Origin of the sequence: Pandoraea sp. 64-18 (assembly GCF_001899225.1) — a bacterium.
In the GTDB taxonomy this organism is placed as follows: Bacteria; Pseudomonadota; Gammaproteobacteria; order Burkholderiales; family Burkholderiaceae; genus Pandoraea; species Pandoraea cepalis.
This window is the reverse complement of record NZ_MKVU01000022.1, coordinates 228,323-283,615: the sequence shown is the minus strand read 5'-3', so window position 1 is coordinate 283,615 and position 55,293 is coordinate 228,323. Positions and strand designations below refer to the sequence as shown.

The 55,293-nt window shown below is 63.9% G+C and carries 54 protein-coding genes (1 of these 54 running past the window's edge); 31 read left to right on the top strand and 23 right to left on the bottom strand.

Going from position 1 to position 55,293, the window contains the following annotated elements:
* The first annotated feature begins 636 nt into the window (after window positions 1-636).
* The 3 genes from BGP02_RS21570 to BGP02_RS21560 all read left to right on the top strand — a co-directional run bounded on the left by BGP02_RS21570 (window position 637) and on the right by BGP02_RS21560 (window position 4,058).
* Window positions 637-936, top strand: coding sequence for a hypothetical protein (locus BGP02_RS21570; protein WP_286799236.1), 300 nt, complete (start codon window positions 637-639; stop codon window positions 934-936).
* A gap of 211 nt (window positions 937-1,147) precedes the next feature.
* Window positions 1,148-2,719: a hypothetical protein gene (locus tag BGP02_RS21565; protein ID WP_286799235.1), complete on the top strand. Its 1,572-nt coding sequence runs from the start codon at window positions 1,148-1,150 to the stop codon at window positions 2,717-2,719.
* A gap of 478 nt (window positions 2,720-3,197) precedes the next feature.
* Window positions 3,198-4,058 carry a sulfurtransferase gene (locus BGP02_RS21560; RefSeq protein WP_286799233.1) on the top strand — a complete coding sequence of 287 codons (861 nt, stop codon included), beginning with the start codon at window positions 3,198-3,200 and terminating at the stop codon, window positions 4,056-4,058.
* A gap of 47 nt (window positions 4,059-4,105) precedes the next feature.
* Here the strand turns inward: BGP02_RS21560 and BGP02_RS21555 are convergent, their stop codons facing one another.
* Window positions 4,106-5,005 carry a LysR substrate-binding domain-containing protein gene (locus tag BGP02_RS21555; RefSeq protein ID WP_286799232.1) on the bottom strand — a complete coding sequence of 300 codons (900 nt, stop codon included), beginning with the start codon at window positions 5,003-5,005 and terminating at the stop codon, window positions 4,106-4,108.
* A gap of 111 nt (window positions 5,006-5,116) precedes the next feature.
* Here BGP02_RS21555 and BGP02_RS21550 point away from each other — a divergent pair, with 111 nt between their 5' ends.
* From BGP02_RS21550 to BGP02_RS21530, 5 genes are all read left to right on the top strand, one after another.
* Window positions 5,117-6,016 (top strand): HpcH/HpaI aldolase/citrate lyase family protein, encoded by a 900-nt coding sequence (locus BGP02_RS21550; RefSeq protein WP_286799231.1) that lies wholly within the window; start codon window positions 5,117-5,119, stop codon window positions 6,014-6,016.
* 79 nt (window positions 6,017-6,095) lie between these two features.
* On the top strand, window positions 6,096-7,289 hold the full coding sequence (locus BGP02_RS21545; protein ID WP_286799230.1) for a CaiB/BaiF CoA transferase family protein: 1,194 nt from the start codon (window positions 6,096-6,098) through the stop codon (window positions 7,287-7,289).
* Between the two features lie 68 nt (window positions 7,290-7,357).
* Window positions 7,358-8,191: an amidohydrolase family protein gene (locus BGP02_RS21540; RefSeq protein WP_286799246.1), complete on the top strand. Its 834-nt coding sequence runs from the start codon at window positions 7,358-7,360 to the stop codon at window positions 8,189-8,191.
* A gap of 103 nt (window positions 8,192-8,294) precedes the next feature.
* A complete protein-coding gene (locus BGP02_RS21535) occupies window positions 8,295-9,659 on the top strand; it encodes a short-chain fatty acid transporter (protein ID WP_150562300.1) in 1,365 nt (454 codons plus the stop codon).
* Between the two features lie 31 nt (window positions 9,660-9,690).
* Entirely contained in the window at window positions 9,691-11,046 is a 1,356-nt protein-coding gene (locus BGP02_RS21530) for a 2-hydroxycarboxylate transporter family protein (RefSeq protein WP_286799229.1), read from the top strand.
* 108 nt (window positions 11,047-11,154) lie between these two features.
* Here BGP02_RS21530 and BGP02_RS21525 read toward each other — a convergent pair whose 3' ends face one another.
* Window positions 11,155-12,243, bottom strand: coding sequence for a porin (locus BGP02_RS21525; protein ID WP_017232609.1), 1,089 nt, complete (start codon window positions 12,241-12,243; stop codon window positions 11,155-11,157).
* Between the two features lie 305 nt (window positions 12,244-12,548).
* Window positions 12,549-13,271, bottom strand: coding sequence for a GntR family transcriptional regulator (locus BGP02_RS21520; protein WP_039829971.1), 723 nt, complete (start codon window positions 13,269-13,271; stop codon window positions 12,549-12,551).
* Between the two features lie 215 nt (window positions 13,272-13,486).
* Here BGP02_RS21520 and BGP02_RS21515 point away from each other — a divergent pair, with 215 nt between their 5' ends.
* The 6 genes from BGP02_RS21515 (at window position 13,487) to BGP02_RS21490 (ending at window position 19,834) form a co-directional block, all read left to right on the top strand.
* A complete protein-coding gene (locus BGP02_RS21515) occupies window positions 13,487-13,915 on the top strand; it encodes a GlcG/HbpS family heme-binding protein (protein WP_017232607.1) in 429 nt (142 codons plus the stop codon).
* A complete protein-coding gene (locus BGP02_RS21510; RefSeq protein WP_017232606.1) occupies window positions 13,908-14,960 on the top strand; it encodes an amidohydrolase family protein in 1,053 nt (350 codons plus the stop codon). The genes BGP02_RS21515 and BGP02_RS21510 overlap by 8 nt, the downstream gene beginning before the upstream one ends.
* Window positions 14,957-15,853 carry a VOC family protein gene (locus tag BGP02_RS21505; RefSeq protein WP_286799227.1) on the top strand — a complete coding sequence of 299 codons (897 nt, stop codon included), beginning with the start codon at window positions 14,957-14,959 and terminating at the stop codon, window positions 15,851-15,853. Before BGP02_RS21510 ends, BGP02_RS21505 begins: the two co-directional genes overlap by 4 nt.
* Before the next feature lie 42 nt (window positions 15,854-15,895).
* Entirely contained in the window at window positions 15,896-16,768 is an 873-nt protein-coding gene (locus BGP02_RS21500; RefSeq protein ID WP_286799225.1) for a fumarylacetoacetate hydrolase family protein, read from the top strand.
* Window positions 16,765-18,333 carry a bifunctional 3-(3-hydroxy-phenyl)propionate/3-hydroxycinnamic acid hydroxylase gene (locus BGP02_RS21495; RefSeq protein WP_286799224.1) on the top strand — a complete coding sequence of 523 codons (1,569 nt, stop codon included), beginning with the start codon at window positions 16,765-16,767 and terminating at the stop codon, window positions 18,331-18,333. Before BGP02_RS21500 ends, BGP02_RS21495 begins: the two co-directional genes overlap by 4 nt.
* A 109-nt stretch (window positions 18,334-18,442) precedes the next feature.
* Window positions 18,443-19,834 (top strand): MFS transporter, encoded by a 1,392-nt coding sequence (locus BGP02_RS21490; RefSeq protein ID WP_261939276.1) that lies wholly within the window; start codon window positions 18,443-18,445, stop codon window positions 19,832-19,834.
* A 20-nt stretch (window positions 19,835-19,854) separates the two neighbouring features.
* On the opposite strand, the gene BGP02_RS21485 is transcribed toward BGP02_RS21490, so the two are convergent.
* The 3 genes from BGP02_RS21485 to BGP02_RS21475 are packed head-to-tail and all read right to left on the bottom strand — an operon-like array spanning window position 19,855 to window position 21,671.
* A complete protein-coding gene (locus BGP02_RS21485; RefSeq protein WP_286799223.1) occupies window positions 19,855-20,448 on the bottom strand; it encodes a DUF2878 domain-containing protein in 594 nt (197 codons plus the stop codon).
* 9 nt (window positions 20,449-20,457) lie between these two features.
* Window positions 20,458-20,988 carry a chalcone isomerase family protein gene (locus BGP02_RS21480; RefSeq protein WP_286799222.1) on the bottom strand — a complete coding sequence of 177 codons (531 nt, stop codon included), beginning with the start codon at window positions 20,986-20,988 and terminating at the stop codon, window positions 20,458-20,460.
* Complete coding sequence (locus tag BGP02_RS21475) at window positions 20,985-21,671, bottom strand: lipocalin family protein (RefSeq protein ID WP_017232599.1); 687 nt, start codon at window positions 21,669-21,671, stop codon at window positions 20,985-20,987. Before BGP02_RS21475 ends, BGP02_RS21480 begins: the two co-directional genes overlap by 4 nt.
* Window positions 21,672-21,865: 194 nt before the next feature.
* Here BGP02_RS21475 and BGP02_RS21470 point away from each other — a divergent pair, with 194 nt between their 5' ends.
* Together BGP02_RS21470 and BGP02_RS21465 are read left to right on the top strand one after the other, a co-directional pair.
* On the top strand, window positions 21,866-22,759 hold the full coding sequence (locus BGP02_RS21470; RefSeq protein ID WP_286799221.1) for an alpha/beta hydrolase: 894 nt from the start codon (window positions 21,866-21,868) through the stop codon (window positions 22,757-22,759).
* Window positions 22,760-22,805: 46 nt separating this feature from the next.
* The gene (locus tag BGP02_RS21465; protein ID WP_017232597.1) at window positions 22,806-23,390 is read left to right on the top strand and encodes a fasciclin domain-containing protein; all 585 of its coding nucleotides are present in this window, start codon (window positions 22,806-22,808) and stop codon (window positions 23,388-23,390) included.
* A 70-nt stretch (window positions 23,391-23,460) separates the two neighbouring features.
* Here BGP02_RS21465 and BGP02_RS21460 read toward each other — a convergent pair whose 3' ends face one another.
* Entirely contained in the window at window positions 23,461-23,934 is a 474-nt protein-coding gene (locus BGP02_RS21460) for an Lrp/AsnC family transcriptional regulator (RefSeq protein WP_286799219.1), read from the bottom strand.
* A 180-nt stretch (window positions 23,935-24,114) separates the two neighbouring features.
* On the opposite strand from BGP02_RS21460, the gene BGP02_RS21455 reads away from it, so the two are divergent.
* Genes BGP02_RS21455 through BGP02_RS21445 form a run of 3 tightly spaced genes read left to right on the top strand, consistent with a single transcriptional unit; the run spans window position 24,115 to window position 27,883 of the window.
* Window positions 24,115-25,395 carry a Zn-dependent hydrolase gene (locus BGP02_RS21455; RefSeq protein ID WP_286799218.1) on the top strand — a complete coding sequence of 427 codons (1,281 nt, stop codon included), beginning with the start codon at window positions 24,115-24,117 and terminating at the stop codon, window positions 25,393-25,395.
* 51 nt (window positions 25,396-25,446) lie between these two features.
* Entirely contained in the window at window positions 25,447-26,679 is a 1,233-nt protein-coding gene (locus BGP02_RS21450) for a diaminopropionate ammonia-lyase (protein ID WP_017232594.1), read from the top strand.
* Between the two features lie 37 nt (window positions 26,680-26,716).
* Window positions 26,717-27,883 carry a M20 aminoacylase family protein gene (locus BGP02_RS21445; protein ID WP_286799216.1) on the top strand — a complete coding sequence of 389 codons (1,167 nt, stop codon included), beginning with the start codon at window positions 26,717-26,719 and terminating at the stop codon, window positions 27,881-27,883.
* Here the strand turns inward: BGP02_RS21445 and BGP02_RS21440 are convergent, their stop codons facing one another.
* The 3 genes from BGP02_RS21440 to BGP02_RS21430 all read right to left on the bottom strand — a co-directional run bounded on the left by BGP02_RS21440 (window position 27,884) and on the right by BGP02_RS21430 (window position 31,889).
* The gene (locus BGP02_RS21440; protein WP_017232592.1) at window positions 27,884-29,086 is read right to left on the bottom strand and encodes an aminotransferase-like domain-containing protein; all 1,203 of its coding nucleotides are present in this window, start codon (window positions 29,084-29,086) and stop codon (window positions 27,884-27,886) included.
* A 161-nt stretch (window positions 29,087-29,247) separates the two neighbouring features.
* Complete coding sequence (amaB, locus tag BGP02_RS21435) at window positions 29,248-30,747, bottom strand: L-piperidine-6-carboxylate dehydrogenase (RefSeq protein WP_017232591.1); 1,500 nt, start codon at window positions 30,745-30,747, stop codon at window positions 29,248-29,250.
* Window positions 30,748-30,863: 116 nt separating this feature from the next.
* Window positions 30,864-31,889 (bottom strand): DUF1338 domain-containing protein, encoded by a 1,026-nt coding sequence (locus tag BGP02_RS21430; protein ID WP_286799215.1) that lies wholly within the window; start codon window positions 31,887-31,889, stop codon window positions 30,864-30,866.
* A 166-nt stretch (window positions 31,890-32,055) separates the two neighbouring features.
* Here BGP02_RS21430 and BGP02_RS21425 point away from each other — a divergent pair, with 166 nt between their 5' ends.
* Window positions 32,056-32,964: a LysR family transcriptional regulator gene (locus BGP02_RS21425; RefSeq protein ID WP_286799214.1), complete on the top strand. Its 909-nt coding sequence runs from the start codon at window positions 32,056-32,058 to the stop codon at window positions 32,962-32,964.
* 6 nt (window positions 32,965-32,970) lie between these two features.
* On the opposite strand, the gene BGP02_RS21420 is transcribed toward BGP02_RS21425, so the two are convergent.
* The 4 genes from BGP02_RS21420 to BGP02_RS21405 form a co-directional block, all read right to left on the bottom strand.
* Window positions 32,971-33,630, bottom strand: a complete 660-nt coding sequence (locus tag BGP02_RS21420; RefSeq protein WP_130024818.1) for a YitT family protein — start codon at window positions 33,628-33,630, stop codon at window positions 32,971-32,973.
* A gap of 138 nt (window positions 33,631-33,768) precedes the next feature.
* Window positions 33,769-34,866 (bottom strand): branched-chain amino acid aminotransferase, encoded by a 1,098-nt coding sequence (locus BGP02_RS21415; protein WP_017232587.1) that lies wholly within the window; start codon window positions 34,864-34,866, stop codon window positions 33,769-33,771.
* Between the two features lie 324 nt (window positions 34,867-35,190).
* The gene (gene yfcF, locus BGP02_RS21410; protein ID WP_286799213.1) at window positions 35,191-35,865 is read right to left on the bottom strand and encodes a glutathione transferase; all 675 of its coding nucleotides are present in this window, start codon (window positions 35,863-35,865) and stop codon (window positions 35,191-35,193) included.
* A 224-nt stretch (window positions 35,866-36,089) separates the two neighbouring features.
* Window positions 36,090-37,139 (bottom strand): aldo/keto reductase, encoded by a 1,050-nt coding sequence (locus tag BGP02_RS21405; protein ID WP_286799212.1) that lies wholly within the window; start codon window positions 37,137-37,139, stop codon window positions 36,090-36,092.
* Between the two features lie 246 nt (window positions 37,140-37,385).
* On the opposite strand from BGP02_RS21405, the gene BGP02_RS21400 reads away from it, so the two are divergent.
* Window positions 37,386-38,357 (top strand): AraC family transcriptional regulator, encoded by a 972-nt coding sequence (locus BGP02_RS21400; protein WP_268567839.1) that lies wholly within the window; start codon window positions 37,386-37,388, stop codon window positions 38,355-38,357.
* On the opposite strand, the gene BGP02_RS21395 is transcribed toward BGP02_RS21400, so the two are convergent.
* Window positions 38,354-38,641 (bottom strand): type II toxin-antitoxin system RelB/DinJ family antitoxin, encoded by a 288-nt coding sequence (locus BGP02_RS21395; protein WP_026131705.1) that lies wholly within the window; start codon window positions 38,639-38,641, stop codon window positions 38,354-38,356. The genes BGP02_RS21400 and BGP02_RS21395 overlap by 4 nt on opposite strands.
* Window positions 38,642-38,720: 79 nt before the next feature.
* Between BGP02_RS21395 and BGP02_RS21390 the strand changes: the two genes are divergently transcribed.
* On the top strand, window positions 38,721-38,972 hold the full coding sequence (locus tag BGP02_RS21390) for an MJ0042-type zinc finger domain-containing protein (RefSeq protein WP_017232582.1): 252 nt from the start codon (window positions 38,721-38,723) through the stop codon (window positions 38,970-38,972).
* A 13-nt stretch (window positions 38,973-38,985) separates the two neighbouring features.
* Here the strand turns inward: BGP02_RS21390 and BGP02_RS21385 are convergent, their stop codons facing one another.
* The 6 genes from BGP02_RS21385 to gtdA form a co-directional block, all read right to left on the bottom strand.
* Window positions 38,986-39,927 carry a 2-hydroxyacid dehydrogenase gene (locus BGP02_RS21385; protein WP_017232581.1) on the bottom strand — a complete coding sequence of 314 codons (942 nt, stop codon included), beginning with the start codon at window positions 39,925-39,927 and terminating at the stop codon, window positions 38,986-38,988.
* Window positions 39,928-40,197: 270 nt separating this feature from the next.
* Window positions 40,198-41,541 carry an MFS transporter gene (locus tag BGP02_RS21380; protein ID WP_286799211.1) on the bottom strand — a complete coding sequence of 448 codons (1,344 nt, stop codon included), beginning with the start codon at window positions 41,539-41,541 and terminating at the stop codon, window positions 40,198-40,200.
* A gap of 207 nt (window positions 41,542-41,748) precedes the next feature.
* On the bottom strand, window positions 41,749-42,966 hold the full coding sequence (locus BGP02_RS21375) for a 3-hydroxybenzoate 6-monooxygenase (protein WP_268567221.1): 1,218 nt from the start codon (window positions 42,964-42,966) through the stop codon (window positions 41,749-41,751).
* Window positions 42,967-43,006: 40 nt separating this feature from the next.
* Complete coding sequence (gene maiA, locus BGP02_RS21370; RefSeq protein ID WP_286799210.1) at window positions 43,007-43,648, bottom strand: maleylacetoacetate isomerase; 642 nt, start codon at window positions 43,646-43,648, stop codon at window positions 43,007-43,009.
* Between the two features lie 9 nt (window positions 43,649-43,657).
* Window positions 43,658-44,356, bottom strand: coding sequence for a fumarylacetoacetate hydrolase family protein (locus BGP02_RS21365; protein ID WP_017232577.1), 699 nt, complete (start codon window positions 44,354-44,356; stop codon window positions 43,658-43,660).
* 99 nt (window positions 44,357-44,455) lie between these two features.
* The gene (gene gtdA, locus BGP02_RS21360) at window positions 44,456-45,493 is read right to left on the bottom strand and encodes a gentisate 1,2-dioxygenase (protein ID WP_017232576.1); all 1,038 of its coding nucleotides are present in this window, start codon (window positions 45,491-45,493) and stop codon (window positions 44,456-44,458) included.
* 193 nt (window positions 45,494-45,686) lie between these two features.
* On the opposite strand from gtdA, the gene BGP02_RS21355 reads away from it, so the two are divergent.
* From BGP02_RS21355 to BGP02_RS21345, 3 genes are all read left to right on the top strand, one after another.
* On the top strand, window positions 45,687-46,637 hold the full coding sequence (locus tag BGP02_RS21355) for a LysR family transcriptional regulator (protein WP_017232575.1): 951 nt from the start codon (window positions 45,687-45,689) through the stop codon (window positions 46,635-46,637).
* Between the two features lie 73 nt (window positions 46,638-46,710).
* The gene (gene ruvA, locus BGP02_RS21350) at window positions 46,711-47,292 is read left to right on the top strand and encodes a Holliday junction branch migration protein RuvA (RefSeq protein ID WP_017232574.1); all 582 of its coding nucleotides are present in this window, start codon (window positions 46,711-46,713) and stop codon (window positions 47,290-47,292) included.
* Window positions 47,293-47,345: 53 nt separating this feature from the next.
* Complete coding sequence (locus tag BGP02_RS21345; protein ID WP_261939264.1) at window positions 47,346-48,254, top strand: LysR family transcriptional regulator; 909 nt, start codon at window positions 47,346-47,348, stop codon at window positions 48,252-48,254.
* Between the two features lie 28 nt (window positions 48,255-48,282).
* Here BGP02_RS21345 and BGP02_RS21340 read toward each other — a convergent pair whose 3' ends face one another.
* Both BGP02_RS21340 and BGP02_RS21335 read right to left on the bottom strand, forming a co-directional pair.
* Window positions 48,283-49,572 (bottom strand): MFS family transporter, encoded by a 1,290-nt coding sequence (locus tag BGP02_RS21340; protein ID WP_017232572.1) that lies wholly within the window; start codon window positions 49,570-49,572, stop codon window positions 48,283-48,285.
* Window positions 49,573-49,965: 393 nt separating this feature from the next.
* On the bottom strand, window positions 49,966-50,838 hold the full coding sequence (locus tag BGP02_RS21335; RefSeq protein WP_286799208.1) for a LysR family transcriptional regulator: 873 nt from the start codon (window positions 50,836-50,838) through the stop codon (window positions 49,966-49,968).
* Between the two features lie 200 nt (window positions 50,839-51,038).
* Between BGP02_RS21335 and BGP02_RS21330 the strand changes: the two genes are divergently transcribed.
* The 6 genes in view from BGP02_RS21330 to BGP02_RS21305 are tightly spaced (at most 58 nt apart) and all read left to right on the top strand, a layout consistent with a single transcriptional unit that may run on beyond the window.
* Entirely contained in the window at window positions 51,039-51,899 is an 861-nt protein-coding gene (locus BGP02_RS21330) for a transporter substrate-binding domain-containing protein (RefSeq protein WP_026131704.1), read from the top strand.
* A gap of 29 nt (window positions 51,900-51,928) precedes the next feature.
* Window positions 51,929-52,591: an amino acid ABC transporter permease gene (locus BGP02_RS21325; RefSeq protein WP_026131703.1), complete on the top strand. Its 663-nt coding sequence runs from the start codon at window positions 51,929-51,931 to the stop codon at window positions 52,589-52,591.
* Window positions 52,581-53,243 carry an amino acid ABC transporter permease gene (locus tag BGP02_RS21320; RefSeq protein ID WP_017232568.1) on the top strand — a complete coding sequence of 221 codons (663 nt, stop codon included), beginning with the start codon at window positions 52,581-52,583 and terminating at the stop codon, window positions 53,241-53,243. Before BGP02_RS21325 ends, BGP02_RS21320 begins: the two co-directional genes overlap by 11 nt.
* 31 nt (window positions 53,244-53,274) lie before the next feature.
* Complete coding sequence (locus tag BGP02_RS21315) at window positions 53,275-54,234, top strand: agmatinase (protein ID WP_268567224.1); 960 nt, start codon at window positions 53,275-53,277, stop codon at window positions 54,232-54,234.
* 14 nt (window positions 54,235-54,248) lie between these two features.
* Entirely contained in the window at window positions 54,249-54,977 is a 729-nt protein-coding gene (locus BGP02_RS21310; protein ID WP_157211380.1) for an amino acid ABC transporter ATP-binding protein, read from the top strand.
* Between the two features lie 58 nt (window positions 54,978-55,035).
* On the top strand, window positions 55,036-55,293 hold the 5' portion of the coding sequence (locus BGP02_RS21305; RefSeq protein ID WP_286799207.1) for a RidA family protein. The gene runs 183 nt beyond the window's last position; the window shows 258 of its 441 coding nt (coding positions 1-258); it begins with the start codon at window positions 55,036-55,038; its stop codon lies beyond the right edge, outside the window.

Sequence of the window (55,293 nt, the reverse complement as noted above, 5' to 3'; positions counted from 1 at the left end):
GCTGAGGAGCCATTATCTCTAGATTCCTTTGGTACGAAATTTCCCGGACAGGTCAGGGAGATGAAGGTGAAAAGCTTGGGCTGGCGCTGGAGGCGAATTTTCAGCGCCTTCTTGCGAGTGAGCTCAATCATCACGCACGCGAGCGCTACTCTGTCTCTGTTGAGTCGCATACAGCCGAAGGGAAGCGCCGAGATGTTCTTTGTAGTCGCAACGACTGGCGCGCCTCCATCGAACTGAAGATGTCGGAGCGATGGACGCTGAATGACTACGTCGTAGCGCTTGAGCGGCAGCTAGTCGGACAGTACATGCGGCACAACAAGGCAACGACTGGCTTCTTGGTACTCGTTTTGCAAACCAAGAATCGGACCTGGACGAATCCTGCAGGTGGGAAGAAGATTGGATTCGAGGAGGTCCTGTCCATCCTCTCTGTGAAAGCTCAAGAGCTTGAATCGAAGGACCGGTCCAGGTATCTGCGTGTCATCGGCATTGACGCAACTGCTCCTGGGGATTTCCGGAAAGAAAGGAAGTTGCCTCGTAGAAGGAGGTAACCCCCCGCCTAGGGCGCACTGGGTTCAACCGGCGGGCGCAGCAACTTCTCGACTGAGCGTACCGTCTCCAACATTATTCGAATTCCACATGATTCATCGAGACGACATTGACGACGTAATGAAAAACTTGGCTTTCGATTTTTTCTATCGGTTCTCGCGATTCGAGTTTGCGCTGAAGGAGAACGGCAAGGTAAAAGCTGGTCGGCGCGGCGTAGCTGAACCTGACTGGACGGCATTCATCGAGGAACACGAAACAACCTACCAGCTATCTGAACGCGGCAAGGAGCTTCTTCGTGGCCCCCGGAAGTTCAGAAGACGAAAGAGGGTAATAGCTGGGAATGGGCACCGCTTGCTTTTGACCTTGGGGCAAGCGAGCTATCGCGCCTAGTTCTGGCCGTCAAGACGGTGAGAAACAATCTCTTCCATGGAGGGAATCACACCGCGGCAGGTTGGGACGACCATGCGAGGGTGGTGTTTCTGCTGAAGCAAGGCATTGAGCTGCTCGACGAGTTTGCCCAGCTTGCGGGCTACCAAGCGGACTATGAACGCCGATATTGACCAGAGGCACTGTTCAATCGGGCCTGATACCGGGGATATACATGGACGAACGGGTTGCACGAATCAAAACGTCAAAGGACGCCCTCCAACTGGCGGAGAATGCGCTGCGCCTGGGGCATCCGGATGTTCATGCCCAAGCGCTGGAACGCGCGAAAGAGCTTAGAGCCATCGAGGAGGGGTTCATTAGCCCGGCGGAAAGAGCTATCGCTGGCGCAATCTATGCGTACGAAGAGGAGAGGCGTCGGGTCGAGAAGAACTTCCGTGCCAAACGAACTTGGAAGATGGTTGCCGAGCATGGTGCAATCGCTGCGGCCGAACGCAAGGTGCTGGACCGGAAACCCTCTAAGGGCTACGAGGTACTCAAGGGGGCCGGGCTGGGAGAACAGAGCTTCGAAGCCATCATCGACCGCTTTCCAGACGAGTTCTCCTCTGGCGCAGTGGAAGCAGCACGTGCACGACTAAAGGGCGAGTCTCCGCCACGGGTGTCGCGGAGAATGGAGTTGTCAGACCACTCGCCGAACGAGCCGGGCGACACCATACTCTCAACCGTGGCCCTGGATGCCGAGGCTCAGGCTCTCCTCAACGACTTCCGTGCTCCTGATGGCTGGTTTTTGACGACGTGGTTGCCGAACTATCGTGAGTCTATCCAGGCCATTGAGAAAGCTCTGGAGGGCGGTCGCCCGCAGGACCTGTTTGAGATGTTGTGGAAACGCCGCGACAACTGGATTGCCAACGCGGGGGTTGGCTTGCTGAAACATGCAGTCGTGGATGAGATACGCGAAGAGCTGGTTCAAGTCATCCGAGACATCCACGACGATGGTAGTCCCGCGAATTTCGAACGTATCGTGGAACGTTTTGAAGGCTGGAAGGCCGAAGGCAGAATAAACAAAGTGCCGAGAGTGCTAATTGGGCGCGCTTTTGCTGGAGTGCACCCTAGTCGCTATCACACCACAGTAGATGCTAGCCGCCATAACCGAGCACTCAAGTGGTTCGCCAAACATAGTGGCTTTGCCATACCAAGCTCTATCAGGTGGGCAGTGCGTGCAAAGGCTTTGGTCGACCACTTGGACAGAACCAACCTATTCGGCGACGACATCTTCACTCGCAACATCTTTCCTTGGTTTGTCGTGGTCAAACTGGGGACTCGCTCCGAACCCACTGACGTCCCGCCAGGGCACACGCCGCGTCCTCACGGCGCCTTTGCGGACCTCCCGCCGGCCCAGCGCGCCATTGCGCTGAGGCACAACATTGTCCAGACGGAGCTGTTCAATCAGCTAGCGAAACGATATGGCGAGGACAGAGTCTGGACCGAATATCCAACCGGCACCGGCGGCTACGCCGACGCCATCGTCCGGCCGCCTGACGGTGGGTGTTTTCTGTATGAAATCAAGATTGCCGATACGTCCGCAGAGGTAGTGCGACAGGCAATGGGACAGTTGTTGGAATATGGCTTCCGAACGGGCGGACTGGAACCCGAGAGGTTGTTCGTAGTCGGCGAGCGCGTTCTGGACAATGTCACTCGGGACTTCATTGAACGCCTGCGCAACGACTTCAACCTGGACATAGAGTACCTACGCATCGAGTTGCCCGAAGAAGGCGCATCCTCATCGTAGAGCCTTGAACCAGACTGGGCCGCTGCCGGTTTCATGGATACCGAGATAAGATGGATGGAACTGGCAGCAGCCCACCATTTACCAACATTTTCATGTAGGCATAACCATTCTGATGTATGCACTTGGGCACGTCTAGAAAGTGTAAGTTGCTGGCCCGCAACCTTCCTCGGTGCGGGTCATTTGCTTTTTGTGTATTGTGCGCTTTCGAGTTGCTGCAACGCGTCTGCGCAATCGGATCCACCAGGCGGCTAAAACCAGTGCCTCAGGCGGGGGATTCATTTTCAGCGCCGGAGTTGGTGGCGCGACTGCCCCGGATGCTTTCCCCTCTGGGGTTTTCCTTTGATAAGCATCAAAGTGGTTCGTCCGTCTTCGCCTAGATTTATTTCGACAAGTGGGCACCGAGCCTGCCGCTGTGCACCGCATCGGGATGTGGTCTTTTTCCGGGCGGCGCTCAGGCGAAGCGCGATGGGGGATTGCCATGCACGCGAGAGTTCTTGTTTCACCCGATGAATTGACACAGTTGATTCAGTCGGGGCCGGTAGTGCTCATCGACACACGAGACGCGGCAAGTTTTGCCGAAGCACATCTGCCAGGCGCGGTGAATATCCATGAGATATTTACCTATCTGGCTACCTCAACGCCAGAAGGTCTTGCCGTCTTGCGCGAAACATTCACCGAGGCATTCGCGAAGGCTGGATTGTCTGGGAAGGAGACGGCTGTCATCTACGAACAGTCGATGACGACTGGATTTGGCCAATCCTGTCGTGGCTACGTACTGCTTCGCTATCTTGGCTATCCCCGCGACAAAATCAAGGTACTTCACGGCGGATACAGTGCATGGCGTGCCGCCGGGCTGCCAAGCACAACGGAAGTCCCTTCGCCGACTCCCGTCGCGTTTCCCCCGGATACGGGCGGAAGCAGCATCCTCGTCGACCTGGCGGGGATGAAGGACGCCGTTGCAGACCCGCGTATCGTGAAGCTCGATGTGCGCGACGTCGATGAATGGATTGCCGAAAGCTCGTCACCTTATGGCAAGGACTTTTGCCCCCGAAAGGGCCGCATTCCCGGCTCGGTGTGGCTAGAGTGGTATCGAATGATGAAGCCGACCCCCACTGGACAGATGTTCAAATCGCCCGCCGAAATTCTCGCCGAGTGTGCGACCGTGGGGATTCGTCGCGATACGCCTGTTGTTGTGTTTTGCTTCAAAGGGGCGCGAGCCTCCAACACGTTTGTTGCACTGGAGGAGGCCGGCATCAGGGACGTGCGCCTTTACCTCGGCTCGTGGAATGAATGGTCCAGGGATCCTTCGCTGCCCATTGATGAGGGCTTGCCGTACTAGATCCATGCCCTACGCGCCGCAGCGTCATCGGCCGGTGCGAGCGCAATTTACACGTCGGCACCCCCCGCCCCGCGCAAGCTGCGCATCGTCATCTGCGCTGTCTCGAGCAAACCCTGAATCAAGCGCGATTTCGGTGACGCGCGACGCCACAGCAGGCCGAAACGGCGCGGCGCGACAGGGCCGGGGGGCGTCAGCTTGACGATGTCGAGCGATGCCAGCAGCGGCGATTCGATGTCTGGCACGAGTGCCACACCCAGCCCCCGGTCGACCATCATCGCGATCGTCAGGATCGAGTTGAGCTCGAAAAGCTCGCGCGGCACGATCCGTCGCGAGCGCAAATATTCCTCGGCATTCCGTCCGCCACCTAACGTGCGGTCGTAGCGAATGAATGGCTCGGTGCGCAGCAGGTCGTCGGGATCGCGCCCGGCCAGCGCTCTCGGTGCGAGCACCACGATCGGTTCCTCGCGCAATAGCCGCCACTCGAAGGTTTTGGGCAGATCGAACGGGGGCAGCAGACAGACGGCCACATCGATATCCCCGGCCTTGAGCGTTTCGAACAGTTCCGGCGTTTGGCCGCCTCGGATCAGCAGCTTGACCTGGGGAAATCGTTTCGAGAAGTGCGCGAGCACGTCCGGCATGACGGTCAGTAAGGCCGTCGTGATCGTGCCGATACGCAACTCGCCGACAGGCTCGCCCTGCAACGCGAAATCCTTCAGTTCGCCGTAATCGCGTACCAGATTGCGCGCCCGCTCGATCACCCGATGGCCGGCCTCGGTAGGAATGACCGTGCGCCCGGCCCGCGTAAACACCGCCGTGCCCAATTCGCGCTCGATGGCCTGCATTTGCTGCGCCACCGCCGCCGGCGTCACGCCCACCCGCCGCGCCGCCTCCGCCATCGACCCACCATCGACGACATGCAGCAGCGTCTTGAAGAACTCGATATCCATATCGAAAGAATTTCTACTGTTTGAAGATAGATATGAATAGTTTATCTAAAAAAGTCGGGCGACTAGACTCCAGATCAAGCGTTTTATCAAAACGAAAAATCAGGAGACATCGTGCGCAGCAAGTTGTTCGTTCCGGCATCCCGCCCGGCGCTTTTTGCCAAGGCGTTGGCCGGTCAGGCCGATGCCCTCTCGTTCGATCTGGAAGATGCCGTTGCGCCCGAGCGCAAGGGCGACGCACGCGACGCGCTGCGCGCGATGCTGCGCGACGAGGCGACCCGGCAATGCGGCAAGGTGCTGATCGTGCGCGTCAACGCGCTCGACACGCCGCACTTCGCGCATGACGTTCGCGCCGTGGCCCAGCCCGGCCTAGACCTGATCAACCTGCCCAAACCAGAAACGAAGGCCGACGTGCTCGCCGCCGTTGCGGCGCTGGAAGCCGCCGAGCGCGAGAACGGCGTGACCACGCCGATCCGCCTGCTGCTCAATATCGAATCGCCGGCCGCCGTGCTCAACGCTGCTGAACTGGCGTGCGCGCATCCGCGCGTCGCCGGCTTGCAACTCGGCCTTGGCGACCTGTTCGAGCCGCTGGGCATCGCCCGTCGTGAGCCGCGCGCCATCGAGCAGGCGATGTACGCTGTTCGGATGGCCGCCGGTGTCGCTGGCGTCTACGCCTACGACTCGGCCTTTGGGAATATCAAGGATGAAGTGGGCTTTCGTGCCGAGGCTGAGCTGGCCCGCGCGATGGGCTTCCTTGGCAAGACCTGCATCCACCCGAGCCAGATCGCGATCTGCAACGACGTGTTCCGCCCGTCGGACGACGATATCGCCCACGCGGTGCGCGTCGTGATCGCTACGCGCGTGGCCAATCGCGACGGCGTCGGTGCATACGTGGTCGACGGCAAGATGATCGATCCGCCGTTCGCCGCGCGGGCGCAAGCCGTTGTCGACGACGCGCGCCGCATGGCGCTGCTGAGCGCCGACCAGTTGAGCGCGCTCGACGCGCCGGTCTGAGCTTCCGCCACTGACCGCGAACCAACCGCGCACCAACCGGGCACCTCGCCGCTCGACCGAATTTTGTGAGACCTGCACGATGAACGATTCCACCGCCAACCCGGCCGGCCCGCTGTCGGGCATCCGCGTGCTCGATCTGAGCGCGTATATCGCCGGTCCGTACGGCTGCGCGCTGCTTGCCGATCAGGGGGCCGAGGTCATCAAGATCGAACCGCCCACCGGCGACAATCTGCGCAAGTACCCGTCGACGCTCGAAGCCGAAAGCCGTGCGTTCCTTGGCGTGAATCGCGGCAAGCGCGGCATCGCGCTCGATCTCAAGCAACCGGCGGCGCTGGCCGTGCTCAAGCGTCTGGTCGAGCGTGCCGACGTGCTGGTGCACAACTTCCGGCCGAGCGTGCCCGCGCGCCTTGGCATCGCCTACGACCAACTGCGCGACATCAATCCCCGCCTGATCTACTGCAACGTCACCGGTTACGGCGAGACTGGCCCGGACAAGGACAAGGCAGGCTACGACCAGGTTCTGCAAACCATGTCGGGCATGTGCGCGATGCAGGGCAAGGCCGGCGGCCCGCCAGAGATTCTCTACGGTTCCGTAGTCGATTACTTTGCCGCGTCGCTGGTCGCCAATGGCGTGTCGTCGGCGCTATTCGCGCGCGAGCGTAGCGGCCAAGGGCAATACGTCGGCGTATCGTTGTTGCGCAGCGCGCTGACCATGCAATCGGCTCGCTTGATCTGGGCGGACGGCGAGCCTCGCGAGATCGGCCGCGACATGCGCTCCGGCGGCATTACGGGCATCCACCCGACGCGCGATGGCTATCTCTACATTTCCGCCAACACGCCGCATTTCTGGCGTGCGCTGTGCGAGAAGATCGGCCTGCCCGAACTGGCTGCCGACGAGCGTTACGACACCGTGCGCAAGCGCGCCGAGCGCCGCGACGAGATCGTGCAACGGCTGCGCAGCGCGCTTGCGCAGCACTCGGCACTCGAATGGGAAGCGCTGTTCGGCGAGGAAGTGCCGTGCGCCGCCGCGCGCAACGTCGAAGACATGTTCGACAACCCGCAAGTGCTCGCAGAAGACATGATCGCCACGTTCGAGAATCCGAACGTCGGGCAATATCGCGGCTTCAAGCAACCGATCCGCTTCGGCGATACGCCGGGCCCGGTACCGATGGCCGCGCCCGCCTTCGGCCAGCATTCGGACGAAGTGCTGCTCGGCGAAGGCTGGAGCGCGGGGGAAATCGCGGCGCTGCGCAGTACCCACGCGCTGCTCTGAGCACGCGACGAGACGACACTGCGCGGCCAGGTACGAAAAAAACACAATCGCCAGACGGAGACACGATGATGGCACTCACCGACGCTTCACCGCAACGCGAACACGGCAGCAATGCTGCGGCGACGCCGGCCAATGCGTGCGACGCGCACATGCACATCTTCACGCACGTCGATATCGAACGTTACGCGGCCGTGCAGGCGCAGCTCGGCACCACGCGCACCGTCGTCGTCACGCCCCGCCCGCATGGCGTCGACAACGCGGTGACGCTCGACGCCATCGCGCAGCTCGGCCGCGAGCGCACGCGCGGCGTCGGTGTGATCCGTCCCGACATTTCCGACGCCGAACTCCGCCGGCTTCACGACGGTGGCATCCGCGGCATCCGTTTCACGCTCTACACGCAGGCCAACGCCGTCGTCGGCTTCGAGATGGTCGAGCCCCTCGCGCAACGCATCCACGCCTACGGCTGGCACGTGCAACTGCACTGGACGGCCGACCAGATCGTCGAGCACCGCGCGATGCTCGGCCGTCTGCCGTGCCCGATGGTGTTCGACCATATGGCGCGCCTGCCGCAGCCGGCCGGTTTGGCGCATCCCGCGCGCAAGGTGGTCGAGCAACTGGCTGCCGCCACGGGGCGCGTCTGGGTCAAGCTCTCAGGTCCGTATCTCGATTCACGCGACGGCCTCGATGCGCGTTATGCCGATGTCGCCCCGGTCGCACGCCACTGGGCCAGGACGTTGCCCGACCGCGTCGTGTGGGGGGGCGATTGGCCGCACGTCACTGAAACGCACACGCCCGACGATGTCGACCTGCTACGACTGCTGACCGAATGGGTGCCCGACGAAGAGGCACGCAAGCGCATCCTCGTCGACAACCCGGCGCAGCTTTACGGCTTCACCCGCTAACGGCAGAAGCCGTTCCCAGAACCCAGCAACAACAGAACAAGACATGCAGCGATGACGAGCATGCCCAGCCCGCGCGACACCATTCGCGCAAACGGAGACAAAGATGAAAACGAGCGTCACCCACGCACCGGCGAAGAAAGTCGGTTTCACCGAGGCAACCATTCAGCTGTTTGAACGGATCATTCCCGATCCGTTTGTCCTGGCCATCCTGATTACGGCCGTGGTCGGCGCGCTCGCGCTGATCTTCGGCCCGCACGCGAGTGTGGACCGTCTCGTCACCGGCTGGTACAAGGGCTTCTTCGGCATTCTGACGTTCGCTTTCCAGATCACACTGGTGCTGGTGACCGGTCATGCGTTCGCACACGCGCCGCCCGTGCAGCGCGTGTTCAAGGGACTGATCTCGATCGCGCGCACGCCCGTGCAGGCCGCCGCACTGACGTTCCTGCTGGTGGCGATCGCATCGTTCTTCAACTGGGGCCTGGGACTGGTCGTGAGCGCGCTGCTCGCCCGCGAAGTCGCCAAGCGCATGAAGGTCGACTTCGCGTGGATCGTCGCCGCCGGCTTCTCCGGTTGGGTGGTGTGGGCCAGCGGCATTTCCAGCTCGATTGCCCTCGCGCAATCGACCGCCGGTAGTGCCATGAACGTGGTGCAGAAGGTCACCGGCACGGTGCTGCCGTTCGGCGACACCGTCTTTACTCGCTTCAACCTCGTGCCGACCGTCGCGATGATGATCGTGATGCCGTTCGTGCTCGCCTGGCTCAAACCCAGCGACGAGAACGCGGTCGTGCTCGACACGACGCTGCATCCGGACCCGCCCGTGCGCCAGAAGCCGCAAGGCCCGTTGAGCTTCGCCAAGTGGCTCGAACACTCGTGGATCGGCAGCGCCTTCATCGGCGTGCTCGGCGTGGCGCTGCTCGTCTACACGCGCTATGAACACGTGGCATTCTCGGGCGTCAATGCGGTGATCTTCGTGATGTTCATCGCCGGCATCGTGCTGCACGGCTACCCGCTGGCCTACGCCGACGCGGTCAAGAACGCCGCCAAGCAGACCGGCTCGATGATGCTGCAGTATCCGCTGTACGGCGGCATCATGGGCATGATGGACGCGACCGGCCTGCCGGATGTGATCTCGCATTTCTTCATCGCGATCTCGAACGCGCACACGCTGCCGTTCTGGAGCTACATCTGCTCGTTGATCGTGACGTTCTTCATCCCGAGCGGGGGCGGTCACTGGGCCGTGCAAGGCCCGTTCGTGGTGCCGGCCGCCGTGGCGCTGCATGCCTCGGTGCCGGCCACGACCATGGCGGTCGCGATGGGCGAGCAGGTCTCCAACATGATGCAACCGTTCTGGGCCGCCCCTGTCGTGGCGATGGCCGGCATCGGCGTGCAACGCGTGCTCGGATTTACGGTCGTGACCTTCCTCGTCGGCCTCGTGATTTACGGCGCCGCCATGCTGTTCCTGGTGTAAACCACATAACAATATGAACGGAGACTCCCCCATGGAAACCACCGCAGCGGGTCAAGGCCAGGCGAGTGCAGCACAGCCCAAATCGCTCAAGCAGCGCTGGTGGGCCGTCTTCGACACGTCCATCGGCGCGCTGCCGTTGCCGGTCTATATCGTGCTGGTCGCGGTACTCGCGGCGATGGCGCACGCCGGAAAGCTGGCGGCCGATCTGCCCACGGGCATCGCGTTGGTCGCCGTCGGCGGTTATACGTGCGCTGAACTGGCCAAGCGGATTCCGTTCGCCAAGCATGTCGGCGGCACCTCGATCTTCGCGGCCTTCGTGCCGTCGATGCTGGTGTTCTACGGGTGGATGCCAACACCGGTAACGTCGGCCGTCAAGCTGTTCACCAAGCAATCGAACTTCCTGTATCTCTTCATCGCGGCGATCATCGTCGGCAGCGTGCTGTCGATGGATCGTCAGGCGCTTATCAAGGGCTTCGTACGCATCTTCATCCCGGTGGCCATCGGCTCGATCGCCGCCGGCGTGGTGGGCGTTGCGGTCGGCACGGCGTTGGGCTTGCCGGCGCGTCAGGCGCTATTCTTCATCGTGATGCCAATCATGGCAGGCGGCGTCGGCGAAGGCGCGCTGCCGTTGTCGGCCGGGTATGCGCAGATTCTCGGCGTCGAGCAAGGGCCGATCTTCGCGCAATTGCTCTCGGCCGTGATGCTCGGCAATATTGTCGCGATCTGCTCGGCGGGGTTCCTGAGCTATCTAGGCAGCCGCAGGCCGGCCTGGACCGGTAACGGCCGGCTGACGGTGGGTAATGAGGATCTCGTCGGTGAAGCGCAACCGCCGTTGCGGGCGTCGACCAAGCCTGACGTCGACGTCAGTTCGGTGGCGGCTGCCGGCGGCACCGCGATTGCGCTGTATCTGGTCGGTGTGCTGACAAATAAGCTGTTCGGCTGGCCCGCACCCGTGATCATGTTGGTGCTGGTGATCGCCGCGCAGTTGTTCCAGATTGTCTCGCCGCAGGTCAACGGTGGCGCGAGGTTCATGTACCGTTTCTTCTCGACGGCGGTGACCTATCCGCTGATGTTCGCGATCAGCGTGGCGATGACGCCGTGGGGCGAGATCGTCGGCGCCTTCCACTGGATCAATATCGTGACGGCCGTCGCGACAGTGTTGACGCTGACCGTGACCGGCTTCTTTGTCGGCCGCCTGGTCGGTATGTACCCGATCGAAGCGGCCATCGTGAACGCGACGCACAGCGGCCTGGGCGGCACGGGCGACGTCGCGATCCTGACCGCAGCCGACCGGATGTCGCTGATGCCGTTCGCGCAAATCGCCACGCGCATCGGGGGCGCTGTCACGGTCATCGTCGGTCTGGCGGCGTTGGCGCAATTCCACTGATTGCGGCGGCGCCGTTGACACATGTCGCGTGACGTCTCAAGCGAACCTGACGCGGTACCGAGCCTCTTCGGATACCGCGTCAGATCCCGTGTCACGTCGTTGCGGGCATCAGAAGCGATGCACGATACCGGCGATGAAGCTCACGATATTGTTGCCGGCGGTCACGGGAATGCCGGCGCCGCCCGCATTGCTGATCGTGAAGGCCGCGTTGGCGTTGTTCTTTACGTAGCTGGCCCCCGCGTACAACCCGGTGCGCTTCGAGAGGAAGTAGTCGTAGCGCACGCCATACGACAGCGCATTGCCCGACGAATTGCCGCGCAGGCGGTATTGACCGAAGCTCAGCAACAGCGTGCCTCTCGCCAGGTTCGGCACCAGCGCATTGACTTCATAGAAGTCGTTGTCCGGGTTCGCGTAGGTCGCGTTGCTCGCCGTCGTTACGCTATCGGTGTTGCGGTGGATCTGATACAGGAACGCCGGCTTGACGAAGCCGAAGTCGTACGACGCGCCAAACAGGTAGTAGCGTCCGGTACCCGTCGGCGACGCCGTGGTGACAGCCGACGTCGTGCTGAAGCGCTGCTGCAGGTAATCCGCATCGGCCGAGAATTGCCCCGCCTTGAAGTTGAATCCCACCGACGCCGTATCGCCCAGCGTACGCGGCTGTCCCGTCGCGCCATTGGCGCCGCGCGCATACAACGCGCGTACGGTCAGGCCCGCGAAGGCCGGTGACACGTAGCGAATCGAATTGGCGGTGCGGGCCACCGGCACGAAGACGAAGTTGTTCGTCGCATTGCCCCAGCCGAGTGTGTTGAGGTCGCCCTGCGAATACGTCACATAGGTCGTGAACAGCGGCGTGTAGTTGTTGCCGACCTGCACCTGCCCCCACTGATTACTGCGCAATCCGACCCACGCCTCGCGATTGAACAGCGCACCATTGCCGGCAATCGTGCCGTTGTTCACGTTGAATCCGTCTTCAAGCTTGAACACCGCAGCCAGGCCGCCCCCCAGGTCTTCGGTGCCAATCATCCCCCATCGCGACGGCGCCACCGAACTCGATTCCACCCGCGACACGCTGGTGCCGCCTGTGTGCGCATATTGCACGCCCGTGTCGATGATGCCGTACAGCGTCACGGATTGCGCATGCGCGCCCACGCTCGCGCACAGCGAAAGCGCCGCAGCGGCGCCAAAACGTCGAATCATTGCCATGTCTCCATTCCTCTGTCGTCATAGACCATTCATTTGCACAAAAATGGCTGATGGCAATTTTTGTATATATTTTTAAGCAAATCAAATTTTAATGTCGAAACTCGGGTAAACCGGGAGACTTCGTGATGTGTGTCTGCAACACGTAGCACGACGACAGGCCGAGATGAGAGGGAGACGCAGCGCAATACCCCCACGCCTGCGAAGGCGCGGCAGGCACCAGCGCAGCGGAACGTGAAGGCGAGGGAAGGGAGGGGGCAGCGTTGCCAGCCCAAGCGATCGGGCCGGCCGAACGAGACGGCTTATTCCACCGGGAAGAGATTGGCGTCGGCGAGGATGATGTCGGCCGTGGTTTCGTAGTGCTTGCGCATGAGTTGGATCGCACGCGGCGCATCGCGCTCGATGACGGCGTCGAGCATCGCTTTGTGCTCTTCGCGCTCGTGGCGGTTCGGGTAGATACGCTTCACCGACAACTGGCGATAGCGGTACAACTGATCCGAGAGTTGCTCGCAGAAGTTGAGCAGCCAGCGTGACTGGCAGCCGCTGATGAGTGTGCGATGGAACGCCCGATGCAGCCGCTCCCACTCGGGATTTTCGAGGTATTGAGTTTCGCTGAGCGAGCGCGGCACCTTGGAGAGGCGGTGGTAAGCCAGCACCAGCGCCTCTTCCCACTCCGGCTGGTCGGCCGCAAACGCCTCGCGCAGGGCGACTTCTTCGAGCCAGACGCGCGTCCTGGTGATCTCGCGAAGGTCGGCGGCGCTGATGCCGGTGACGGCAAATCCCCGCTGATCCCGCCGCTCCACCAGGCCATCGGAGGTCAACCGGTTGAGCGCTTCGCGCACCGGCGTCTGGCCCGCCTGGTATTGATCGCAGAGGAATTCGATCTGCAATTTGCGACCCGGCTCGAGCTTGCCGGCCAGAAGATCGGCCCGCATCCGGTCGTACAGATTGGTCGCCAGCGTGACGTTCGACCCGGCCTGGCTAGCGGTCTGGCTGGCAGAGGACAGCGCGGATATACGGGACAAAACGTTACCTCGATCAGATGGGAGCGGGAAGTTACGTGCAAGTATATCTGAAACGGGTCAGCCCAATGCCAACGTCGGAAACCTAGGTGTTTACGATTATTTGTGTACGAAAATAACAAATCAGTGTTTTTGTATATATAATTGCTCGCAACAAAGGTCCGGTGCGATCGCTTGATCGAGATCGCAACGCCTGGACGCGTTCGGAGATCAGTCGTATGGCATCCCCCCTGACGTTGGCGCAGGCCAACGAAATCATCGCGGCGGCACTCGCTGCGAGTCACCAACATCAGTACAAGGCGATGGCGGTCGTCGTGCTCGACGATGCTGGCCACATCAAGGCCGTGCAGCGCGAAGACGGCGCGTCGATGTCGCGAGTGGACATCGCAACCGGCAAGGCGTGGGCCTGTGTGAGCATGGGCGCCAGCAGCCGCGCGCTGCTCGCCCGTGCCAAGGACAATCCCGCCTTCTTCAATGCACTCGCGGTTACGCACGGCGGCAAGTTCATTCCCCAGACCGGCGCCGTTCCGATTCGCGATGCCGACGGCCGCGTCATCGGCGCCGTGGGTGCATCGGGCGGCACAGGCGACGAGGACGAAGCGATCTGCATCGCCGGCGTGATGGCCGCGGGGCTGCGTCATGAGTGAGCCTGTCGTACACGGCCACGGTTGCGGCTGTGCTGCGCTGCCCGGTATCGACGTGCACTGCCATGTGATTCCCGCCGAGTTTCCGAAGTCGCTGGGCGTCACGCCGGCCGGCTGGCCGTCGATGGCGCCGGCGCACGAGTGCCATCGGCACGTGATGATCGACGGCGGTCTCTATCGCACGGTCTCGGACCGCTGCTGGGATGCCGGCAAGCGGCTCGACGACATGACCGAGCAGCGGGTCGGCGTGCAAGCGCTCTCGCCCATGCCAGAGTTGCTCGGCTACTGGCTGCCGGCGCAGGAGGCCGCGCATCTGAATCGCTACGTCAACGACGAGATCGCCAAGATGGTCGCGTCCGCGCCGACGCGCTTCGTCGGTCTCGGGGCGGTGCCGTTGCAGGACATGGATCTCGCCATTGCCGAACTGACCCGAATGATGGCCTCGGGCGCCTTCGCGGGCGTGGAACTCGGCAGCAATATCAACGGTGTGCCGATCGGCGCAGCATGCTTCGATCCCTTTTTCGAAGCGGCCGAAGCGCTCGGCGCGGCGATCTTCGTGCATGCACTGCGCCCGGCCGGCGAGGCGCGACTGGTCGGGCCGAAGCCTCTGTTGCAAGCCCTCGGCTACCCCACCGACGTTGGCTTGGCCGCCGCGTCGGTACTCACGACAAATCTGATCGTGCGTCGCCCGACGCTGCGCATCGCGTTCAGTCACGGCGGCGGCACGCTTGCGTCGCTGTTGCCCCGACTCGAACGCGCGCACAAGGTGTTCAAGCCGCTCGACGACACGCTACTCGAATCACCGAGCGCCCAAGCGCGACGCCTGTACTACGACGCCCTGGTGTTCGACGACGACACACTCGCGCACCTGGTCAGGACCTTCGGCCACACACAACTGATGCTCGGCACCGACTATCCGTTCGCGTTTCGAGAGACCACGCCGGTCGCCAGCATCGAGCGCGCGTTCGCCGATGCGACGCTGCGCGAATCCCTGATTCATCTCAATGCCGAACGCTTTCTCGGCATGTCTGCAAGGAGTCACTCATGACGTCGTCCCTCGTCAGCGCACTGCGCGGCATTGCCATCGGCGTGCCGGATCTCGCGCTCGCGGAAACCTTCTATACCGAGACCTGGCATCTGAGCGTCGTGGCGCGCACCGATGACGCGGTCTATCTGCGCGGTACGGGCGCGGCGCATCACATTCTCGCGCTGCATCGCAGCGACCGCGCCGACGTACGCAGCGTCGATTTCAACGTGCCTTCGCTCGACGCGCTGTCGATGCTGGCCGAGACGATTCCGGCCAACGGCGGCACGGTGATCGACGGCCCGGCACCGGTGACCGAACCCGGTGGCGGCACACAGTTGGTCGCACAGGACCCGCAAGGCCGCGTGCTGCGCTTCATTTTTGGCGACATGCGCTGGACCGACACGGCAGAGCGCGCCGACGCGCCGATCAAGATCACGCACGTCGTGATGAACAGCGAGAACGTGGCCGTCGCGCAGACCTTCTTCGAAGACGCGCTGGGTTTCAAGCTTTCGGATCGCACCCGCATCATGGCCTTTTTGCGGTGTGGCACTGATCACCACAGCATCGCGCTGGCCGATGCCACCGAGACCAGCCTGAACCACATCGCCTTCGTGATGCCGGACCTCGATTCGGTGATGCGCGGTGGCGGCCGCATGAACGATGCCGGTTATCCGATCGAGTGGGGCGTCGGCCGTCACGGTCCGGGCAACAACGTGTTTGCGTATTTCCTCGGGCCGTTCGACTTCGTCATCGAATACACGGCCGAAGTGCAACAGGTCGACGACACCTACCGCACCGGCGGGCCGGATGACTGGAAGTGGCCGCCCGGACGCATCGATCAGTGGGGTGTCGGAAAATCGCCGTCGCCGCGCCTCAAGGAAGCCCAGAAAACCATTCGCTTTCGCCACGGCTGAAGCCGTCGCGTCAATCTTCAATCAAGTCCACGGAGTCTTTCGGTGAAATTCGTCACATACAAGCATGAAGCAGGCACGCGCCTGGGGGTGGTCGACGGCGATGACGTCATCGACCTGGCAGCGGCCGAACCCGGCGTGCCGTCCGATCTGCGCGTCGCGCTGGAGCAGGATGTCGATGTGCTCGGCGCCGCCAAGCGTGCGGTAGCCAATCATGCCGGTCAGCGCGTGCGCCTGTCGGATGTCAAGCTCGCCCCGGCGTTGCCGCGTCCGGGCAAGATCGTCTGTCTCGGCCACAACTTCTATGATCACGCCAAGGAAGGCGGCAACCTGAAGCCGGTGTACCCGCTGATCTTCTTCCGCGGCGCGACCTCGCTGATCGCCCACGACGATCCCGTGATTCGTCCGTACGTGTCGGAGAAGTTCGATTATGAAGCCGAGCTGGCGGTGGTGATCGGCAAAGGCGGTCGACACATCAAGCGCAGCGACGCGCTCGAGCACGTCTTCGGCTACGCCTGCTTCAACGACGCCTCGGTGCGCGACTTTCAGAAGCGCACGTCGCAGTGGACCATCGGCAAGAACTTCGACGGTACCGGCGCGTTCGGCCCGTGGATCGTCACGCCGGAGGACCTGCCGGCCGGCGCCATCGAGCTGAAGATGGAACTGCGCCTGAATGGCCAGGTGATGCAGAAGACCAACACCTCCGACATGATCTGGGGCGTGGCCGAAACTATCGAACTGCTGTCTGAATGCATGACGCTGGAACCGGGCGACGTGATCGCCATGGGCACGCCGGCCGGTGTCGGGTTCGCCCGCACGCCGCCCGTGTGGATGAAGGCCGGCGATCGCGTGGAAGTGGACATCGAGCGTGTGGGCGTGCTGTCCAACCTCGTGCAGGACGAAGTCGAGGCGAAATGAGCGTCATGAACGAGTCCTACGACGTTCTCATCTCCGGCTTCGGCCCATCGGGGGCCGTCGCCGCAAACCTGCTCGGCAAGCTCGGTGTGCGCACACTGTGCGTCGACAAGGCGCGCGAGGTCTACGACAAGCCGCGTGCGATCGCGCTCGATCACGAGATCATGCGCATCTTCCAGGATCTCGGGCTAGCCGAGCGCATCGCCCCGTTCGTCGATGTGTTTCCGCCGTCGGAGTACTACGGCACGCAAGGGCAGTTGATCAAGCGCATCGCCACCGTCGAGAAGCCCTATCCGATGGGCTATACGCCGACGATGACCTTCACGCAGCCGCCGGTCGAGCAAGCGCTGCGCGATCAGGCCGCGAGCTACGACTGCGTGAGCCTCGCGCTGGGCACCGAGCTGATCGGATTCGAAGACACGGGCGAGGCGGTCACCGCACGCCTGCGCGACGGCGCCGGCCAGACGCGCACCGTCACGGCCAAGTATCTGATTGCCGCCGACGGGGCGTCGAGCTTCGTGCGCACCACGCTGGGCATCGCGCTCGAAGACCTCGTGTTCGACGAACCGTGGGTCGTAGTCGACGTGATGGTCAACGACAGCGGTCTGGCCAAGTTGCCGAAGGTGGCGATCCAGTATTGCGAGCCGAAGCGCCCGTGCACGTACATCGTCGGTCCCGGACGGCATCGCCGCTGGGAAATCATGCTCTCGCCCGGGGAAGATCCCGCGCAAATGCGCGAAGACGAAAGCGTGTGGCAACTGCTCTCGCGCTGGCTCACGCCGGAAGACGGCACCTTGTGGCGCGCGGCGAGCTATCGCTTCCACGCGCTGGTGGCGAGCGAATGGCGCCGTGGCCGCGTGTTCATCGCGGGTGATGCCGCGCATCAGCAACCGCCGTTCATCGGTCAGGGGATGTGTCAGGGCGTGCGCGACATCGTCAACCTGGTCTGGAAGCTCGAACGGGTGCTTCGCGGCTCGGCGTCGGACGCGCTGCTCGACACGTATCAGGTCGAACGCAAGCAGCACGTGACGACACTGACCACCCGCATCAAGGAGATCGGTCGCGTGATCTGCGAGCGTGACGAAGCGGCGGCCGCCGCGCGCGACGCACGACTGCTGGCCGAGTGCGGCGGTGTGGTGAAGACCGTTACGCGTCAGGAAATCGTGCCGCCGTTGCAGTCCGGATTGCTTGCCGCTGACGGTAACGCCGTGAACGGCACGCTGTTCCCGCAACCGCTCGTTGCGACGGACGCGAACGCCTCCGCGTTGCTCGACGACGTGGTCGGGGGCGGCTGGCGCGTGGTGGTCGACGATGTTGCGTTGCTGGACAGCGGTTGGGTCGCCGCGGCACGCGATATCGGCGCAAGGGTCGTGGTGCTTGGCTCGGCAGCATCGTTGCCGGCCGGCAGTGTGGCAGTGCAGGAGAAGGAAGGTGTCCTCGCGAGATGGTTCGAGAAGCACGATTGCCACGCGGCAATCGTGCGACCGGACCACTACGTTTGGGGTGTGGCGGGACACGCGAGTGCGCTTGCATCACAACTCGACGCGCTGATCGGCGCGTTGAGTTGACGGCCGGCGCCACGCCCGCTTGCGCGGGTGTGGCAAGCCGCCATTAAATATGCGGAACACGCCGGCACCAGACCGGCGCGGCCGCGACTGACACGGTCTGGAGACAATCGTGACGACAACCATTACCGCGCGCGAAGAAATCGCGCAGGCGAAATTCGGCGGGTTTCATTTCAAGTTTGCCGTGCTGCTCACCGCCATCATGTTCTTCGATGGCTACGATCTTTTCAATGCCGCTTACGTCATCCCACTGGTGCGCAAGACCTGGCAGCCTTCGCCCGGCATGATCGGCTTCATGCTCTCGAGCGGCATCATCGGCCTGTCGATCGGCTCGGTGCTGCAAGGCCTGCTGTCGGACCGGTTCGGACGCCGTCGCGTCATGCTGCTGGCACTGTGGATGCTGACCCTCTCGAGCGGTCTTCTCGCCACCGTCGTGCACGGGCCGCTGGGGTTTGCGATCTTCCGCCTCATCATGGGCACGGCGCTGGGCATGGTGACGCCACTGGCGCTGACCTGCATCAACGAGTGGGCGCCGGCGAAGAACGCGAACACGTTTGCGACGTGGGTGTTCCAACTGGGCTTCTCCGCAGGCGGGATCTTCGCAGGCATCGCCGGGCTCTCGATGACGGCGCACTTCGGTTGGGAGTCGCTGTACTACATCGGTGCCGCATCGCTGTTGGTGGTGATTGCCGCGACACTGTGGTTGCCTGAATCGATTCAATATCTGATGCTGCGCGGACGGGAGTCGGAAGTGCGCGTACTGCTCGCCAAGCTGCGTCCTGAGCGTGAGGCGGTGTATCGCACGGCGACGTTTGCGCCGATGCACAAGCCCGAGACGATTGGCTCGATCGCGGCACTGCTCTCGCCGATGTATCGCCGCAACACGATCGTTCATTGGATTGTCGGCTTCCTCAGCCTGTTCTGCATCCACGGTCTGACGGGCTGGCTGCCGACGCTGGTCGTCGCGAGCGGCGGCGGTGTGTCATCGGCGTTCGCCTACGGCACGCTGGTGATGCTGGCGTCGGTGTTTGGCGGAATCGGCATGGGATGGCTGGCGGACAAGCTGCGCAGCCGCATCAAGGCGATGATCATTGGCTACACGTTGGCATCGATCTCGATGATCTCGGTCGGCATTGCGCTGGGCAATCTGTGGGCACCGCCGTTCGTCGCGGCGCTGGGCTTCTTCATCTTCGGTGCGCAGGCCGTGCTCAACAACTATCAGGTGATGTGCTATCGCACGGAAGTGCGTGGCACGGGGATGGGTGTGGCCGTGGGGCTGAACCGCGTGGGCGGCATCATGGGGCCGATGATCATTGGCATCGTCGCAACGTTCAACCCGTCGCCGAGCTACACGTTCGGTATCTTCGCCGTGGCACTGGCGCTCGCCGCCGCGATCATCTCGCTGGGACGCCAGGAGATCGCATCGGTCGGGCTGGTGCCGGCGCCGGAAGCGCGCAGCAATGAGGTCAGTGGCGCGGCCAGCGTGCCGGCCGGGCAACGTTGAGGGGTATGACTGCCGGGTGACTACCGATCGTCATGTTGCATGGCGTCGGTAGCCTTACGGGAGGCGATCGGCCCCGAACCGATCGCCTCCCCCAGCGTGATCAGTCCGGGCAGCATGACCGCCCATCCCGCGCCAATCAGGGCGAGCGCTCGCCAGATGTCGATGAACTGCACGGCCCCCAAAGCCGCGCCCGCGCGAAACGACAGTGGACCGCCCACCGCGCCAAGCATGGCGCACAGAAGCCGGCGACGGCGCAGCGACGCGAAGACGGGATTGATCTGCAACGCGAAGAGGGCCCATAGCCCGGCCATCCAATACGGCGCGAATCCGGGGACAAGCACGCCGTTCGGGTAGGCGATCCAGCCGGTGCGATAAACACAGGACTCCCATCCGAAACCCAGCACTGTGACGACGACGAGAAACCCCGCTTCGCGAAGCGGTCGCCGGTCCAGACACAGATGACCCGCCGCCATGGCGGCCACGAGCGCGACGCCTATCCATCCGTCTCCCTTGGCGGCGCTGAGCACGCACGTGAACCATCCCACCTGGCCGAGTGCAACGTAGACCAGGCCTAGGCGACGTTCGGCGCGCGGTGGGTTACTCCGTAGCGACACCACGGCCGGTCACGGGCTTTCGCCCAACAGATGTCTGCGAAGCGAAGGCGCCCGCGTGTTCGGGTCGAGCCAGATGCCGAAGAATGCCCGCGCGAATGCCATGTCGGGAACGTCGGCCGTCAATGCCCCGTTCGTATAGAACCGTGCGCCGCGCCCAGGCAGATAGACGCCACATAGCTCGTCTCCGCGTGACACGTCGCCGAACGCACGCTGCATGTCCTCGCGCCACGCATTGAGCGTGTCGTTCGCGATCGGACGCGGGGCCAGTCGCTGCATCTCGTCGATGCCGGTCGAGACCATGCGCTCCCCGCTGACGCTGCGTTCGTACTTGAGGACGAGCGCGAAGGGCGTGTCGGCCGAGACGGGCGTGTGCGGTGACCAAAGCTCAGCCTTATAGAGACAGAAGCCCAGCACGCAAAACTCACCTGCGCCAACGCGGTGGGCTGTTGTCAATGCATCGCGGCATCCCGACCAGGCGGATGACGTTGCCAGCGTGCCGACCAAACACACGATCACGCTTGTCAGACGACTCGCTTTCATTCGCTTTTCCCCGGCGTGGCGAAGCCCGGCTGACCGAGTTGCTCGGGAAACTGGGGGACGCGCCGGAAGCGCGTGGTGTCGTAACCCATGGCGGCGAAGCGGGACAGCAGTGCGCGGTAGGTCGCGTCGTCCATCGTCGGCTCGCGGGAAAAGATCCAGCCCAACGATTTGTCGGGATAGGCCAGCAGCGTGTACCGATAATCCGGATCGACATACACAGTAAGCTGCGAGACATAGATGGGCCAGAACAGGCGAACACGCCACTCCCCGCCACCGCTGCCCGGGACCACACTATCGAGGAACTGGTAATGACGCTCGGGTTGGTCGAACCCATCCTTGCGACCATAGAAGTGATCGTCGATCTTGCCGTCGTCGCGCAACTTCCACTCGGCGCGGCTGCCGACGAAGTCGCGTTCGGCGAAATAGGGGATGTTGGCGATCACATACCACTTGCCCATGTATCGCGGCAGGTCGACCGGCACCGTGTGAAGCGGAACGTCCGCGCGAGGGTTGGGGTTGGGCGGCGCGCCCGTACAACCCGCCAGCAGCACGCTCGCACCGGCGAACACGGCCACCGCAACGTGGCGCGTTCGTTTGACGCCTTCGTGGCTGCGCCATCGAGAAAGCCACGCGGCATACAGCGCGAGATTCAGTCCGACGAATGCAATGGCGGCGGCAGGCATGATGCAAGCTCCGTAGCGGGTTCAAGACGCGTGTCACGGGTATACGGACGTCGCGATCCCTCGGATGCAGCGGAAACAAAAAAACCGCCGATTTCCGCTCGGACGTGCATCCGGGCGATCGCCATTCCCGTACTGACGAAGGCAAGCCCGGGGGGCATTGGCCTTCCCCGGCCTCTATTCGACAGGAAGGGAACATGACGAATGTCTCGCTCGGCGGCATGCTGGCCCTGGTGCTCACCAGCGTCGCACTGTGTGCGTGCAGTCCCGTCACGCTAGTGAATGCGCTCACGCCGCGGACCACGTATCGTGACGTCACGAACGTCGCTTATGGCCCGTCGGAGCGACAGCGACTCGACGTCTATGTGCCAACACACCCCGACGCGGGTGCGAGCGGCATGCCGGTGGTCGTGTTCTTCTACGGCGGGAGTTGGCAGAACGGCCAACGTGAAGACTACCGCTTTGTGGGCGAGGCGCTCGCCTCGCGCGGCTTCCTGGTGGTCGTACCCGACTATCGAACCTATCCCGAGGTGACCTTCCCGGGCTTCATGGACGACGCCGCGATCGCGGTGCGCTGGGCGAGCGAGCGTGCGCGAGCGTATGGCGGCGACCCCGACCGCCTGTTTCTCATGGGCCATTCGGCGGGCGCGCAAATGGTCGCGTTACTGGCAACCGATGCCCGCTACCTGCACGCCAATGGCATGCGCGAGTGCGATATCGCGGGCGTCATCGGTCTGGCCGGCCCCTACGATTTCCTGCCGCTCAAGAGCGATGTGCTTCGCCGGATATTTCCCGAGCCGGTGCGACTCGCCAGTCAGCCGATTCATTTCGTGACGGGTAGGGAACCGCCCATGTGGTTGGCCGTGGGCGACGCGGACACGGTCGTCGATCCGGGCAATACGACGCGGTTTGCCCAGCGCTTGCATGGGATGAACGATGCGGTGCAAGTGCGGCACTACGACCTCGGACACGCGATGCTTCTGGGAACGCTTAGCGCACCGCTGCGAGGGTATGCGCCAGTGCTGGACGACATTGCCACCTTCGTGAATTCATTTCCGGAGCGTGCATCCGCTCACCCGGCTTGTTCGTAAGTAAGAGGGCTTCCGAATTGCGAAGCGCCATCAATGGGGTGAGAAAATGAAGACTCGTTACTCGACCGGAATTCTGCCGGTGCTTGTGGCAACCTGCTGTGTTTTCGGATCGGCGCTCAGCGCTTGCGCGGCGCCGATGGACAGCGGTGAGAAGACCGTCATGGTCGGCGGGGCCGCGATGTACCCCTCGAAGAACATCATCGAAAACGCGGTGAACTCAAAAGACCATACGACACTCGTCGCCGCTGTGAAGGCCGGCGGGTTGGTCGACACACTCTCCGGTCCCGGGCCCTTCACGGTCTTCGCGCCGACCAACGAAGCCTTCGCCGCGCTGCCGGCCGGCACCGTCGACACGCTGTTGAAGCCCGAGAACAAGGCGACCCTCGACAAGGTGCTCACGTATCACGTGGTGCCGGGCCGACTCTCCGCGCAGGATCTGATGAAGGCCGTCAAAGACGCCGGCGGCAAGGCGATGTTGAAAACGGTCGAAGGCGATTCACTGACGGTGACGCAGATGGGCGGACACCTGATGGTGACGGATGATAAGGGCGGTGTGGCTAACATCGCCATCAGCAACGTCATGCAATCGAATGGGGTGATTCACGTCGTGGACAAAGTACTGATGCCCTGATGCCCTGTGATGTTTCCCCGGTCGTTCGTCAGGGCGTGGTGCCCAGGAGAATGACCGGGTGTCGTTGCGTTCAACTGCCGAGCGCGTCCAGCGGCACTTCCAACCCGACCTTGACGTTGCTCATCGACACGAGCGTTTTGAAGCGTTTGACATTGTTGCTCTCGAAGAACAGGGCGCGGGTGAGTTCGGTGTACTGCGCCATGTTCTGCACGACCATGATCACCACGAAGTCGCATTCGCCCGCCACGTAATAGCATTGCTGCACCTGCGGGCAGGCGAGAAAGCTGCGCCTCATCGCATCGAGCAGGTCGAGCCGCTCGTTCTCGACTTCGACCTCGGTAATGATCGTCAGCGCGTAGCCCACGCTGGCGGGATCCACCAGCGAGACGGTCTTGCGTGTCACGCCCTCGTCGGCCAGCTTTCTGAGCCGCCGATTCACCGCGGCCGATGACAGATTGATTTGCGCGCCAAGCGCATGCTGAGGCGTCGTCGCGTCTTGCTGGATCGCGGCGAGCAGGGCGATGTCGTAACTGTCCAGGCTCATGTGACGCAATAAAAATTCGAATTTTCGGCTAAAAACGGGTTAATCGTACACGCGCCCCGGAATATTATTCAGGCAGATCGATGATACTCCGCCAGCGGTGACGCGCAAAACCCGTCGCTGAAAGCGCTTGCGCGAGCGGCTGTCCCATCGACATCTCCACCGAAACGACAGCATTCCCCTATGTCCGCTACGAACGCCCCCACCGTCCTTCGCCTGAACGGCGCCGTGCTGTTGCAACAGTTGCATGAGCTGGGCGAGATCGGCGCCGATCCCGTGGCGGGCGGCCGCACTCGCGTCGCGCTCACTGATGCCGAGAAAGCCGGGCGTGATCAGGTCGTCGCGTGGATGCGCGAACTCGATCTCGACGTGCGGATCGATCGCATCGGCAATATCTTTGGCACGCTGTCGTCGGCCGCGAAGGACGCGGCGGGTGAGGCGGGTGAGGTGCTGCGCCCGCTCATGATGGGTTCGCACATCGACACCGTCGTCAACGCGGGCGCGCTCGACGGATGCTATGGCGTGCTCGGTGGCCTTGCGATCGTGCGGGCATTTCGCGAAGCGGGCGTCGTGCCGTCGCGTCCGATCACGGTCGCGGCATTCACCAACGAGGAAGGCGCGCGTTTTCATCCGGACATGATGGGCTCGCTGGTTCACGCGGGGGGGTTGCCGCTGGCCGAGGCGCTCGATGCCATCGGTACCGATGGCGCGCGTCTGGGCGATGAACTCGTGCGTATCGGATACGCGGGCGAGATGATGCCGGGCACCCTCGTGCCCCACGAGTATCTTGAGCTGCACATCGAACAAGGCCCGATTCTCGAGGCGGAAGGGCTGCAGATCGGCGTCGTCGAGAATCTACAGGGCATTTCGTGGCAGCAGATCACCGTGCAGGGCAACGCCAATCACGCGGGCACCACGCCGACGCGTCTGCGCCACGATGCCGGCTATGCCGCCGCCGCCGCAGTCGCCGAGCTGCGGCGCATCGCCGTCGACGCCGGCACGACGCTCGCGACCGTTGGCACGCTGCGGGTCGAGCCGGGCGTCATCAACGTGATTCCCCGCAAGGCGGTATTCACGGTCGATATGCGCGACCCGAACGAACAACGTCTGGCAGCGAGCGAAGCGCACTTTTCGGCATTCCTGATGAAGCTCGCACAAGACGAAGGCGTGCGCATTTCGGCCGAGCGCCTGGCGCGCTTCTCGCCGGTTGTCTTCGACGCCGAGTTGGCCGACGTCATTGAAGCGAGCGCCAGCGGGCTGGGCTTGTCGTCCAAGCGCATGACGTCGGGCGCGGGCCACGACGCACAGATGATCGCGCGCATCGCGCCAGCGGCGATGATCTTCGTGCCGAGTCGGGGCGGCGTCAGCCACAACCCGCGCGAGCACACCGACGACGAGCAATTGGTGAACGGCGCGAAAGTGCTGCTCGATGTCGTTGCAAGGCGCCTCGGCGTACATCGATAGAACCGTTCGGACATCCCGACATCCCGAAATTCCGCAATACCGGAGCCCCCCATGCTGTACGTCAATCCGCGCGCCGCTCGCGCGCCATACCCGGCCGACCTCCAGGACATCATGAGCATCGCTCGCGCGCAAGAGAGCCGCGAGTGGCTGGCCCATTGGGATGGGCTGACGCGCGGGAGCACACCGCTGCGCGCGCTGCCCGATCTGGCCGCATCGCTGGGCGTTTGCAGCGTGCTCGTGAAAGACGAAGCGCTGCGCTCGGCGCTGGGCAGTTTCAAGGCCCTGGGCGCGCCGATCGCGCTCGTGCGCCTTCTGTTGCGCGAATGCGAAACACTCGGCTTCACCGCGCGAACGCTTCTGCGAGGTGAGCATCGCGACGCGCTGGCCGGTGTCACGGTCATCAGCGCGACGGACGGCAACCACGGTCGCGCGCTCGCCGCGGCAGCGCAGAGCATTGGTTGCCGCTGCGTCATCGTGCTGCACGCGCAGGTGAGCGACGAGCGCGAACAGGCGATCGCCGCGTACGGTGCCGAGATCGTGCGCGTCGAGGGCAATTACGATGCGTCGGTGGACGCGGCGGCGGCGCTTGCCGCGCGTCACGGCTGGCATGTGGTTTCGGACACGTCTTACGAGGGTTACGAGGCCATTCCACGCGACGTCATGCAGGGCTACGGGACGGTGGCGGCCGAAGTCGATGAGGCGCTCTGCGGCGCAGACGCTCGCACGGACGCCGCCTGCCCGCTCACGCATGTCTTTCTGCAAGGGGGCGTGGGTGGACTGGCGGCGGGTATCGTGAGCTATCTTTGGGAGCGCTGGGGCGTGTGGCGTCCAACATTCGTTGTCGTGGAGCCGATGCAGGCCGATTGCCTCTATCAGAGCGCCATTGCGGGCAAGGCAGCCTCGGCGTCGGGGTCGGTCGATTCCGTAATGGCCGGGCTGGCCTGCGGCGAGACGTCGCCGCTCGCGTGGCGATTCCTGCAATCGTCGGTCGATGCGTTCATGACCGTCACCGATACCGAGGCCGTCGAAGCCATGCGGCGCCTGGCGCGCGGTAGCGACAACGACGTGCCCTTTGCCGCGGGAGAGTCGGGGGTAGCAGGTCTGGCGGGTTTGATGCAGGCGGCCGCTACGCCTGCGCTGGCCACGGCCATCGGTCTGAACGAGGGCTCACGCGTCCTGCTGATCAACACGGAAGGCGCGACAGCGCCGCGCGTTTATGCGGACCTTGTGGGCGAGCCGGCGATGTCGGTGACGCGGCGCCAGCAGGCGTGGCTGGCACGCTGATGTCGTCTCCGATCAACAGCATTCACAGGAGTCAGTCATGACGCAGGACCTCTATTTCGCCAAGGCGCTGACGGGGTGGCGACACGCGTTCCACCGTCAACCGGAGACCGGTTTCGAAGAAGTCGCCACGTCGCAGACGGTGGCGACGATTCTGGCGAGCCTCGGGCTGGAGGTGCATCGCGGCATCGGCGGTACGGGGATTGTCGCGAATCTGCGCGTGGGCGACGGGCGCGGCGCGATCGGCATTCGGGCCGACATGGACGCCCTACAGATCGCCGAGCAGGCGGCGGGGCGTGACCACGCGTCGCAAGTGCCGGGCAAGATGCACGCCTGCGGGCACGACGGTCATATGTCGATGGTGCTCGGCGCGGCGAAGCTGCTGGCGGCGTCGCGCGATTTCAACGGCACGGTGCGCTTCATCTTCCAGCCCGCCGAGGAGCATGGCCGCGGCGCGAAGGCGATGATTGCGGATGGATTGCTGGAACGCTTCCCGATCGATGCGATTTACGGCGTGCACAACATGCCGGGCATCGCGGCAGGTCACTTCGCCACGCGCGTCGGCGGCATCATGGCGAGCGAAGACAACTTCGTCATCCGCATTCGCGGCAAGGGAACGCATGCGGCGCGCCCGCACATGGGTATCGATCCGCTCGTGATCGGCGCGCAGATCGTCTTGGCGCTCCAGACCGTGGTGTCACGCAGTGTCGATCCAGGGCTGTCGGCGGTGGTGTCGTGCACGGAGTTCATTACGGATGGCATTCGCAACGCCATTCCGCCGAACGTCGTCATCAAGGGCGACACGCGAAGCTATTCGCCGGACGTGCAGCTACTGCTCGAGACACGCATGCGTGAGATCAGTCTGGGCGTCTGTGCGATGCATGGCGCGCATGGCGAATTCGAGTACGCACACGAGTTCGCGCCGACGATGAACTGGGCGGACAACACGACGCTCGCCGTTCGCGCGGCGCAGTCGGTGGTGGGCGAAACCCGCGTCGACGCGGACGTTACACCGATGATGGCATCGGAGGACTTCGGGGTGTTCCTGCAGCACGTGCCGGGCAACTTCGCGTTCATCGGCAACGGCAGCGGCGATGCGCTTGGCGCCATCCCGCTGCACAATGCCTGCTACGACTTCAACGACGCGATTCTGCCGCTCGGTGCGCGCTACTTCGCGCAGATCGTGCGCGACAGCCCGCCGCGTTGATCATCGCGTGGCGCCGGTCGCGTGCATTGCACGTGCAAGTCGTGCCGCGCCTTCCTCGATCGCTGATACGGCCGGCGCCGCGAACGACAACCGCAGCGAAGCCTCGTCGGCCTGTTCTGCGAAGAACGCCGTTCCCGGCACGAACAACACCTTCTCGGCGATCGCGTGCGGCAGCAGATCGCTCGTCTTCACTGCGGCGAGACGCGCCCACACGAACATGCCGCCCTGCGGCGCGTGGAACGCGATGGCATCGCCCAGCGTCGCGCGCAACGCGTCGCACATCGCGTCGCATTTGCGGCGATAGGCTTCCGTGATCCTCGGCAGATGGCGTGCCAACGCGCCGTCTGCCAGATATTCCGCCGCGACCGCTTGCGTCCACGGAACACTGCATAGATCAACCGTCTGCTTCGCGACGACGCATCGGCGCGCAATCTCCGGCGGCGCGACCGTCCAACCCACGCGCAACCCCGGGGCGACGATCTTCGACAGGCTCGAGAAGTGCACCACCCAGTCGCGCGATCCCGGCACTTCCGCCGTCAGGCCGAGCAAGGTCGGCACCGCGTCGCCCGCGAATCGCAAGTCGCCATACGGATCGTCCTCGACGATGATGAACCGGTACTCGACCGCCAGCTTCAGCAGCGCGATACGACGCTCGCGCGAGAGCGTTGCGCCGGTCGGATTGGCGAAGGTCGGCACGGTGTACAGCAGCTTCGGCACGGCGATCTTGCCCTCGTGCAGCAGCGTGCTCAGGTGCGCGACGTCCAGACCGTGTGCGTCGACGGGCACCGTCACGATCGTCGCTTGCTGCAGTCGCAATGCCTGCAGCGTCGCCGGATACGCGGGCTGCTCGGTCACCACGACATCGCCCGGCGCGATCATCACGCGCAGCAGCAGGTCCAGCCCTTGTTGCGAGCCGGTCGTCACCAGCAGCTCATCGGCGGCGCAGGACGCGCCGCGCGAGGCCATCAGCGCGAGAAGCTGCGTCTTGAGTTCGGCCAGGCCGTCGGTCGGCCCGTACTGCAGGCAGCGCGTCGGTTGCGCGAAGGCGCGGGCCTGCGCTGCGGCGAGACCGTCCACATCGAACAGGTCGCTTGCGGGATAGCCGCCCGCGAACGAAATCATGCCCGGCTCGGACAAGTATTTGAACAATTCGCGAATCGGCGAACCGGCCGGGTTGGCGAACACAGAAGTGAAGGCGTACATGGGGGCCTCGCTAAACAAAGCGTGACGGAATTCGGCTATCGGGGAGGGGCGCCGGGCGTACCTGCCGAGGGGCAGGGCACGTCCGGCGTTGACCAGATGCGTAACCCGTTGCGTGACGTCGCGCATGGGCATGGGCGACGTCGGGGCGGGTTATCGAGACTTCACTCGATCGAGAAGTCGATGCCTTGCGCGAGCGGCAGGGCGGACGAGTAGTTGACGGTGTTGGTGGCACGGCGCATATAGCCCTTCCACGCGTCCGAACCCGACTCGCGTCCGCCGCCCGTTTCCTTCTCGCCGCCGAAGGCGCCGCCGATCTCCGCGCCGCTCGGGCCGATGTTGACGTTGGCAATGCCGCAGTCGCTACCGGCCGATGACGTGAAGCGCTCGGCTTCGCGCAGATCGGTCGTGAACACGCACGACGACAGGCCGTGCGAAGCGGCATTGTTGGCGTCGATGGCTTGCGAGAAGTCGCTGTACTTGAGCACATACAGGATCGGTGCGAACGTTTCGGTGAGCACGATTTCCGTCTGCGACGGCATCTCGACGATGGCCGGCTTCACATAGAACGCGTTCTCCGCGCCTGCGACCGCGTAACGCTCGCCGCCCGTGACCTTGCCGCCTTGCGCGCGTGCCTTGTCCAGGGCGTCTTGCATGCGCTTGAAGGCACCTTCGTCGATCAGCGGGCCCATGAGCGTGCCGCGCTCCAGCGGGTTGCCGATGGCAACCTTGCCATACAGCGTCTTCAGACGCTCGACGGTCTTGTCATACACGCTCTCGTGCACGAACAGGCGGCGCAGCGTGGTGCAACGCTGACCGGCCGTACCCACCGCCGAGAACAGGATGCCGCGCGGGGCGAGTTCCATGTCGGCGCTGCCGGTCACGATGCCCGCGTTGTTGCCACCGAGTTCCAGGATCGAGCGGCCAAAGCGGCGCGCGACTTCCACGCCGACCTTGCGGCCCATTTCCGTGCTGCCCGTCGCACTCACGATGGCCGAGCGCGGATCGGCGACGAGTGCCTCGCCCACGTCGCGACCGCCGATGATGAGCGCGGTCAGGCCTTCCGGCGCGTCGCCGAATTCGGCGATGACTTCTTCCATCAAACGATTGACGGCCAGTGCGGTCAGCGGCGTCTTCTCAGAGGGCTTCCACACCACGGCGTTCCCGCACACGAGCGCGAGCGCCGCGTTCCAGGCCCATACGGCCACCGGGAAATTGAAGGCGGAGATGACCGTGCACACGCCCATCGGGTGCCACGTCTCGGCCATGCGGTGGCCCGGACGCTCCGACGCGATGGTCAGGCCGTACAACTGACGCGACAGGCCGACGGCGAAGTCGCAGATGTCGATCATTTCCTGCACTTCGCCCAACCCTTCTTGCAGGATCTTGCCGGCTTCGAGCGTGACGAGCGCGCCCAGCGCCTGCTTGCGCTCGCGCAGCTTTTCGCCGAGCAGACGCACCAGTTCGCCGCGACGCGGTGCGGGCACGTTGCGCCATGCGGTGAACGCGGTCTGCGCGCGGGCGAGGGTGGCTTGGGCGTCGGCGACCGAGGCGCTGGCCACGCGGCCGATCAATGCGCCGTCGATGGGTGAGTGCACCGCGATGTCGCCCGCTTCGGCCAGTTTGGCAATGCCCAGTTCGTTGAGGATGGAAGTTGCGTTCACGTGGATACCCCTATGGAATTCAGTGTTGGCCGACGGTGCTGTTCACCGGTGTCGGCAGATTGAGGTGCAGCATCGAGGCACGGACATATTGTGCGCCGGACGCCACGAGCCCTCCATTACTTGGCGTTGGCCGTCATCTTGAAAATACCCTGCGCATTGCCCGCGTCGAAGCGCAGGTCGATCTTCCAGCAACGCTTCTCGGTGTCGTACGCGCGATGCCTCGTGATGAATTCGTAGAACGACCCCGGCACGTCGCGCGTCACGATTTCGCCGTCCTTGCCGCGGAACTCGCGACGCACGGTGTCGGCACGATAGGCCGTCTGGAACACGCGACCCGAGCGCGAACGCTCGACGTCGGGCTTCATCGGGCGGCCCTTGGCCTTCTCGGCGTCGGACAACGCGAACACGTTTTCGACACGGTCGGTCGCATGATTGAACGCATTGCCTTCGGTCGCGATCCAGGCCATTTCAGCGGATTCCGCCAACAGCAGTTCGTAATCGGCTTCGCTCGGAATGTCGTGCTGACGGGCAAACGCACCAACGATCACCGGCAGCAGCGCTTGTGCGCTTTCGAGCGGCAGCGTGCCGTCGCGCTCCAGTTCCCAAAGCTGACCGGCGGCCGCAGGCGTGAGCGGATCCTTCGACGTGCCGACCACACGCGACACGGCTTGCTGGAACGTCTCGGAGAAACGCTCCGGATGCAGCTCGCTCACGAAGAACTGCGAAATCTCTTCAGGGGCGTCTTCGTGTGCATAGGCTCGACCCGTCATGCCGAGACGGTCGAGCGGATAGCGACCGTTCAGACGGAAGCCCAGCGGGCGCAGAATGCGCGTGAAGGCCGCTTCGCCCGGCGGCAGCGCGCCGTTACCGGCCCAGCGTACGGTGCGCAGCGCGCCGTGATCGAAGTAGACGCTGCCACCGCCCGCAATCGCTTCTTCAGTGTAGGTGCGTCCATTCGGCGAACGCGCCAGCAGCCCTTCGAAAAGGGCCATGTTCATGGCCTGCGCGAGTTCGGCTCTCGTCACGCATCCCGGCTCGGCATCCGCCAGGATCGACGGCGAATTGAGTGTCGCGAAGAGCGCGTCGGTACGCGCTTGCCCGATCAGGGAAACCAGCAGGGACTGCACATTGGCATTGCGCATCGGATTATCTCAAGGGGGAACGCCGTCTCAGGCGGCATCGCAGGGTGTCAGGGCATGGCAGGGAGCGCCTTACCCCATGCCATCTTGCATTGACAGCATTATTGGAATGGATGCCTCACTCGTAAAGCGAGATAAAATTGCCACTTGATGCGTTCTTGGAATCAATATGCGCAAATTCAAGACCCCGGGCACGGCGGCGCTGCTGGCATTCGAGGCCGCGGCCCGACACGAAAGCTTTACGCACGCGGCGCGCGAGCTGTTTCTGACGGAAAGTGCCGTGTCACGTCAGATCGCCACGCTGGAGGCGCAACTGGGGGTGCGTCTGTTCGTTCGCGCCAAGCAGCGCGTGGTGCTCACCCGCGCCGGACGCCTGTACGGCATGCAAGTGCGCCGCACGTTGGAACAACTTGATCGAGACACGCTCTCGATCATGGCGCACGGCAGCGGGGGCGGGTATTTGGAACTGGCGGTGCTGCCGACGTTCGCGTCCGAGTGGTTGATTCCGAGAATGAAGGATTTCGACGAGCGCCACCCCGAGGTTCGGGTGAACATGGGGGTGCACACCGACCTGTTCACGTTCGACGAGACGCACTTCGAAGCGGCCATCCATTTCGGGCAGCCAACCTGGCCGGGCACCTCGTCGGATTATCTGTTCGGTGAGGAAGTTGTGCCGGTGTGCCGACCGTCGTTGCTCAAAGGGTCGGTTCGCACGGCCGCCGATCTGCTCGAGTATCCGCTGCTGCACTCGACGACACGCCCCAGCGCCTGGACCCAATGGTTTGCGGAGCAACGCATCGAGGACCATCGGGCGCTCCAGGGGGTGCGCTATGAGCTGCACACGATGCTCATCGCGGGCGCGGCCGCCGGGCTCGGCGTCGCGCTGGTGCCGAAGTTCTTCGTCGAGGGACAATTGGCCACCTTCGGCCTGACGATTCCCGTCGACGTGAAGAGCGTGGCCGAGTCGGCCTACTACCTCGTCTATCCGACGGAACTCACGCATGGGCAACCACTCAGCGTGTTCCGGGAGTGGCTGTTGACACAGGCCAGCGCCTATCGCCCGGACGCGCTCGTCTGACGCGGCTCAGCGTCCGGTGTAACGGCCCGGCCGGTGCCAGGCGACCACCATGGCGCTCATGGCGAGCGCGGACAGTGCCGACCAGGCAACGCGTCCCGCGGGGATCGTGGTGAGCGAGGCGAGCAGAATCGTCGTGTCGATGCACGCCTGGGTAATGCCCGCGTTGATGCCGCGCTCGCGTTGCAGCCACAGCGTGACGATGCCTGTGCCGCCCACGCCGGCCCCGTGACGCGCGAGCGCCAGAATCCCCATGCCGCACAGCGTGCCGCCGACGAATGCGGCGAACAGCGGATTGACGAAGGCGACGTTGAAGGTCTGCGGCATGGCCGCGAGGGCAAAGGTGATGCCGACGCTCGCGACGGTGGACTTGAGCGCGAAGCGCGGGCCCATCGTGACGTACGCAAAAAGGAAGAACGGAATGTTCACCAGCGTGAAGATGGTGCCCACCGGGAGGGGAAAGACGTAGGACGCGAGCAGTGCAATGCCAGCCACGCCGCCGGTGACCAACCCGGCTGCCTTGAGCAGCACCAGCCCGACCACCACGAATGCCATGCCGATGACCATCGCATAGATGTCTTCGAGCACGGAGTGCGGAACGCCGATTGTGTCGGCTGCCGCGAGGGCGCTGCGGGGGCTGCCCGCCATGGCGCCTGGATTCTGTTCCATGATCTGCAAGTCAAATACAACAAGACGGCGCGCCCGACTCTCCTGGTGTCGTGGCGCGCCGCCGATGATTTCCCGCATCGCTGTCTCGGGCGATGCGCAACTTCGCAACTTGTTTGTTATGTGAGCAACGTCCGTCGATCAGGCGACGTGGTGCACCCAGCCGAACGGATCGGCGACCTTGCCGCGTTGAATGCCCGTGAGCTGATCGCGAATACGTTTGGTGACCGGGCCTTCGCCGCCGTCGCCAATATTGAACTCGCCCTTGGCGTGACGCACCTGACCGATGGCCGTGACGACCGCCGCCGTGCCGCACGCGAACGTTTCCTTCACACGACCGCTGGCTGCGTCGGCTTGCCACTGGGCAAACTCGTACGGCGTTTCGTTGACCGTCAGGCCGTCGCGCTTGGCCATTTCGATGATCGACGCGCGCGTGATGCCCGGCAGAATCGTGCCGGCGAGCGGCGGGGTCTGGAGCGAGCCGTCGTCCATGACGAAGAAGACGTTCATGCCGCCCAGCTCTTCGATCCAGCGATGTTGCGCGGCGTCGAGGAACACGACCTGATCGCAGCCCTTGCCGCTGGCTTCGGTCTGCGCGATCAGGCTCGCCGCGTAGTTGCCGCCGCACTTGGCGGCGCCCGTGCCGCCCGGGGCGGCGCGCGTGTACTGGTCGGACACCCACACGGTCACGGCCGACTTGCCGGGCTTGAAGTAGGGGCCGACCGGGCAGGCGATCACGCAGAAAATGTATTCATGCGCGGCGCGCACGCCGAGGAAGCTCTCCGAGGCGAACATGAACGGGCGGATATAGAGGCTGCTGCCTTCTGTGCCCGGGATCCATGCGCGATCGATGTCGACCAGCTTTTCCACGGCTTCGAGGAACACGGCTTCCGGCAGCTCGGCCATCGACATGCGCTGGGCCGATTCACGGAAACGCTTGGCATTGGCTTGCGGGCGGAACAGCGAGATCTTGCCGTCTTCGCTGCGATAGGCCTTCATTCCTTCGAAGATTTCCTGCGCGTAGTGCAGCACGGCGCATGCCGGATCGATCTCGAACGGACGGCGGGCCTCTACCTTCGCATCATGCCAGCCCGTGCCCTCGGTCCAGCGAATCGTGACCATGTGATCCGTGAATACGCGGCCAAATACCGGGTTCGCCAGCTTGGCGGCGATCTGGTCGGCAGGGGTGGGGTTGGCGTGCGGCTCCACGACAAAACGCAATTGATTATCGGCGCTCATGTTTCTTGAATGTCTCGGCAGAGGGGGCTTCAGTCGTCAGTGCCGTTAACGTAAACGGCAAGGTGGGCCTATTTTCCTCCTTTAGCCCCCTGCCTGTCGACTGAATTCACCACCCGCGCCGTCACAACATCATTCAGAGAGCGATGACGCCGATAAAAATCGGAAATTGGCCGATTTTTAGAAGAAAAGTGCAAAATTTGTCGATCTTCCCGCGAAATGACGGCTGCCGCCGTTCGTCTCCACGAAGGACTGCAACGTGTCAAACGGGCGTTTTCGTTTATCAGGAGGGAGCGACTGGGTTATTCGTCCAGGGCGACGGCCCCGTCAGGCCGCGGCCCTGCCGTCGATGCTGTCGCCCGGACGCGGCGGGCGCGTCATCGCCAGCCACTCCTGCACGGCCGGTCGCGCAAATTGGCGGCGGGCATACTCGACCAGTGCCGCAGGCACCACGTCGTCGTTGTACACGAGACGGTTGATCATCAATGCGAGATCGACGTCTGCGATGCACGCCTTGTCGAACAGCGACATGCGGCCATCGGCCAGCAGGTCCTGGGCAATGGCGATCAGCTTGCTCGCGGCCGCGTGACCTGCGTCGGAGAGGGGTTCGTCCACTGGACGGTAGAAGATCACTTCGGTCGAACGCTCTTCTCGCAAGGCGCCCAGATCGCTGCGCAGCCACGCCTGCACCTGACGCGCGCGAGCCCGCTCGCATACATCTGACGGATACACGGGCACCTCGGGGAAGATGGTCTCGATGTATTCGGTGATGGCCGACGATTCGGACAGCGTGAAATCGCCGTGCACGAGCGTGGGCACGCGACGCGTGAGCGATAGGTTCGCAAAGCGGGTCTCATAATGCGCGCCCTGCACGAGATCCACGGTTTGCAGATCAAACGGCAGACCTTTCTCACGTAGCGTGACGAAGACCGACAGTGCGTAGGGGCTTGTGAATCGAGCGTCGACATAGAGCGTGAGCGAGGCGGGGGCAGCAGCTGACAAGATGGACTCCTGTGAAAGGGATGTGCGGGCGATGGCCTGGATTGTCCAACGCACGAGACGATAAGCTACCGCAAAAATCGCCAATAGGGCGCGATCTATGTTCACACCTTGCCGCCACCAGGTCGCGAGAATTTTCCCCCGTGCCGTGAGCACAGTGCACCGCTCGCGCGGTGCACTGTGTCTCGCTCACTACAGTTCTGCGCGCATTGACTGCTTCCCGACGTTTACAGCAGACCGGCTTCGGCGAGCTGGGCGCGGCGCGGGTCGCCCTGGCGCGAGAGCATCCAGCCGGGATACTCGCTCGGCAGTGCGCTGGCCCCGTCGATAGCCGACAGTTCGCGCGCGCTCAGCGTGACACGCGTTGCCGCAATGTTGTCGTCGAGCTGATCGGTCCGCTTGGCGCCGATGATGACCGTCGAGACGACCGGCTGGGCAAGCAGCCAGGCGAGCGCGATCTGCGCGACCGACACGCCCTTCTCGGCGGCGATGCCACGCATGACGTCGATGACGTCATAGGCACGCTCCACGTTGACCGGCGGGAAGTCGAAGGTTTGGCGGCGGCAGCCCGCTTCGGACTGGCCGTCGCGCGTGTATTTGCCCGAGAGCAGGCCGCCGGCGAGCGGGCTCCACACCATCAGGCCCACGTTTTCGCTGCGCAGCATCGGCACGATTTCACGTTCGAGATCGCGTCCGGCGACCGTGTAATACGCCTGCAGCGACGTGAAGCTCGCGAGGTTCAGCCGCGCCGAAATACCCAGCGCCTTGGTGATCTGCCAGGCCGCCCAGTTCGAGACGCCGATATAGCGGACGTGCCCTTGGCGCACCAGTGTGTCGAGCGCGCCGAGGGTCTCTTCGATGGGCGTGGCCGGATCGAAGCCGTGCACCTGGTACAGGTCGATGTGATCGAGTTGCAGGCGTTTGAGACTGGCCTTGATGCCGTCCATGATGTGATAGCGCGAAAGGCCACGAGAATTGGCCCCTTGTGCGCCCGTGGCACCGAAGACCTTGGTGGCGACCACGACGTTATCGCGCGGTACCTTGAGGTTGCGCAGGGCCTGGCCGGTGAGGATTTCCGACTGCCCTTCCGAATAGACGTCGGCGGTGTCGATGAAGTTGATGCCGGCATCGAGCGCGCGGCCCACGAGTGAGTCGACATCGTGTTGCTGCAAATGACCGATCTTGCTCCACAGTTCGCCCTGTCCGCCGAAGGTCATCGTGCCGAGGCACAGTTCCGAGACGAAGAGGCCGGTATTGCCGAGTTTTCTTTGTCGCATTGCATTGCTCCGTTGAAGTGGCTGCCCGTCGCAGGCGGCCGTCTGGGAGGGGCGACGGCTTGCACGGGATGGGAGAAATTATGCGTCGAGGCGCATCGGGCGAGCAGTACCTGTTCCTGCACATTTCCTGCCTGATCGTGTGAATCCCCGGTCGGAGGATCGGGCAAGCGCATGTAGCGAGGGTATGCTGTGCAGCATTGCGGCCGTGACGTGGGGATCGGCCGCCTCTGGAGTGAAGGCATGGTCATGCATTTGGTCAAGACTGAGCCGCGCGAGGCCTCGCCGCGCGGGTTCGAGGGGGATCCGTCGCGCGCCGCGCGTACCGAACTGGTGCATCGGCTGGAGCGCGCGACGCACGGCCTGGAGGGCACGACACCGACGGCGGTGGAAGGCCTGTTCGTGCATCGGATCCTGCATCCGGGCGGCCCGAAGCCGGCGCTTCAGCAACCGGCGTTCGCCGTCATCGCCCAGGGCGAGAAGCGCTTGCGGATCGGCGACGAGGATTACGCGTATGACCCGATGCACTACCTGGTGTCGTCGGTGCATTTGCCGGTGGTGGCGCAGGTGTCGGGGGCGAGCGAGCAATCGCCGTATCTGGGCATGCGCCTCGACCTGGTGGCCGAGGATGTGACGTCGCTCATCGGCGACGAGCATTTGCCGCCGCCGGCGCCTTCAGCGAGTGGGCGTGGCATGTACGTCAATCGGCTGGACGCGGCGTTGCTCGACGCGGTGTTGCGATTGTTGCGCTTGCTGGACACGCCGCGCGACATTCCGATCCTGGCGCCGATGATCAAGCGCGAGATCGTCTATCGATTGCTGATGAACGGTCAGGGAATGTTGCTGCGGCAGATGGCGTTGCAGGACAGCCAGATGAATCGGATCGCGCGCGCGGTGCGGTGGCTGCGCGAGCATTACGCAAAGCCGCTGCGCGTGGAGGCATTGGCGCAGGAGGTGCACATGAGCGTGTCGTCGCTGCATCACCACTTCAAGCTGGTGACGGCCATGAGTCCGGTGCAGTACCAGAAACAGTTGCGCTTGCAGGAGGCGCGGCGATTGATCTTTGCGGCGGACGTCACCGTGGCGGCGGCAGCGCAGACGGTGGGGTATGAAAGTGCATCGCAGTTCAGCCGGGAATATGCGCGCGTGTTTGGCGAAGCGCCGCTGCGCGACAAACGCCGTTGGTTGCAGGAGGGCGAGGCCGGGGCGCCGCGAAACTAACCTTTTGGGGAACTGCGTTTGCGTGCGGCGGCACGGCGTGCGGCGAAATGGGATTCGACGTCTTCGTCGGGAATGGCTGGACGTGTGTCTTCCAGCGCTTCCAACACCTTTCGCTTGAACCATGCATCGTGAGCGTCGGGATCCGTGACGAAACCAAAAGGTAGCGCACCTTCGTTGGCAATGCGCGTGAGTAAAATCCGAACTACATCGGAAACGGTCAACCCCATCTTGTCGAGTACGGCAGTGGCGCGTTCCTTCAGTTCGGGATCGATGCCGTCGCCAATCCCCGCGACCCGCGTCGCACGATGACCCGGCTGGTTGTAAAATCAGTGACGTTGCCGACTTGCCCGCAGGAGGCCCGTCATGCTGTCGATCCACACCGGTTTCGTCGTTTGTCCCACCTGTAAAGCCCGCTTCCCCGTCGCGGCGAGCGAGCCGACCGTCCAGGCGATGTACGACTATCTCCATTCGGATGCCGAAGTGAAGTGTCCGACGTGCGAGACCGCCTTCACCACGGGCAGCGCCAACAGCAGCATCGAGTTCGAGCCGGTCAACGACGGCGTCACGCTCTCGCCGTCGCCCGTGCGAAGCATCGACGGGCTCGACAATCACTGACGCCATTCGCCACTCACAGCGGCGTCAACACCGGCTCCCCCGCCTGGAAGCGACGCGCATTTTCGAGAAACAGGGCGAGCGTGGCGGCTTCCGCTTCGGGCGAGCGGCCAGCGACGTGCGGACTGAGCACCACATTCTGCAAATCGATCAGTGCCGCAGGCGGTGACGGCTCGCCTTCGTAGACGTCCAGCCCGGCACCGGCGATGACGCCGTCGCGCAATGCGTCCGCCAGGGCGGCCGTGTCGACGACGCTGCCACGCCCCAGATTGACGAGGAAGCCGTGCTTGCCCAGCGCGCGCAACACCTCGGCATTCACGAGGTGATGGGACTGCGCGCCGCCCGGAGCGGTTACGACGAGGTAGTCCGCCCATTCGGCCAGCGCCAGCACGCTGTCGAAATATTGATAGTGCGCGGGCGCATCGTCGCGACGGTTCCGATTCCGGTAACCGATCTGCATATCGAAGCCCTCACCGCGTTTGGCGAACTGACGGCCGACCGCCCCCAGCCCCACGATCCCCAGCTTCTTTCCCGACACGCCCGGCTGCATCGGCAGCGCGTCGCGCCACACACCCTTGCGGCAGGCGGCGTCGTAGGCCGGAATGCGACGCACGGCAGCAAGCAGCAGGGCGAAGCCCTGATCCGCCACCGTCGGCGCATTCGCACCGGCACCGTTCACGGCCACGATATTGCGCGAACGCATGGCGGCGACGTCCAGATTCTCATAGCCGGCGCCCAGCGCGCTGACCAACGCCACGTTCGGCAGATGCGACAGCTCGGCGGCGCTCAGACCACGCGCGCCGTGAGTCAGCACGAAGCGCGCCCGCTCGCCGTCGGGCCCCCAGCCTTGCGGCGCGGGGTGATAGCTCGGGTGGTAAGCCACATCGAAATGGGTTTGCAGTGCGGACAACTGCTCGGGGTGCATCGGGATCAGGACCAGCAATGAGGGCAACGACACCTTCAATCTCCACAGGGAAATGGGGGCTCGCGGCGCAGCGTCGCAATGACGCGGGTGCCGAATGGACACCTCGAATTCGCCGCCAGTCGACACTGTATGCCTATCCGCAACGATTTGCGCGATGCAACACGCCACGCGACCTCCTTGCTGTCGGGATTTCCCGGCCCGAAACGCACGCGGGCGCCATCGCACAATGCGAATGGCGCCCGCCCAAGCCCGAGACCCGCGGCAGTGTGCGTTACGTATGCCTTGTTGCGTGGGCCGAAACGCTTAGGCCGTGGCTTGCACCGCGTGCGTGGCCTGATGATGACGCAGGCGACCCAGCGTGAGCATCGTCAGACCGGCGAGCACGGCGGGCACGCCGATGGCGGCGAAAAGGGCCGGCATCGACCAGCCCATGGCGAGCATCGACGCCCCGCCAACCGAGCCGACCACCGACCCCAGTCTCCCGACGCCATTGGCCCAGCTCACGCCCGTGGCGCGGCAATCCGTGGGATAGAAGCCAGCGGACAGCGCGTTCGCGCCGACCTGACCGCCCGACACGCAGAACCCGGCCCAGAACACGGCCACCGAGGCGAGCACGGGAGAACTGGCGACAGGACCGACAGCGGCGACACACACGCCCGCAAGCACGTAAGCCGCAGCAAGCACGTAGTGTGGGTTGACGCGGTCCATCAACCCGCCGAGCACGATGGCGCCGAGCGTGCCGCCGACCTGGAACATCGAGGTGACGATGGCGGCGTCGCGCAGCGTCAGGCCGTTGGTGCGAAGCAGCGTGGGCAACCAGCTCGAGAGCAGATAGATCACGAGCAGGCTCATGAAGAACGTGATCCAGAAAAGCAGCGTGCCCCGCAGCAATTCGGGTTTGAACAGATGCTTCACCGGCGACGTGGTCGACGGCTTCGTCGCGACGTTGAACGTCGCACCACGCAGGTCCTCATTCGGCGCAATGCGTTGTAGCGATGCCGCGATGCGCTCCGGCGACTTGCCCGCCATCACGAGATAGCGCACCGACTCGGGCAGCGCGCGCATCAGGAGTACAGCGAGCACGAGCGGCATGACGCCGCCCACGATCAGCACGGCGCGCCAGCCGAAGGCGTCGATCAACCCGGCCGACGCGAGACCGCCCAGCGCCGAGCCGAGCGTGAAGCCGCAGAACATGGTCGTTACGAGGAACGAACGGCGCGACTCAGGGCAGTACTCCGACGTCAGCGTGATCGCGTTCGGCATGGCGCCGCCGAGGCCGAGGCCCGTCAGAAACCGCAATGCGATCAGTTGCCACAGTTCCATCGACCCTGCTGACGCGAGACTCGCCAGACCGAAGAACACCACGGAGAAGATGAGAATGGTCTTGCGGCCGAACTTGTCGGCGAGCGGCCCGAACAGGAATGCGCCGGCCATCAGGCCCGCGAGCCCGGCGCCGAAAAGGGGCGCGAGCAGCGCCGGGGTGAGCGACCATTCGGCGCGAATGGCAGGGGCGATGAAGCCGATGGCCGCCGTGTCGAAACCGTCGATGGCGACGATCAGGAAGCACAGCACGACGATCATCACCTGGAACGGGGAAATGCGATGGCGGTCGATGAACGCCGTCACGTTGATGGGGGTGGCTGGCATGGGTTGTCTCCTCAAAGTTGCCAGAAGCGGCGCGGCAAGTCAGCCGTCGTCGCCGAAACGTGTTGCCGTGATTGTTGTTATTAGTGCTGCCGAGCCCCCGTATCGCGAGACGCGAGGCGAGGGGGGCCGCGCGACGGTGTGGGACCGTCGCGTGGCGGGATGCCCGGATGCCGGGCGGTGAATCGAGAGGTAGGGCGTGGTTAGCGCTCAGGCCTCAGCCAGCCACGGGGTTTGCGATAGGCAATGCTCGGCGCGCCAGCCGTGCAGCCATTGCAGGGCGTCGTAGAACTGCGTTTGCGTGCGGCCCTTCCACAGCGAGTTGCGCACCCAGCGATCCACCCCCTTGGCGTGGTAGACACGGCCCATGTCGCGCGCGCCGTAGAGCACGCGGGCGGTGCGGGGAATGCGGGCGTGCTCGTAGCGGCGGAAGGCGTCGACGAAATCGCCGTTCGCCGCCGCATACGCGGCGCCGAGCGTGACGGCGTCTTCGAGTGCCTGGCAGGCGCCTTGCGCGATGTACTGCGTCATCGGGTGGGCGGCGTCGCCCAGGATCGTGGCGCGCCCGAAGCTCCACTGCGCGACCGGATCGCGGTCGGCGGTGGCCCAGCGTCGCCACGAGGTCGGACGGTCGAGCATCTGGTGCGGCAGCGCATCGATGCCTTCGAAGTACGACAGCACCTCTTCCTTGCTGCCGTCGCGTACGCCCCAGACTTCCTGCTCGCGGCTGTGGAACGTGACCACGAGGTTGTATTGCGTGCCGCCGCGCAACGGGTAATGCACGAGGTGGCAGTTCGGTCCTGCCCAGACGACCGGCGCGTTGACCTGCAAGTCCTTCGGCATGTTCTCGACGTCGACGACCGCGCGATACACCACGTGACCGGTCACGCGCGGCTCGTCGCCGATCAGCACGGCGCGCACGGCGGACTTCACGCCGTCGCAGCCGATCACGGCGTCGGCCGTGTGTCGCTCGCCGTGCTGGTCGATGACGGTGACGTGCTTGTCGTCCTGCGCCAGCGAGACGACCCGCGTCGCGGTGCGGAACTGAATCAACGGATTGCGCTGTACCGCTTCCAGAATCGACAGATGGATGTCGGCACGGTGGATCACGGCGTACGGATTGCCGAAGCGCTCGCGATACGGCGCGCCGACGTCGACTTGCGCGATGATGCTGCGGTCGATGGCGTCGCGCAGCGTGATGTGGTCGGTGAAGACCGAACGCCCGCGCGCTGCCTCACCGACGCCGAGGGCGTCGAGTGCTGCGAACGCATTGGCGGCGAGCTGAATGCCCGCGCCGATCTCGCCGATGGTCTCGGCCTGCTCCAGCAGTTCGATTTGCACGCCCTGATTGGCGAGCGCGAGTGCAGCCGCCAGGCCGCCGATGCCACCGCCAACGACCAGCGCTTTGGGTTGAGAGGTTTGACTCATGGTTGTCTCCTGCGGCCTGTCCAGCCGTTCTGGATAGAAATCAGGCCGTGTAATCCGGCTGACGATTGGGCGCTGCCGCGCGGAAAGCCGGATGTGTCTCCGCCTGCGCGTAGACCGCCATCGCTCGCGGATACGCCGACAAATCGCAACCCATGCGCCGGGCATTGGCGATTTGCGGAATCAGGCAGACGTCGGCGAGCGTCGGTGCATCGCCGAAGCACCATGCGCCGTGTCCATGCTTGCCGAGCAATCGCTCCACGCCTGCCATGCCCTCGTCGACCCAGTGGCGGTACCACGCGTTCTTCTGCTCGACGCTGAGGCCCAGCGGGCCTTGCAGATACTTCAGAATGCGCAGGTTATTCACCGGGTGCATGTCGCAACTGACGAGCATCGCCAATTCGAGCACGCGGGCGCGTGCCTCGATGTCCTGCGGCACCAGACGCGGCTCGGGATATTTCGCGTCGAGATAGTCGAGGATGGCGAGCGACTGGCCGAGCGCGATCTCGCCGTCGATCAGGGCGGGCACGCTGGCCGACGGATTGACCTCGCCGACATACGCGCAGGCGCGATGCTCGCCGGCGCGGATATTCACCGGAATGGTGTCGAATTCCAGCCCTTTGAGCGCGAGCGCAATGCGCACGCGATACGAGGTCGAGCTGTTGAAGAAGCTATAGAGCTGCATGACGAGGCCTCAGACCACGCGCACGGTGATCTCGCCGAGCCCTTCCACGGCGGTGACCATCGTCTCTCCTGCCTTGACCGGGCCCACGCCTTCGGGCGTGCCGGTGTAGATCAGATCGCCCGGCTCGAGACGGAAGAACTGCGACAGGTACGAGACGGTTTCCGCCACCGACCAGATCAGATGGGTGACGTCGCTTTTCTGCTTTTGCACGCCGTCGACCGTCAGCGAAATCGCGCCCTTCTCGATATGACCGACGCTCGACACCGGATGAATCGGGCCGATCGGGGCCGAGTCATCGAATGCCTTGCCGATTTCCCACGGACGGCCCATTTCGCGCATCTTCATCTGCAGATCGCGGCGCGTCATGTCGAGCCCCACGGCGTAGCCCCAGACATGTTCGAGCGCCTGCTCGAGTGCAATGTCCGAGCCCGCCTTGCCGATCGCGGCGACCAGTTCGGCTTCGTAGTGATAGTTGGTCGTCTGGGCGGGATACTTCAACGTGAGCGTTTCGCCGTAGGCCACCGGCACCACGGCATCGGCCGGCTTGCAGAAGAAGAACGGCGGTTCGCGATCGGGATCGAAGCCCATTTCGCGGGCATGCGCGGCGTAGTTGCGGCCAACGCAGTACACGCGGCGCACGGCGAACTGGTCGGCGCTGCCGACAACGGGAATGGCGACGGTAGCGGGCGGAGCGAAGACGAAGGACATAGCGTTTGACTCGACGAATAAAGGAAAGGACACAGGCGGCGCGCGCCGCTCACGCGGGTGTTCGGCGCGCGGGGCCGGCAAGTGAGCGTTGGGTTGGCCTCAGGTGCGTGACTCGCGCAGCAGGTTCAGGGCGGCGAGCACGGGGCGATCGGAGTAGCTGAACAGTACGGCGTCGTCGAGCGCGGCGAGCTGCACCGGCGCCCACGAGGGCACGACGAAATGATCGCGCGGCTCGAACTGGAAGACTTCGTCGCCAATGCGCGCCGTGCCGCGACCCTCGACCACCGAGAAGACCGTTGCATCGGTGCTGCGATAGGTCTTGCCCTGGAAGCCGGCGGGCAGGTATTGCATGAACGTCGCCATCGTCGGCATCGGCCAGCCGCCGGTTGCCGGATTCACATAGCGCAACTTGATGCCGTCCCACGGATCGAGTTCGCCGTTGCGGTACAGCGTGTCGAGCGCTTCGCGCGAACGGGCATACGGATAGCTGAAGATCGGCGAGGTCGGCTCGCTGACCTTGTGATGCACCGGCAGCATGTTGTGGCCGTAACGCGCGAAGCTGTCGCCCTCTGGGCGCTGCACCGGCTGTTGCGACTCGGGGTAGTTCTCGGCAAAGCCGGCGTCGAAGTACTGCACGAGCGGAATGTCGAGCCCGTCGAGCCACACGACCGGCTCGCCGTCCGCCGGGTTGCCGTGGTCATGCCACGTCCACGACGGCGTGATGATGAAGTCGCCGGGGTGCATCGTGGTGCGCTCGCCGTTTACGGCCGTCCACGCACCGCGGCCTTCCACGATGAAGCGCAGGGCCGATTGCGTATGGCGATGGCTCGGTGCGATCTCACCCGGCAGAATGAGTTGCAGCCCGGCGTAAAGCGAACCCGTGATGCTCGACGAGCCCGGCGTTCCCGGGTTCTGCAAGACCAGCACGCGACGCACGGCCTCTTCGGCGCTGATGACGCGTCCCGCTTCCATCACGAGCGGGCGCACTTCGTTGTATTTCCAGAGGGCGGGCACCACGCGCGGGCGCGGCTGCGGGGGCACGAGACTGTGCAGCGATTCCCACAGCGGGGCCATGTGGTTGTGCCCGATGTGTTCGTAATAGGCAGCGCGATCGGCGCTGGGGGCGCGTTCGGACATGCGTGTCTCCGTGTCGATATGGGGCCCGGTCAACTCGTCTGACAAGCTCGGCCGACGAGGGCTTGCGGGTCTATGAGTAGCGTTATACTCGGCGAGACATATTCTTTGAAATGAATAAATCATCGGATCCATACGAAAAATAGTATGGATTGGGTGATTTTGGGGGCGTCCCGAGGGGGCCCGGAGACTTCGTATGGACTGGACCCATCGACTGCGTCTGCGCAATCTGCAAATGTTGCTGACCCTTGCGGAGACCGGCAACATGAGCCAGTCCGCGACATTGCTCAACACGACGCAACCCGGTTTGTCGAAGTGGCTCAAGGATTTGGAGGAGGACATTGGCCTGCCGCTGTTCGAGCGTCAGGCGCGGGGATTGCGTCCGACGGCCTACGGGGAATCCCTGATCCAGCACGCGCGGCGAATCGAGGCGCAGCTCGACACGGCGCGCGACGATCTCGACGCCATGCGCGAGGGCGGCAGCGGTTTGGTGGCGATCGGCACGTCGGGGGCGTCGTCGGCGGACACGGTGCCGCTCGCGATGTTGTTGCTCCTGCAGCGCATGCCCCGCGTGCAGGCCCGCGTGATCGAGAACACGATGGACCGGCTGATGAATCAGCTCGCGCACAGCGAGATCGATATCGTCGTTGGGCGCTCGGCCCCCGAACTGCAGGACCGCAACGTTCGCGCCGAGGCGCTATATCTGGAGCCGCTGCATTTCGTTGCGCGCGCGCGCCATCCGGTCTTTTCGCTCGACAGGGTGGACTGGCCCGACATGCAGCGTTACCGCTGGGTGGTCTGGCCGCGCGGCACGCCGATTCGCAACGCGCTGGAGGCGGCGCTCGCGGAGGCCGGTTATCCGTTGCCGAACGACACCGTCGAATCGAACTCCACGATTCTCAACCTGACGTTGCTCAACAACAGCGACATGATCGGCCTGGCGTCGCACCGCACGGCGAGTCGTCTGCAGGCGCTCGGGGCGTTGCGTATCGTGCCGTTGCGTCTGGCGGGGTTCGGGGCGATCTCGATGTACTGGCGCGACGACGGCGCGAACCGGGCTGCGGTGGCAGCGGCGCTTGAGTGTCTGCGCAGCGCGGCGAGACGCTCGACGGGCGACGCGGTCGCGGGCATCGAAGGCGACGGATGAGCTTGCCGAGTCCGTTGCCGAGCTGGCGGCTGCTACACTTGCCGCCTGTCGAAGTCACTCTCCCGAGGCGTCAATGATTGGCCGCATCTCCGGCACGTTGCTGGAAAAGAATCCGCCGCACATCCTGGTCGATTGCCAGGGCGTAGGCTATGAAATCTCGGTGCCGATGAGCACCTTCTTCAACCTGCCGAATCTCGGCGAGCGCGTGACGTTGCTCACCCAGTTCATCGTGCGCGAAGACGCCCAACTGCTCTTCGGCTTCGGCTCGCCTGACGAGCGCAACACCTTTCGCGAACTGCTCAAGATCTCCGGCGTGGGCGCACGCACGGCACTTGCGATTCTCTCGGGCATGAGCGTCGCGGACATCGCCCAGGCCGTCACGCTGCAGGAGTCGGGACGTCTGACGAAGATCCCCGGCATCGGCAAGAAGACAGCCGAGCGTCTGCTGCTCGAACTCAAGGGCAAGCTCGGCGCGCAACTGGGCACGGTGCCCGGCGCGCTCACACCGCACGACCACAAGAGCGACGTCGTCAATGCATTGCTCGCGCTGGGCTACTCCGACAAGGAGGCGCTTGCCGCCGTCAAGAGCGTGCCCGACGGCACAAGCGTGTCCGACGGCATCAAGCACGCGCTCAAGTCGCTCTCCAAGGCCTGAGCGAAACACGAATCGGCCTCGTCGAGGCCGTGGGGAGGCCGTGAGGAGACGGTATGCAACTGCGATGGCTTGAAGACTTCGTCGAACTGGCACGCACGCGCAGTTTCACGCGAGCGGCGGAAAACCGTTTCGTCACGCACCCGGCATTCGGGCGACGCATCCGCGCCTTGGAAGAGTGGGTGGGCACACAGCTTGTCGAACGGAGCAAACCGCTCGAACTCACGGCTGCCGGCACCGTGTTTCTCGATGCGGCGACCAATGCGCTCGACATTCTTCACGGCGCTCGCACGCAGTTGCAGGACGCCGCGCCCACACTCGAAAACAATCTGAAGATCGCCACGGGCCGAACCTTGGCCGCCACCTTCTTTCCGGATTGGTACGACGAGGCGGTCTCGCGCATCGGCTTCTTCACCGCGACGCTGTCCACGGGAGGGGCCGAGGAGGCCATTCTGCGGCTCGCGGCCGGCGAGGTCGATCTGCTCATCGTGTATTCCAGTGCGCACACGCGGCTGTTGATCGATCAGGAGCGTTATGACTGGTTGAGTGTCGCGCGTGAGGTGCTGGTGCCGGTGAGTGCGCTCGACGCCAAGGGGCGCGCCACCTATCGGCTTGCCGCCGGCCCGTCGCCGATTCCCTGGCTGGCGTTCTCCCGCACGCTGACGTTGCGGGCCGTGCTGGCCCGCCATCTTGCCGAGATGGCAAACCGTCCCACGCTCAAGCCGGTGTATCAGGCCGATTCGTACGAAGCGATTCTGGCGATGGCGCGACGCGGCGCCGGTATCGCGTGGCTGCCGCAACGCCTGGTGGCCGACGACATTGCGCGCGGCACGCTCGCGATCGTGGGCGGCAAGGAATGGCAGATCGGCTTCGATATTGCGCTCTACCGGCGCCGGCACCAACCGCACCCGGTGCTCGACGCGATCTGGCAGAGCGCGCGTCAGGCCTCGGGGGACGACGCCTGAACCGCGCGCCAACCCCCGACGGGCCCGATCAGTGCTCGTGCTGCAGGTACTTTGCCTGACGCGGCAGGCGCAGGCTGACGAGGAACGCCAGGACCATCATGCCGGTCACGTACCAGTAGAATGTCGGCTCCATGCCGGCCTTCTTGAGGCCGAGCGCCACATATTCCGCCGAACCGCCGAAGATGGCATTGGCCACGGCGTAGGCCAGACCCACGCCGAGCGCACGCACTTCGATCGGGAACATCTCGGCCTTCACGATGCCGCTGATCGACGTGTAGAAGCTGACGATGGCGAGCGCCAGACAAATCAACAAAAACGCCGCGGTCGGGCTTTGCACCGTCTTGAGCGTGGTGAGGATCGGTACCGTGGCAATGGCACCGAGCGCGCTGAAGAGCAGCATGTTGGTGCGACGACCGATCTTGTCCGACAGCATGCCGAAGATCGGCTGCATGCACATGTAGACGAACAGGCAGCCCGTCATGATGTAGCTGGCGGTCTTGATCGGCATGCCGGCGGTGTTCACCAGGTACTTCTGCATGTACGTGGTGAAGGTGTAGAAGATCAGCGAGCCGCCGGCCGTGTAGCCCAGCACCGTGAAAAACGCAGCCTTGTGGTGGCGGAACAACCCGGCGATCGAACCGGCGTCGCGGCTGTTGCGGCTCGCGCTCGTCGACGTCTCGTGCAGCGTGCGACGCAGCAGCAAGGCAACGACCGCAGTGATCGCGCCGACCACGAACGGAATGCGCCAGCCCCAGGCCTTGAGTTCGGCCTCGCTGAGCAATTGCTGGAGAATCACAACGACGAGCACGGCAAGCAGCTGGCCGCCGATGAGCGTCACGTACTGGAACGACGAGAAGAAGCCGCGACGGCCTTTGAGCGCCACTTCACTCATGTACGTCGCCGTGGTGCCGTATTCGCCACCCACCGACAGACCTTGCAACAGACGCGCCACCAGCAACAACGCCGGAGCCCAGTTGCCGATGCTGGCGTGCGTCGGGAGCGCGGCGATCATCAGCGAGCCGAAGCACATCATCATCACCGAGATGACCATCGAGTTCTTGCGGCCGTTGCGATCGGCGATGCGGCCGAAGATCCAGCCGCCGATGGGGCGCATCAGGAAGCCTGCGGCAAACACGCCCGCGGTGTTGAGCAGCTGTGCGGTGGGATTGGCACTCGGGAAGAACGCCGGCGCGAAGTAGATCGCGCAGAACGCATAGATATAGAAGTCGAACCACTCGACCAGATTCCCGGACGATGCCGCAACAATCGCGAAGATGCGCTTGCGGATTTCTTCCGGCGTGGGCGGCTTGGTGGCCATGGCGGCGTCGGTAGTAGCTGTGTCTCTCATTTCTACGGGCGATGGTGACATCGCATTAATAACTACGTTTGCAACATGACGCTGATGCGCTCGCCTCACAGGGATCACCTGTCCGGAGGCACAACCAGGCATCGCGTCCCGGGGGCGGGCCAACTATAGCGGGTGTGGGCATGCGCAGACAATGCCTGAGTGCTGAATCGATTATTGTGAATATCGAAACAATTGTTTGGATTGTTGCGTTGCAGCATGGTGATCGCGCCCGTCGGACGGCGATTTGCGGGCGTGTTACGAGCGTTTTGATGGGCGGGACGACGCGCGGAAAATCGAGAAAATTTTTTTGGATGCCCTGTACACCGCATCGGCTAGCACGCCGCGCGGCCGAACCCTCACGCCTCATTCGCGCGGGTGACACTGCGCCAGCAGATCGAGAAACAGCTCCAGCGCGCGCGTCCTGGGCCGCGAGGCCTCGGTGATGGCGCTGATGGCATTCTCATACTCAGGCCCTGTCGGAACCTGCACCAGTGCATGGCGCTTGCCAAACAGCGCGGCGTAATACTGCGGCAACAGTCCGACGTAATGCCCGGAGAGGACCAGCATGGCGACAGCCTCCAGTCCTGACGCCGTTGGCCCTCGCGTCAGTCCGAGCGAATTGAGCGCTTCATGGACAAACGGCTGGCTTCGGTAGACCAGGGGGAGCGTCGACGCCTCCTTGATCCGATGCCGCGCAACGTATAGGCGGTGACGCTCGATAAACAGCGGCTGGTAGTGAAACCCGGCTTCGCGACGATACATCCCGCGAATGGCGATCTGTACCCGGCGCTCGCGCAACGCGAGGTCGAGCTCGTTGAACGTCATGACCGTGAGTTCGACCTTCACGTCGGGCGCCTGCGCCTTGAGCGCGGCAAGCGCCTCGGGGATGTGGCAGCCGATGTCGGACACGACGTGCTCGACCATGCCGATGGACAACGTGCCCGAGAGCACACCGCGCACCGCATCGATTTCGGGACGTATGCGCTCCAGCGACTTCAGCGCGTCGCGGGCAAGGTCCAGCGCGACCTTGCCCGCGTGCGTGAGAACAAATCCGGACGGTCCACGCTCGCACAAACGAGTACCCAAGGTTTCCTCGACCTCGCGAATGTGCCGGCTGATCGACGCCTTCGACATGTTCAGTTGCTTCTCCGCCGCCGCAAAGCCGCTGGCCTGAGCGACGGCACAGAAGATGCGCAACGAGCGCAGGTCACGCTCACTGAAGTCACGACTTGCCACTGCTCCACTCCCGGAAATGGCGCCAAACCTGCTGCGGATGGCGCGTGTCAAAAGGTTTCGTTTTTTGGAACCATACCAATAAAAAAATCATTTTTCATGATCTTTTTGCCCGCATACATTGGATTTCACTCGCACCGGGCCGGACCTGACCGAACCGATGCGCCAGCGCAATCCCCTACCCACACCCCGCGAGGCAAGCGATGAAGACCTGGTCCAGACGATCCTTTGTAAAGGCGACGCTCGCATCGAGCGCCGCATTGGCCCTGCCGGCCCTGCCGACGATGGCGTATGCCGAAGGCGGCACCCTGGCCGACATCAAGAAGCGCGGCAAGCTGACAGTCGGCACCGAGGCGGCCTACGAGCCGTTCGAGTTCGTGGAAAACGGTCAGGTGGTCGGATATGGGCACGATGTGCTTGAACTGATGGCGGCGAAACTCGGCGTGAAGCTCGAGCAGATGAACCTGCCGTTCCAGGGCTTGCTGCCGGGCCTGATGTCGCACAAGTTCGACTTTGTCGCCACCAGTGTGGGCATCACGCCGGAGCGCGCCAAGCGCTTCGCCTTCAGCCAGCCGGTCGGCGTGGTGCGTTCGGTTCTGATGGTGCGCGCCGACGACGTAGCGATCAAGCAGGACATGGACATCGCCGGGAAGACCATCGGCACCCAGATGGGATCGTCTTCGCAGCCGGTGGCCGACGAATTCGAGAAGGAACTGAAGGAAAAGACCGGCAAGGGATACGCCGGCACGCGCCTGTTCCAGGCCTATCCGGATGTGTCGAACGCGCTCGCGAACAAGACGATCGACGTGGCGCTGATGCCGTCCAATATCGCCGCCGTCCAGATGCGCAAGCAGCCCAACGTGTTCCGCATTGCCGGGACCATCGGCCAGCCGAAGCTGCTGGCATGGGTCGCCAATCCCAACGATCTGGAGATCCGCAAGTTCATCAACGATTCGCTCGATGAATTCCGCGCGAACGGCAAGCTCGCCGCCTTGCAGAAAAAGTGGTTCGGGGCGTCGATGGACACGCCGCACGCGAACTACCTGCCGCAAGGTGCCATTTGACGCCCGCGACCACGGTCGGCGGGCTTGACATGGGCGGCGTGATCGCACCGTTCCTCGAAGGCGTCGTCTCGGGAACGGCGATCACGCTGGCCGCGTCAGCCGTCGCCTTCGCCATCGGTTTGGCGCTGGGTGTCGTGCTGCTGCTCGCCCGCATCTCGCCGCTCGCGCCATTGCGCTCGCTCGTCGTGCTGTGGGTGAGCCTGATTCGCGGCACGCCGGCGCTGATTCACATGCTGATCGCGTACTACATGGTGCCGGCGCTGTTCGATATCTCGATCTCGCCCATCACCGCCGGAATTGCCGCGCTGGCGTGTAACACGAGCGCCTATATCGTCGAGATTCTGCGCGGCGCGCTCGGCACGATCTCTCGTGGGCAACGCGCCGCCGCCTACGCCATGGGCATGCGCGTCTCGCAGGTCTGGCGGCACGTACTGCTGCCACAGGTGATCTATCGCGCCATTCCGCCGCTCACCAGCGAGTTCACGATCCTGCTCAAGGCGTCGTCGCTGATGTCGATCATCGCCGTGCCGGAACTGGCGACAGTCGCCCGCAATGCCACGCTGCAGACCGACCTGCCATTACAGGTGTTCGCGATCACCGCCGCCGTGTACTTCGTCCTTCTGTTCTGCATTTCGGCCGCCTCGCGTCTGTGCGAGCGCCGCGTTTCCAGGATGTTGCCCCATGGCCATTGATGTCTCCATCGTCAGGGAAGCGATTCCCGTGCTGCTCGAAGGCCTGCGTGTCACGGCACTGGTCAGCGTCATCGGCATTCCGCTCGGCGTGGCGATCGGCATCGTCGCCGCCTATGCGGCGCAGTCGCGCACGATCTTGCGACCTATCGCACTGGGCTACGTGGAAGGGGTGCGCAACATCCCATACCTGATTCTCGTTTATCTGTCGTTTTTCGGCCTGCCCAAGCTCGGCATTGGCGCGTCGGCCATGAGCGTCGCGGTAGGTTGCACGGCGTTCTACACCGGCGGCTACTTCTGCGAAATCCTGCGCGCGGCACTGCGCAGCGTCGCCCGTGGGCAGACGCACGCGGCGCTCTCGCTCGGCATGACCTATTGGCAGACGCAACGGCACATCATCGCGCCGCAGCTCTTTGGCTTCCTGATTCCGCCGACGACGAGCCTCGTGATCATGATGTTCAAGGACTCGGCCATCTTTTCGGTCATGAGCCTGCCGGAGATGACCTATCAGAGCAATCTGCTTACGGCCAACACATTCGCCTACGTTGAAGTGCTTGGCACGACAGCGTTGATCTACTGGGTCAGCAGCGTTTTGCTGGCCAGCGTGGGGCGCCGACTGGAAACCGTTGTCGGGCGACGTACCCGGCACGCCTGACGCCCCGAAACTTCCACCCGAGGACACTTTCATGACGACCTACACCGTGGCCCCTCGCACCGGCCATCCGACCCTGCTGTATTCTGAGCTGGATCTCGATATCGACAACCTCAAGGCCGACATCGCCGTGTTGGGCATGCCCTACGGTGCCCCGTATGCGGCGTCGGATTTCAGCAACGACCAGACGAATGCGCCGTCCGCCATCCGCCAGGCGACGGACCGCATCGCGCGTCGCCCGAACCACTACGACTTCGACATCGACGGGCCGCTGCTCCAGGGACGCACGGATATTCGCTTCGTCGATTGTGGTGACATCATCCCGGACCTGACGACGCCCGGCGAGCACTATGCCCGCGCCGAGGCGGCGGTGCGTCGCATCGTGGCCGGCGGCGCGATGCCCATCGTGCTTGGCGGCGACCACGGCATTACGACGCCGGTGCTGCGCGGCCTGGACCAGAAGGGGCCCATCACGCTCGTGCACATCGATGCCCACCTGGATTGGCGTGACGAGGTGAACGGCGTGCGCGAAGGCCTCTCGAGCCCGATTCGCCGCGCCTCGGAGATGGCGCACGTGGACCGCATCGTGCAGATCGGCCTGCGCGCGCAGGGGAGCGGCCGTTACGAGGAACTCGTCGCGGCGCGCGCCTACGGTGCCGAACTGGTGACCGCGTACGAGCTGCATGATATCGGCATGGACGCCGTGCTCGATCGCATTCCGGACGGCGGCAACTACTACCTCACCATCGACGCGGACGGCCTCGATCCGTCGACGATGCCGGCCGTTGCCGGTCCCGCGCCCGGTGGGGTGACGTTTGTACAGGCGCGCAAGCTGATTCACGGCCTGGTACGCAAGGGACGCGTGGTCGGGATGGACATCGTGGAGATTCAGCCCGAGAAGGACGATGCCAACATGATCTCGTGCGTGACGGCCGGTCGTCTGATTCTCAACCTGATCGGCGCATCGATTCGCGCGGGGCACTTCGACAAATGAGCACCGCACAGCCCATCATCGACATCCGGAACGTCGACAAATGGTACGGCGCGCATCACGTGCTCAAGCAGTGCTCAACGCAGGTGGGCGCGGGCGAGATCGTGGTGGTGTGCGGACCGTCCGGGTCCGGCAAGTCGACCCTGATCAAGACGGTCAATGCACTGGAGCCTTTCCAGAAGGGCGATGTCGTCGTCGACGGCACGTCGCTTACGGCCAGGACGACCGACCTGCCGAAGCTGCGCAGCAAGGTTGGCATGGTCTTCCAGCATTTCGAGCTGTTCCCGCATCTGGATCTCACGCGCAATCTCACGCTCGCGCAGCAGATCGTGCTGGGCCGCGGTGTCGACGCGGCCCGCACCAAGGCGCGCGCGCTACTCGATCGCGTCGGTCTGTCGGCGCATGCGCACAAGTATCCGGGGCAGTTGTCGGGCGGTCAGCAGCAACGCGTGGCGATTGCGCGCGCGTTGTCGATGGACCCGATGGCCATGCTGTTCGATGAGCCGACCTCGGCGCTGGACCCGGAGATGGTCAACGAGGTGCTCGACGTGATGGTCGAACTCGCCCGCGAAGGCATGACGATGATGGTCGTCACGCACGAGATGGGGTTCGCGCGACGCGTGGCCCATCGCGTGGTGTTCATGGAGGACGGCGCCATCATCGAGGACAGTCCGACCGACATGTTCTTCAACGACGCCGCCAGTGCCGCCGCCAAACGCTTTCTCTCGAAGATCCTGACACATTGAGTGCACGACGCCATCGCGCGCCGTGCCGACCCCCATCAAGACCCCATACCGAGACATCATGACGCACACCCGAATCCGCAAATTCAACACCCGCGACACTTACCCGGAGCAGAAGCTCGACAACGACCTCTGTCAGGCGGTCGTCGCCGGCAACACTATTTATCTGCGTGGTCAGATCGGCCAGGATCTCGATACGCGCGAATCCGTTGGCATCGGCGATGTTGCCGCGCAGGCCGAAAAGGCCATGGCCAACGTTGCGATGCTGCTCGACGAGTGCGGCAGCCAGCTCGCGGATATCTGCAAGGTCACGGTGTAT

What these genes read in the sequence shown, in the direction of transcription:
- BGP02_RS21570 (WP_286799236.1), top strand. Translation starts at nt 637, where the DNA reads ATGATTCATCGAGACGACATTGACGACGTAATGAAAAACTTGGCTTTC.
- BGP02_RS21565 (WP_286799235.1), top strand. Translation starts at nt 1,148, where the DNA reads ATGGACGAACGGGTTGCACGAATCAAAACGTCAAAGGACGCCCTCCAA.
- BGP02_RS21560 (WP_286799233.1), top strand. Translation starts at nt 3,198, where the DNA reads ATGCACGCGAGAGTTCTTGTTTCACCCGATGAATTGACACAGTTGATT.
- BGP02_RS21555 (WP_286799232.1), bottom strand. Translation starts at nt 5,005, where the DNA reads ATGGATATCGAGTTCTTCAAGACGCTGCTGCATGTCGTCGATGGTGGG.
- BGP02_RS21545 (WP_286799230.1), top strand. Translation starts at nt 6,096, where the DNA reads ATGAACGATTCCACCGCCAACCCGGCCGGCCCGCTGTCGGGCATCCGC.
- BGP02_RS21540 (WP_286799246.1), top strand. Translation starts at nt 7,358, where the DNA reads ATGGCACTCACCGACGCTTCACCGCAACGCGAACACGGCAGCAATGCT.
- BGP02_RS21535 (WP_150562300.1), top strand. Translation starts at nt 8,295, where the DNA reads ATGAAAACGAGCGTCACCCACGCACCGGCGAAGAAAGTCGGTTTCACC.
- BGP02_RS21530 (WP_286799229.1), top strand. Translation starts at nt 9,691, where the DNA reads ATGGAAACCACCGCAGCGGGTCAAGGCCAGGCGAGTGCAGCACAGCCC.
- BGP02_RS21525 (WP_017232609.1), bottom strand. Translation starts at nt 12,243, where the DNA reads ATGATTCGACGTTTTGGCGCCGCTGCGGCGCTTTCGCTGTGCGCGAGC.
- BGP02_RS21515 (WP_017232607.1), top strand. Translation starts at nt 13,487, where the DNA reads ATGGCATCCCCCCTGACGTTGGCGCAGGCCAACGAAATCATCGCGGCG.
- BGP02_RS21510 (WP_017232606.1), top strand. Translation starts at nt 13,908, where the DNA reads ATGAGTGAGCCTGTCGTACACGGCCACGGTTGCGGCTGTGCTGCGCTG.
- BGP02_RS21505 (WP_286799227.1), top strand. Translation starts at nt 14,957, where the DNA reads ATGACGTCGTCCCTCGTCAGCGCACTGCGCGGCATTGCCATCGGCGTG.
- BGP02_RS21495 (WP_286799224.1), top strand. Translation starts at nt 16,765, where the DNA reads ATGAGCGTCATGAACGAGTCCTACGACGTTCTCATCTCCGGCTTCGGC.
- BGP02_RS21480 (WP_286799222.1), bottom strand. Translation starts at nt 20,988, where the DNA reads ATGAAAGCGAGTCGTCTGACAAGCGTGATCGTGTGTTTGGTCGGCACG.
- BGP02_RS21475 (WP_017232599.1), bottom strand. Translation starts at nt 21,671, where the DNA reads ATGCCTGCCGCCGCCATTGCATTCGTCGGACTGAATCTCGCGCTGTAT.
- BGP02_RS21470 (WP_286799221.1), top strand. Translation starts at nt 21,866, where the DNA reads ATGACGAATGTCTCGCTCGGCGGCATGCTGGCCCTGGTGCTCACCAGC.
- BGP02_RS21465 (WP_017232597.1), top strand. Translation starts at nt 22,806, where the DNA reads ATGAAGACTCGTTACTCGACCGGAATTCTGCCGGTGCTTGTGGCAACC.
- BGP02_RS21460 (WP_286799219.1), bottom strand. Translation starts at nt 23,934, where the DNA reads ATGAGCCTGGACAGTTACGACATCGCCCTGCTCGCCGCGATCCAGCAA.
- BGP02_RS21455 (WP_286799218.1), top strand. Translation starts at nt 24,115, where the DNA reads ATGTCCGCTACGAACGCCCCCACCGTCCTTCGCCTGAACGGCGCCGTG.
- BGP02_RS21450 (WP_017232594.1), top strand. Translation starts at nt 25,447, where the DNA reads ATGCTGTACGTCAATCCGCGCGCCGCTCGCGCGCCATACCCGGCCGAC.
- BGP02_RS21445 (WP_286799216.1), top strand. Translation starts at nt 26,717, where the DNA reads ATGACGCAGGACCTCTATTTCGCCAAGGCGCTGACGGGGTGGCGACAC.
- BGP02_RS21440 (WP_017232592.1), bottom strand. Translation starts at nt 29,086, where the DNA reads ATGTACGCCTTCACTTCTGTGTTCGCCAACCCGGCCGGTTCGCCGATT.
- BGP02_RS21430 (WP_286799215.1), bottom strand. Translation starts at nt 31,889, where the DNA reads ATGCGCAATGCCAATGTGCAGTCCCTGCTGGTTTCCCTGATCGGGCAA.
- BGP02_RS21425 (WP_286799214.1), top strand. Translation starts at nt 32,056, where the DNA reads ATGCGCAAATTCAAGACCCCGGGCACGGCGGCGCTGCTGGCATTCGAG.
- BGP02_RS21420 (WP_130024818.1), bottom strand. Translation starts at nt 33,630, where the DNA reads ATGGAACAGAATCCAGGCGCCATGGCGGGCAGCCCCCGCAGCGCCCTC.
- BGP02_RS21415 (WP_017232587.1), bottom strand. Translation starts at nt 34,866, where the DNA reads ATGAGCGCCGATAATCAATTGCGTTTTGTCGTGGAGCCGCACGCCAAC.
- BGP02_RS21405 (WP_286799212.1), bottom strand. Translation starts at nt 37,139, where the DNA reads ATGCGACAAAGAAAACTCGGCAATACCGGCCTCTTCGTCTCGGAACTG.
- BGP02_RS21400 (WP_268567839.1), top strand. Translation starts at nt 37,386, where the DNA reads ATGCATTTGGTCAAGACTGAGCCGCGCGAGGCCTCGCCGCGCGGGTTC.
- BGP02_RS21390 (WP_017232582.1), top strand. Translation starts at nt 38,721, where the DNA reads ATGCTGTCGATCCACACCGGTTTCGTCGTTTGTCCCACCTGTAAAGCC.
- BGP02_RS21380 (WP_286799211.1), bottom strand. Translation starts at nt 41,541, where the DNA reads ATGCCAGCCACCCCCATCAACGTGACGGCGTTCATCGACCGCCATCGC.
- BGP02_RS21375 (WP_268567221.1), bottom strand. Translation starts at nt 42,966, where the DNA reads ATGAGTCAAACCTCTCAACCCAAAGCGCTGGTCGTTGGCGGTGGCATC.
- maiA (WP_286799210.1), bottom strand. Translation starts at nt 43,648, where the DNA reads ATGCAGCTCTATAGCTTCTTCAACAGCTCGACCTCGTATCGCGTGCGC.
- BGP02_RS21365 (WP_017232577.1), bottom strand. Translation starts at nt 44,356, where the DNA reads ATGTCCTTCGTCTTCGCTCCGCCCGCTACCGTCGCCATTCCCGTTGTC.
- gtdA (WP_017232576.1), bottom strand. Translation starts at nt 45,493, where the DNA reads ATGTCCGAACGCGCCCCCAGCGCCGATCGCGCTGCCTATTACGAACAC.
- BGP02_RS21355 (WP_017232575.1), top strand. Translation starts at nt 45,687, where the DNA reads ATGGACTGGACCCATCGACTGCGTCTGCGCAATCTGCAAATGTTGCTG.
- ruvA (WP_017232574.1), top strand. Translation starts at nt 46,711, where the DNA reads ATGATTGGCCGCATCTCCGGCACGTTGCTGGAAAAGAATCCGCCGCAC.
- BGP02_RS21345 (WP_261939264.1), top strand. Translation starts at nt 47,346, where the DNA reads ATGCAACTGCGATGGCTTGAAGACTTCGTCGAACTGGCACGCACGCGC.
- BGP02_RS21340 (WP_017232572.1), bottom strand. Translation starts at nt 49,572, where the DNA reads ATGGCCACCAAGCCGCCCACGCCGGAAGAAATCCGCAAGCGCATCTTC.
- BGP02_RS21330 (WP_026131704.1), top strand. Translation starts at nt 51,039, where the DNA reads ATGAAGACCTGGTCCAGACGATCCTTTGTAAAGGCGACGCTCGCATCG.
- BGP02_RS21325 (WP_026131703.1), top strand. Translation starts at nt 51,929, where the DNA reads ATGGGCGGCGTGATCGCACCGTTCCTCGAAGGCGTCGTCTCGGGAACG.
- BGP02_RS21320 (WP_017232568.1), top strand. Translation starts at nt 52,581, where the DNA reads ATGGCCATTGATGTCTCCATCGTCAGGGAAGCGATTCCCGTGCTGCTC.
- BGP02_RS21315 (WP_268567224.1), top strand. Translation starts at nt 53,275, where the DNA reads ATGACGACCTACACCGTGGCCCCTCGCACCGGCCATCCGACCCTGCTG.